This is a genomic window from Corallococcus praedator (assembly GCF_003612125.1).
GTDB lineage: Bacteria > Myxococcota > Myxococcia > Myxococcales > Myxococcaceae > Corallococcus > Corallococcus praedator.
Genome location: NZ_RAWI01000007.1, coordinates 1 through 54776, shown reverse-complemented (window position 1 = coordinate 54776; position 54776 = coordinate 1). Strand labels below are relative to the sequence as shown.

The window sequence follows — 54776 nt, the reverse complement described above, 5'->3', positions numbered from 1 at the left end:
TGTTCTCCACGTCATCCGAGTGGCCCCGCACCCAGTGCCAGGACACCTCGTGGGTGCGCACGGCCTCCAGCAATTCGCGCCACAGGTCCGCGTTGGACACGGCCTTCTTGTCCGACGTGCGCCAGCCGTTGCCCTGCCACTTGTCCAGCCACTTCGCCTCGAAGGCGTTGCACACGTACTTGGAGTCGGTGAACACCTGCACGCGGCACGGCATCTTCAGGGCCTTCAACGCCACGAGCGCCGCGGTCAGCTCCATCCGGTTGTTGGTGGAGTCCGCCTCCGAGCCCTGGAGCTCCTTGCGGTAGGACTTCCGCTCCGGGGCGATGAGGATGGCCCCCCAGCCGCCCAGGCCGGGGTTCGGCGAACAGGCGCCGTCGCAGTAGATGTGGACGAGAGGGAGCGACATCGAACGCGCACCCTACCCCGGGGCTCAGGGGATGACGATGCGCGAGTGCAGGCCCCGGCCGTCGTAGGCCGCCGCGCCGCAGCGGGCATGTGCCCAGTCCCCATTCACCGCCGAGCAGATGCGGAAGGCCTGGATGTTGGAAGGGGCCACGTTGATGCCCGGCGTGTCGCAACGCCCCTGGTAGGTCCAGGCCAGGCTCTTGTTGACGGACGCCACGCCGATGCAGGGGCCAATCCACGCGCCGGTGTCCCGCCGCTGCACGTCGATGGAGTACTGGGCCGGGGTCTGCAGCTCGTTCCACTCCAGGTCCACGAACGGCGTGAAGCCCCCCGGCAGCTCCAGGGAGACGTCGTCGGAGATGCCGTCATACGCCTTCTCCACGAAGGCCCCCCAGGCGCCGTTGATGGCGTAGAAGATGCGGAAGGCGGCGATGTCCCCCTTCGTCACCACGCGGTCCCCCGCGCTGCGGCACACGCCGTCGAAGACCGTCTTGTTGGACTGGCCCAGGAGCGCCACGGAGCTGCACGGCCCAATCACCGACCCGTCCCGCAGGACGACGTCCAGCGAGTAGCTGTAGCCGTTGAGCTTGTTCCAGCGGACGCTCACCTGATTGAGGGAGGTCATCGCGCCGTCGGGCTTGAAGCCGACGCGCTGCATGTACGTGCTGCGCGAGGTGAGGTTGCCCGCGGTGTCGAAGGCGCCGACATGGAAGACATTGAAGTACTCCCCCCGGCGCTCGACGATGACGTTGTGGCCGTGGCTCTGCACCAGCTTGCCGGCGGAGTTGCGCAGCGGCAGGGACAACCGCCGCACCGCGCGCGCCCGCGTGAGCTGGGGAATGGAGTCCGCCATCACGTAATACATGGCGTACTGGCTGTTGTACCAACCGCCGCTGAAGAGCAGGTAGTAGATGCCATTGCGCTTGAAGACCTCCGGGGCCTCGTTGATGCCCTCCTCATGGGCAGGCGTCGCGAACACGGCCGGGCCCGCGTGGTTGTAGACGGTGCCCGGGGCCGCCATGTTGAAGGAGGAGATGTTGTTGCCCCGGTCGAACCAGACATAGAAGAACCAGCGGTCCGCCACGTCGTTGTACGTCGCCGAGTCGATGCGGATGTTCCGGTTGCAGCCCTGCGGCAGGCAGCCCGTCGCGGTGGAGGTGCGAGGCCACGTCGTGTTGGCGTTGAGCGGCTGGGGCGCGCCGAAGTTCAGGTTCAGGTCCGGCGCCGTGGCGACGAAGGTCGTCACCTCCTGGCCGGCCGGTGGGCACGCCGCGCCGTTGGGCACCCGGTGCGCGGAGAAGTGGAGCTGGTAGGCACCGTTGGACTTGTTGAGGTCCGGCGCCCAGAGGAAGCAGTAGTCGTAGGTCGGATCCGCCGCGGACGGATTGTAGTCGCGCTTGAAGCGGAACGCCGTGAGGTCGTTCGACTCGTAGAGCGGCAGCACCACGCCGTTGCCCGTGCCGGTGAGGAAGAACAGGTCGTCGTTCTCCTTGTAGACCTCCGGGTCCGCCAGCCACGGCATCACCAGCGTCCGCGCGTTGTCACCGGCCGCCAGCGCCGCGCTTGAAACCTCCTCCGGCGCGGGGACCGTCCCGCCTCCACACCCGACAACCCCCGCGAAGAGCGTGGACAGCCACCCGACGACACGAACGGTCTTCATGAGCCCTCTCCCTCAAACCAATATTTCTGGAATTTCTAGAAATATCAGGAAGAAGGCAAGAGGGCGGAGTCAGTCATCCCGCTTGGGGGACGGAGGCATCTCCGTGTTGTAGATGTTGATGGAGCCGTCATCGATGGACTTCTTCGACCCGAACACCATCGTCTGCACATTCGGCGGGAACACGGGGCTGGGGACGTGCATGCCGGACGCCTTCCAGTAGTGCCCGAAGGCGTTGGTGGGGAGGATGAGCTTCGTCCCCAACGTGGTCGCCGCATCCTCCAGCACCATGGAGCAGGTGCGGCAGGGGGTCTTCACGCCGCCCACGAACGCGGGGAGCACCTCGCTCAGGAGGCCCGCACCGTCGAGCGCCATCAGGATGGGATGGAAGAGCTCCTCGGCGTGGATCTTCTTCTTCGTGAAGTAGGTGTCGCCCTCGCCCTTCGTCTTCTTCTTGGGCAGGACCACGTAGACCTTGCCGCTCACCACCGGGGACTCCACCGACCAGTGCTTGAAGCCGTCCTGGGTCGCGCTCTTCGCGACGACCAGTTCCTCGATGTCCGTGGCCGCGAACTTCAGCGACCGCTGGATCTCCTGGAACACGTACTCCCACTTGAACCGGAAGTAGTCCGGGTATTTCTCACTGCCGAACTCGGCCTGGTACACGGGGAGCTTCTCCGTGTGCTCCTTGCCGAAGTTGCGCATCGCCGTCTTGTAGCCCCCTGTCAGGGTGCCCTTCAGGTCGACCTTCGCCAGGAAGGCCTTGACGGAGCCTTCCGTCTTGAGCGCGGCCAGCAGGCTGGTGGAGAACGTGAGGTTGTTCGTCGACAGGAAGAGCGAGCCGTTGGCCCACAGGGCCTGGAGCTCCACCGGGTTGTTGCCATCCCCGCCTCCGTTGAACTCCACCACGTACAGCAGCGAGCAGAGCCTGCGCAGGAAGGAGTTGGGGCCCAGCTCCCGGTAGTCCCACGGGAGGCTCCGGTCCGCGAGCTTCGCCGCGTTGACGACCGTGGGCGCCGACTTGTTCATCTTCGGGTAGACCGTCGTGCCCACCGTCTCCTCCGAGGTCAAGTCGTCGCGGTACCGCTTGAGGGCCACCACCGTCCCATCGTGGAGCTCGGTCTTCAGCGGGTTCCGCTTGTCCGGCAGCGCTCCGTTCTTCGTCTTGAACCTCTCCCGGAAGCGCTTCTTCTCCTGGTACGTGGCCTCGCTCCTCGCCAGGTGCGCGTTGGGGTCCGTGGGTCCGAAGACGAACGCACGGGGGAGCTTGTCCGCGCTCTCCAACTCGAGGGCCAGGTTCGGCTTCTTGTGCGAGCCGCCGCGGAACCCCTCCTCCAGCGCTTCCAATTCCAGCGCCGTCGTGTCGTCGTAGAGGTCCAGGTCGTCCCATTCGCGCTTGCCCAGCACCCCCAGCTCCTTGCGCTTCGCCATCCGCGCCGGCTTGCCTGAGACCTGCGGCTTGACGATGAAGACCGCGTCCGACTTGTGGCACTTCATGCACACGGGCCGGGCGCCCTTGAGCGTCGGGTAGTCGTCCGCCGTGCACATCCCCGAGGTGCGGTCGCACCGCCGACAGTGCCAGGTGAAGTAGTTCACCGACCGCGTCTCGACGATGCTGCTCCCGTGCTTCGTGGAGCACGGCACGCACTTGGGGACCGCGCCGGGCCGTTCGCTCTCCGTGAAGAGCTCACTGACCTGCTTGCAGGTCTTGCATTCGAAATAGAAGAACATCGGTCTCCAAATGCTCCCCGCGTGGGTTCGGCCCCGTCAAGCCGGCGGCCCCCTGGAAGCCCTGCCCGCCCGGAGGCCTGTCGCGGGACGGACGACCTTTGACGCTCCGGCCGCGATCCGCTATACCCACCGCGATATTGATTATCAAAATCATTTGATATCAGTAGCCAGCCTGGATTGAACGACCCCGTGAGCACCTCTCCCCGGCGTTTCCCTCCCCTTCTCGCGGCCGTTGGCGGCGTCGCGGTCCTCGGGCTCGCGGTCTTCGGTCTGCGCGCCTCGCGTTCCTCCACGCCAGTCCCGGAAGCGGCCGTGCCTGCGGCGTCGGCGCCCTCCGCGGGCCGGACCTTCACCCACGGGCAGGGCAGCACCGTGGTGGCGGAGCATCCGAAGCAGGTGGTGGTGTTCGACCTGGCCGCGCTGGACACGCTGGACGCGCTGGGCGTGGACGTCCAGGGGGTGGCCGGCGAGTACTTCCCCGGGCAGTTGGCGAAGTACGGGGACGCGAAGAAGTACCCCCGGTTCGGGACGCTGTTCGAGCCCGACTACGAGGCCCTGAGCGCCGCGCGGCCCGACCTCATCATCACCGGAGGGCGCTCCAGCGCGCGGTACTCGAAGCTGAAGGACATCGCGCCCGCCATCGATCAACCCACGGACGACGCGCACTACCTGGACACCATGACGGCCAACACGGAGCGGCTGGCGGCGGTGTTCGGCAGGGAGGAGAAGGCCCGGGCCCTCCTGGCGGACCTGCGCCAGTCCATCGAGGCCCTGAAGAAGACCACCGCGACGCGGGGCCGGGGGCTCGTCGTGCTGACCACGGGCGGGCGGATGACCGCCTATGGCCCGGGCTCCCGCTTCGGGGTGCTGCACGAGGGCTTCGGCATCCCGGCCGCGGCCCCAGCGCTCAAGGCGTCCCTGCATGGGGAGGCCATCGGGTCTGAGTTCATCCTGGAGACCAACCCGGACTGGCTGTTCGTCATCGACCGCGACGCGGCCATTGGCGAGGGGGGCGGCGCCCAGCGGCTGCTCGACAACGAGCTGGTGCGCCAGACGGCGGCCTGGAAGCAGGGACAGGTCGTCTACCTGGAGCCGGCCAACACCTACCTCATTGGCGGAGGCATCCAGTCGGTGCGGCGCCTGATGGAGCAGATTTCGGATGTCTATGCGCAGCCTCGACAGCCCTCCGCTCCCTGAGTCGGGCACCTTCGACAGACGCGCCCCCCACCGCTCCGCCGTGGTCCCGGAGCCGGCGCTCGCCGTGCCGCGCCTGCTCGTGGCGGGCCTCGTCGTGCTGGTGCTCGCCGGGCTCAGCCTGCTGATTGGCGTCAGCCACGTGTCGTGGGACACGCTCTTCGCGGCCGGAGGGGATGACCGGGCCGTGCAGGTGCTGGTCATCAGCCGCGTGCCGCGCACCCTGGCCCTGATGCTTTCGGGCATGGCGCTGGGCGTGGCCGGCCTCATCCTGCAGATGCTCGCGCGCAACCGCTTCGTGGAGCCCTTCACGGCGGGCACCGCGGAGTCCGCGAGCCTGGGCATCCTCGCCGTCACCGTGCTGGCGCCCGAGCTGCCCGTCCTGCTCAAGACGCTGGTGGCCGCGGGCTTCGCGCTGGCGGGCACGGCGCTGTTCCTGCTCATCCTGCGGCGCATCCCGCTGCGCTCGGCGCTCGTGGTGCCGCTGGTGGGCCTGGTGCTGGGGGCCATCTTCGACGCGGCGACGACGTTCTTCGCCTACCGCTTCAACCTGCTCCAGTCGCTGTCGGCCTGGACGACGGGGGACTTCTCCAGCGTCATGCGCGGGCGCTATGAGCTGTTGTGGAGCGCCTTCGTCCTCACGGGCATCGCCTACGTCGTCGCGGACCGCTTCACGGTCGCCGGCATGGGTGAGGCCTTCACCACCAACCTGGGCCTGAACCACCGGCGCATCGTCGCGCTGGGGCTGGCCCTGGTCGCGATGGTCACCGCCGTGGTGGTGGCCACCGTGGGGATGATTCCTTTCATCGGACTCATCGTGCCGAACCTGGTCAGCCTGATGCTGGGCGACAACGCGCGGCGCTCCATCCCGTGGGTGGCGGTGATGGGCGCGGGCTTCGTGCTGCTCTGTGACATCGTCGGGCGGGTGGTGCGCTACCCGTATGAGATTCCCGTCGGCACCGTGGCGGGCGTGGTGGGCAGCCTGCTGTTCCTCCACCTGCTGCTGCGGCGGGACGCCCGTGTGGGCTAGCGCGCTCAAGCCCGAGGGCCACGAGCGGCGGCTGCTCCTGCTGGGGGGGCTGGCCCTGCTGTGCGTCGTCGTGTTCATGACCCTGGGCGCCCAGGGCCGGTGGGACTTCGTGCTGCCCTTTCGCGGGCGCAAGGTCGCGACGGTGGTGCTGGTGGCCTACGCCATCGCGGTCTCCACGGTGCTGTTCCAGACCGTGACGGAGAACCGCGTGCTGACGCCGGCCATCATGGGCTTCGACACGCTCTACGTGCTGCTGCAGACGTGCCTGCTCTTCTTCCTGGGCTCCACCGCGGTGGCGTCCCTGGACGTGCGCCTGCTGTTCGCGGTGGAGGTCACCGTCATGGTGCTCTTCTCCGGCGTGCTGCACCGGTGGCTGTTCTGGGGCGGGCGCCGGAGCATCCACCTGCTGTTGCTCACGGGCGTGGTGCTGGGCGTGCTGTTCCGCAGCCTGTCCACCTTCCTCCAGCGCGTCATCGCACCCAGCGAGTTCGCCTTCCTCCAGGACCGCTTCTTCGCCAGCTTCAACAACCCGGATCCGGACCTGCTCGCCGTGTCGGCGGTGGTGACCGTGGGGGCCTCCCTCCTGGGCCTGGGCCTGCTGCGCGCCTGCGACGTGCTGGGGCTGGGCCGAGACCTGGCCATCAACCTGGGCGTGGACCACCGCCGCACGGTGTCGCTCCTGCTGGTGGTGGTGGCGGTGCTGGTGTCGGTGTCCACGGCGCTGGTGGGGCCGGTGACGTTCTTCGGCCTGCTGGTGGCGAACCTGGCCTATGGGCTGGTGGGCTCGCACCGGCACGTGCACATCCTGCCCGCCGCCGTGTTCCTCGCGGTGATTGGCCTGCTGGGCGGGCAGTTGCTGCTGGAGCAGGTCTTCTCCTTTGGCGCCAACCTGCGTGTCATCATCGAGTTCCTGGGCGGGCTGATGTTCATTGCCCTGCTCATGCGAGGTGCCCTGCGATGATCGAGGCCCGGAACGTCTCCCGCCGCTACGGAGACACCCTGGTGGTGGACGACGTCTCCCTGCGGATCCCCGAACGCGGCGTCACGTCCATCATCGGGCCCAACGGCGCCGGCAAGTCCACCCTGCTGTCGATGATCAGCCGGCTGTTGCCGCTGTCCTCGGGCGTGGTGCTGGTGGACGACCTGGACGTGACGAAGACGCCCGGCGACGCGCTGGCCCGCAGGCTGGCCATCCTGCGCCAGGACAACCACCTCACCGCGCGGCTGACCGTGCGGGACCTGGTGACGTTCGGCCGCTATCCGCACTCGCGGGGGCGCCCGACGGTGGAGGACCGCGCCTTCGTGGAAGGGGCCATCCACCACCTGGGCCTGGAGCCCATCGCCCACCGCTTCCTGGACGAGCTGTCCGGCGGCCAGCGCCAGCGCGCCTTCGTGGCGATGGTGCTGTGCCAGGACACGCACTACGTGCTGCTGGATGAGCCGCTCAACAGCCTGGACATGAAGCACGCGGTGTCCATGATGCAGGAGCTGCGGCGCGCGGCGGACGCCCTGGGCAAGAGCGTCATCCTGGTGCTGCACGACCTCAACTTCGCCTCCTGCTACTCCGACCACATCATCGCGATGCGCGAGGGCAAGGTCGCCTTCCAGGGCAACGCGGAGCAGCTGATGCGCACCGAGGTCCTGCGCGGCATCTACGACCTGGACATCGCCATCCACCAGCTCGACGGGAAGTGGATCGCCGTCCACTACCGCTGAAGCCCCCGAAGCCGGGAGGGCTCAGCTTCGCGCGAGCACCACCGGCTCGGGTGCTCGGCAGTTCGTGCATCAGCACCCACTCCTGCTGTCGATGCAGGGGCAGCAGACCCGGCCCGGGGGTCCAGTCCGTCACGACGCCCGTCGGGCTTCGCCCCCAGAGCCGCCCCTGCCCGTTGTAGAGGGAGCCGTCCGGGAGGCTGTAGTCGTACTGCACGGAGAGCCAGGTCGCCTGGAAGTTCATGAGCCATACCGCCGACGGGATGGTCCGACGTCCAGACCGTCAACACCCGGGAACCGTCCACGGACACGCCCGCTCGGGTCGGCACATACCGCGGGCTGCTCGAAGAGGATGGCGTCCTCCCTCCCGCCCTCTGGCCGGACGACGGGGACACCCTGTTCATCGAGCTGCACGAGATGCCCCTGTGTGGAGGCTGCGGTCGCGCCCTCCGTGACATAGAAGAGCGCGGGCCCTCTGGACGTGCGCACCAGCTGGGTCACCGTCGCCGGGATGAGGCCCGTCTCCACCTCTACATTCGTGGTCGCGACCCGGGCCAGGGCCGTATCCAGCCGGAAGATCTGGATGCGTCCCTGCACGTCGGACGCAGCCACCAGGAAGCCTCCCTCCACGGCCAGGCTGTCCACCATCGACCCGCACGGGATCCACCGCAGCGAGGCCACCCACGCCGCATGCAATGCCAGAAGTCCCTACAGGCGTACGAGGAGTTCCTCCCTGGCACTCATCCTCGCAGGCGCCTTCGCATCGCGTCGCATGCGTCCTTCGCTTCCTTCAGGCCCACGCCGTAGCGATCCCTGTAGAGCTTGACGGCTTCAATGAGCTTGTCGTCGCGCAGGGCCTCCTCGATGTCCGCATCCCCTTCCACCGCTCCCGACGGAGCGCGCCCGAAGGGGTGCCGCTCCGCGATGAGCGCCTCCACGGAGTCCTTGGCCTCCTTCAGGCCGACCCCGTGTTGCTCGCGGTACAGCTTGATGGCGTTGATGGTCTGGTTGGCGTCGATCAGCGCCTCGATGCGGGCCTGGAACACCTCCGGGGCCAGTCGGGACGGCGCGGCCACGGGCGGCGGATCCAACGCCTGCTCATCTCGGGAGGAGCCCTCACGGAGGCGACGTTGCAAGAACGCCAGGGCGCCCCCGGCGAGGAGCGCGACAAGAATCCATCCGATGAGGATCAGGGACATGCCTCCGAGCATAGTCGGAAGGGCCTTCACGCAAGGGGTGAAGGCCCTCCGGACGTGACCCGCGATCGCACCGGCCCTGCGCGTGTCGCGAGGCCTACTGCCAGACGACGGTGAGGTCCGTCACATAGGCGGTGTAGTCACGCCCCGCGCCCTGCGCATTGGTCATGAACCAGCCGCTGGCGGCGGCGTCGAACCATCCCGCCGCATCCGGATCATCCAGGATGCCGTCGCCGTTGGTGTCCTTCAGCGTGGCGGTGCCATAGGTGACGGAGTTGGTTGCGACGACCGTCCCGTTGAGGCGGATGGAATACATGGCGAGGCCCGTGTCGCTGACCGAGACGTAGACGTCGTACCAGTTGCGATTGTACAGCCGGCCGGCACCACAGGTGTTCGGCGTCGCGAGCGCGGTGAAGTTGTAGCCGCCCCACGACGGCAGGTGGGGCGGAGCGGGAGCGGGCCAGAACTCCTCGATGAAGGCGCCGTCATACAGGGGGCACCCGTAGTCACCCGCAGTGACGATGAGCCCGATGCCGTGGATGCTGCTGGTCAGCAGGTTGCTGTAGTTGACCTGGAGGGTGCCGCGCGGAACGAAGACGAGGTGATCTCCGGACGTGGACGAGGGCGAGCCCGTGTTGGCGAACATGTCCGGCGTCCAGAGCTTGAAGCGCATCACCTGGAACCGGGCCCCAGCGGGCTTGGCGCCAATGCTGCTGACGGAGCGGTAGCTGCCGAAGGCGTAGTTGCGGTAGCTCGCGCCGGAACCGGGGCCGCAGCCCGTGGGCCCACACCGAACCCCGAAGACGTGGCCTCCCGCCACCGTGGGAGTCGGGCCCTGGTAGACGTACCCGGTGATCCCCTCGTTGACGTAGCCCTGGGACGTGAGCGTGGTCACGAGGCTGGAGCTGACGGTGTAGCGGTGCACCAGGTCCCCCGTGACGCCGTCGAAGCGGGTGAGACGGTGGAGCGGAACGGTTCCCGGGACCTGCTCGTTGTAGATGTACCCGAGGATGCCGGAGCTGACATAGCCGTACGAAGCGACCAGGGTCGCCACATCCGCCGAGTTCGTCGTGTAGAAGTGCTCCCGCTGCGGCGCGCCCTTGTACAACTGGTACAGCGCAACCGTGGTGGCCTGGGGACGGGTCTCCAGATAGAGGACCTCGCCCGTGCTGCTCCACCCGCCACTGCCCAGGTAGTACTGCGCCAGGTTCCCGTCGAGCGTGAAGAACTGGTCCGTCTCCGTCGCGTTGTAGAGGGAGTGGACCTTCTTCAGCGGCGCCACCGGGGTGTAGGGCGGAACCTGGGCCACGGCCACATTGGCCGACAGCAACATCAGGCTCCCCAACACGGTCATTGAAGCTTTCCGGATGATTCCCATGGTGATCCCTTTTTCACTTCGAGTGACTTCGCGGGATGGCATGGCAGGAGCAGAAAAACCAGTAAAACACTTTGATACCAGGCGGGCCTGGCGGAATCCCCGCCGGGCGTGCAGGCGACGTTGCCCTGGAGCTCCGGCAGTGAAAACCTGCGCGCGCTCCACCCCCTGAAAGGCAGACGCCGATGCGCGAGAAGAACCTGGAGTACACGCTGGATTGGATTGCCATCCAGGAGCTGGTGGCCGAGTACGGGCAGGCCATCGACCATGGCAAGGACACGGGCGACTGGACCCGCTGGGAGCGGGTCTTCGCGCCGGAGGTGACGGCGGACTACTCGCGCTTCATGGGCGTGCCGCCCGTCACGCAGCCGCGCGCGGTGCTGGCGAAGTTCGGCGACGTGTCGCTGGAGTGCTTCACCCGCACGCAGCACGCCACGGCCAACACCGTGCGCACCGAGTTCACGAGCAACACGCAGGCGACGGTGCACGCCTACGCGGAGGTGTCCCACTTCTTCCAGCTCAACGGCGTGCCGCAGGAGTGGACGCTGGTGGGGCGCTACACGCACGAGGTGGTGAAGACGGACAAGGAGGGGTGGCGCATCCAGAAGGTCACGCTGGATCCGATGCACCAGCGGGGCAACCTGCTGGGCCTGGAGTTCGTCCAGGGCAAGCGCCTGGGCACCCCGTAGCTCAGTCGGTCAGCAGCACCATCAGCAGATGGGCCAGGGCCTTGGCCTCCGCGTGTTGGGGGTCGAGGTCCAGCGCATGGCCGACCATCGCGTCGGCCTGTTCCAGACCGCCCTGATTCTTGAGGAACAGGGCGTAGGCGTAGAACGCCTCCGCTGACTTCGGCTCCTTCGCGATGCGCTCCAGGAAGGGCTTCTCCTCGTCGTCTGGCGGCGTGAAGGCATCTGACGGAGGGCACGGGTCGCCATACTGGCCCTTGATGCTCTTGGAGTACGCCCCCGGCGCATGCACCTTGAGCGCCTTCATGAAGCGCTTCATGTCCACGGTCACTTCAGCGTCCCGGGCACAGAGTCCGAGCACGGCGATGTACAGCCCCTTGTTGAGCCCGGGGTAGTCGTCGGACTTCTTGACGGCCAGGAAGTCTCCGCTCGGGCGCGCCACGCGAACCCAGAGCACCTGGGTCTTCAGCCGGTCCAACGCGGCCTGCGCCTCTGCTTCGGTCTTCCCGCCTCCGACGATGATGATGTCGTACGTGCGTGGCTTCGGCTCCCTGGCCGAGGCAAGCAATGGAACACAGACGGCCAGCAATAACAGAAGGCGAGCGTGCATCCCTCCAATCTACCTGTTCCCCCGGCGCTTGCCGATACCGCGCGCCGCACGCGGTGGACGCGTGGGCGCCTTCGACAGGGATTCGGCCTGCGCTCCGATGGTGTCCGCCAGGAAGTCCACCACCGCGCGCACCCGGGCGTTGTTGGCCAGGTCCTCGTGGAACACCAGCCACACGGTCCGCTCCAATTCGGGCAGGACGCCGCGGAGCGGAACGAGCTCCGGATGCAGGTGGCCGAAGAAGGCCGGCAGCAGCGTCACGCCCAATCCCTCGCGCGCGGCCTGGAGCAGGCCCAGGATGGAGGTGAGCCGCACCGCGACGGTGGCCCGGGCCGCGTGCACGTCCAGCCACTTGGATTCGGGCCAGCGCCTCGAGTCGTGCGCGTACCCGACCACGGCATGCCCTTCGAGCCCCGCGTCGAAGCGCACCGGCCCCCGGCGGGCGAGGTATGCCTTGGAGGCGAAGGGCACGATGCTGATGGCCGCCACCTTCCGGGCGCGGAGGGAGGGCTCCTGGGGCCGGACCAGGCGGATGGCCACGTCGGCTTCGCGCCGGACGAGCGAGAGCGTTTCGTAACCCGACAGCAGGTGCAGCTCGATTTCGGGATGGCGCTCACGGAAGCCAGACAGCCACGGCATCACGTTGTGGACCAGGAAGGAGTCCGTCGCGGTGACCGTCACCGGGCCGGAGGGGCGCAGATCCTCTCCACTGGCGAGCCGCTCCACGCGCAGCGCCTCCGCCTCCACCGCCTCCGCGGCTGGCAGGATGCGCAGGGCCACGGCCGTGGGCCGGAAACCCGAGGGCGTCCGGTCGAAGAGCCGGGCCCCCAGCTCCCGCTCCAGCACGGCCAGGCGCCGTCCCACGGTGGTCTGGTCCACCTTCAACTGGCGGGCCGCCGCGGAGAGGTTGCCTCCCCTCGCGACGGCCAGGAAGTGCTGCAGGTCACTCCACTGGGGCATGGCCTGCATTCTTGCAGAGTCAGCCTGCGGAAACGGGCATTTTCGCAGAGGCGCCCCGCCGCCATTCTTCCCGGCGTCGCTTCCACCGAGGAGTTCCACCCGTGAAGACCCTTTCCAAGTTCGCCGCCGCGCTCGTCGTTGTCTCCGCCTTCGGTCTCGCCGTCGCGAAGGGCAAGGCGGAGGCCGCCGCGTTCCAGCAGACCTCGTACGACAAGCTCGCCTGGACGGAGATGATGCCCGGAGGGCCGTCGGTGCACGTCCTCTGGGGTGACATGAAGAAGGGCCCGTACGGGCTCCTGATGAAGTTCCCCGCGGGGTTCGACTCGGGGCCGCACACCCACTCCGCCGACTACCACGGGGTGCTGGTGAAGGGCCGGATGACGAACACCAGCGACGGCGTCGCCCCGGCCGGTGCGGTCGAGTCCGGCAGCACCTGGGACCAGCCCGGCAAGGTGGTGCACCGCAACCAGTGCGCGCCGGAGTCCGAGTGCGTGATGCTGATTGCCCAGGACAAGCCGTTCGACTTCGCCCCGGCGAAGGCGAAGTAGTCGGCGGAAGGGGGCGTGGATGTCAGGAAGTGCGGCCCCGCGCCGACCGTCCGCGCCATCATGAGAATCCTGACCCTCGACACGGTGCCGATGCACGCGTGGCGCTATCTCAATGCAGCGCCGCGCGGCGGGACGGAGACACAGCTCCTGCCCTTGCTGCGCGGGACGGTGGACACGCTCCCGGAAGGCGTGGAAGCGCTGTTGGTGACCTCGGATCTGCAAGGCGTGGCGCCACATCCCCGCCAGGAGGGAGCCGTGGCCCTCCTGGGCGAGGTGCTCGCGGATGCCCTGGCCCTGCTGGGCGAGGAGGACACCCTGCCCCCTTCCGGGCACATCGGCGTGGTCCTCGCGGGAGACCTGTACTCAGCGCCGGGCGCCAACGTGCGAGGCGCCTCCGGCGATGTGCGCAGCGTGTGGTGGGCCTTCGCGGAGCATTTCCGCTGGGTGGTGGGCGTGGCCGGAAATCACGACACGTTCGGGAGCCCCCGCGAACAGGCCCGCTTCCAGCAGCAGCCCGGACTGCACCTGCTTGATGGAGGAACCATCGACCTGGAGGGTCTGCGCGTGGGGGGCGTGGGCAGCATCATGGGTCGTGGGGACAAGCAGGGGCGGCGCGAAGAGCCCGATCAGCTGCGACTGCTGGAAGATGCGCTGAGCCACTCACCGGACATGCTCGTGCTGCACCAGGGTCCGGACGTGCCCGGCACGCAGTTGCGGGGAAGCACGGCCATCCGCCTGGCATTGCCAGAACGGGAGGCGCCCCTGGTGGTGTGCGGCCATGCCCACTGGGAGACGCCGCTCGCGACCCTCCCCGGAGGAGCGCAGGTGCTCAACGTGGACAGCAGGGTCGTACTTCTTCAGCGCGCTGCCTGAGCCCGCGGCGCTGCCCCAGAGCGCCTACTTCTTGCGCTCCTTGCGTCTGAAGATCTTACGACCGAGTTCGCTTGCGCCCACCGCTACCGCAGTCCCACCGATGAGAGCCCCCACCGCTGCGCCCACGGGCCCTCCCACGGCCGTTCCAAGCACTGCGCCACCCTGCATTCCGGCGAATGCACCTGCCGCCCCCGTCGCGGACTCCCCGACTCGGGTCGCATATTCGCCACCGTCGATCTTCCCTCGCGCGAACTGGACACCGCCGACAAGCGCATCCACCGCAACCGCGCCCACCGCGAGGGCGGCATTGGAGCGCGCGACGACACCGGCCACCCCACGTACGACCTGCGCAGCGGCACTTCGCGCCAGCACCGTGGCTCCCGCCTGAAGTCCGGCGCCCACGGCGCTCTTCGCGGCTGCATCCGCTGCTGCAAGCCCCGCGTCCTGCGCGGTGTCGGCCACGGCTTCGCGTCCGCTCTTGCGCCCCTTCGCCGCATCGATACCGTTGCTCACTCCCGAGACCACGGCCGTCACCAGTCCGGCCACGACGCCACCCGCGAAGGCCGCACGGCCCGCTGCCGTGCCCACATGCCGGGCCACGTCCTGAGTGGGAACGCGCTTGAACTTCGCCTGACCCCGCCGAGCCTTCTTGGCCAGCTTCACCGCACCCTTTTTCGTCTGCGGTTGGCTTTGGACCGTTTCGTACTGGAGCCGGTCACTGGCATGCGCGGCGGTGTCCTCATAGTGCTTCGCCTGAGCGGGACGCTTGATGGTGTTGCGCACAGCCTCTTGATGGGCTGTCGAGCGCACACCTTCAAGTTGCTCCGCCGGGCAGATCTTCGCCTGCCCCTCGTAGCGCGGTTGGGAGAGTCCCTTGGCGGTCTTCTCGGCGGTGCCCAGGTACTTCACCTGCGCGTCGACTACCTTGGCGCCGCTTTTCGTGACCTCGATGTCCACCGCGTCGAAGGAGCGACCTGCGCTAGCGGTCGTGCGGGCGTGAAGTTCCATGCGGCCCTTCAAGGCCGCATCGGCGTTGAAGGTCGCGGCATGAAATTCCTCGACCACGCGGCCCGCCAGCGATGCGTCGGGCGAGTTCGCATACTGCCGTCCCACCGAGTTGAGCGCCGCTTCGCCCTTCGAAAGGGCCTCATTGGCGACGGCGGCGAGCACGTTGTGCTGGGCCGCACTGCCTGCCGCTGCGATCGACGCAGCACTCACGGCTCCAGCGAGGGGAGCGATGGGGACGTCTGGAATCCAGGGGTGTCCAGTCCCCGCCGCATCCGGAGAACAAGGCGTGGCCTGGACAGGCATTGACGACGCCTCATCGCCAGAGAGGAGCTGCGATGCGTTGTTTGGGAGCTTGGGGGTTGATTCTAACGACTGCGTCCCGGGCATGGCCTCGTCGATCATCGAACGTCCTCGCACCATCGGAGACTACCCCCAACAGAGCCCGGCCGTCGCGGCAGCCCCACCCTCTTTTCTTGAAAGCGCGACGTGCCCGAGCAGTTGGAGTTACAAGCTCTTTCTCTTGAAGTTCCTGGGAGCCAGCGAAAGGCAGGATTTGATATGTCTTTCGTCACGGGTGCTCCACCCCCACGCGGGCGCCCGTTCCCCAAGGAAACCCACATGAGAATCGTTTCGAGAGGCACCCGTGGCATCGCCATCGCGCTCGTCGGTGCGGGCGCACTGGCCTCCGCCAGCTGCGGTGAGGTCCAGGGCACGCCGGAGAACACCCCGTCCCAGGTCCTCGAGGCGAAGGCCTCCCTGGAACGCACCCCGTCCGCCATCGCCCCGGAACAGGCGCTGGTCATCCAGGACCCGGGCGTCGTGAACGACACGCTTCGCACCACGTGGTCCGGCGCGCTGCCCGCGGATGGGAGCACCGCGGAGGGTGCATGGAGCTTCGGTCGGCTGGTGGCGCGGATGAGCGGGTCCGTGGCGCCCGAGGACTTCGTGCGGGACCTGTTCGCGCGGGAGCTCTCCCAGGTCGCCTGGGACTGGCCGACGCGCACCGACGGGAAGCTGGACCTGACGCGGTCGCCCCTGCGCCTGCGGGCCATCGCCAACCGCATGGACCTGCGCGACGTGTCGCGGGGCACCGCCGGTGAGGGTCACTTCGTCTTCGACGTGCTCGATGCGAGCGGCAAGCCGCTGGACCGCACCGTCACCCTCGCGTACGAGCTGCCCGCGCGGACGCCCGTGGACGTGCTCGCGCAGGCGCAGCGCTGGAACGCACTGGCGCGGCTGACGCCCGGCACCGAGGCGTTCAACAGCGCGCTCCAGGCCATCACCGATGGCTTCACGACCGGGACGGGACGGGCCACCGTCAGCGCGGCCGACCCGCTCCCCACGGATGCGACCCGTCGCGCCACCGACCCGGTCACCCTGCTGGACGACGACACCCAGGCGCCCACCGCGGAGCTCACCGCGCCGGTCGAGGGTGGTTATGTGCGCTCCACCGTGACCGTCACCGCGAACGCCACCGACGACGTGGGCGTCGCCCGCGTGGACTTCTTCGACGGCACCTCGCTCATCGGCTCTTCGTCCACGGCGCCGTTCTCCGCGTCCTGGAACACGGCGTCCGTGATGGCGGGGGTGCATTCGCTGACGGCCCAGGCCTTCGACGCCGCCGGCAACAGCGGCACCTCCAGCGCGGTGAACGTCACGGTGGACAACAATCCCCCGCTCATCCTCACGGGCGCGCCCCAGTACAACCCCACCAACCAGAACTACGTGCGCGGCAACATCACCGTGTCGTGGACGGTGGCCCTGCAGGGCGGCGCTCCCGTGGCCCTGGCGCGGGTCTTCCAAGACGGGTCCGTGCTGACGTCGAATCCCACCGTCTCCGGCACCCTCTATTCCATCTCGTGGAACACGCTGGTGCTGGGCAACCGCGCCTACAACATCGGCTTCCAGGCGACCGACGCCGCGGGCAACGCGTCCGTCACCAACACCCGGTCGCTCATCGTGGACAACGCGAAGCCGTCCGTGTCGAACATCACCTCGCCGGCCAACGGCGCGGTGGTCAGCGGCGTCGTCACGCTGGCGGCCTCCGCGAGCGACAGCCAGGCGATGGCCTACGTCATCTTCGAGGTCGACGGCGTGAACCTCACGCCCTACGCGACCACGGCGCCGTACACGAAGACCTGGGACACCACGGGCAAGTCCGGCACGCACGTGATTGTCGCCGTCGCCACGGACCGCGCGGGCAATACCCGGCGCAGCAACCCCGTCACCGTGACCGTGCCTTGAGTTGAAGCAAGCCTGCGGGCGCGGACCGGCAGCCGTCCGCGCCTGCATGTCCCACGTGCGGGTGCTACTGGCCCGGAGTGAACGACGGTTTCTGGAACGTGGGGACGGGCAGCGACACGTTGACCGGGAAGTCGCGCGTGTCCCCTGTCTTCAGGAAGGCGATGACCCGCGGGAGGATTTCGGGGTGCTGTTCGAACACCGGCGCGCGGGTGTGGTGCACGCCCCGGTGGACCAGCAGGGCCCGGCCGTTGGGAAAGTACGGCAGCACGCCCAGCGTGTTGTCGATGGGCGTGGAGGTGTCCCAGTCCCCGTGGAAGAAGAGCACGGGGATGGGGCTGGGGACCGGCAGCCGCAGCGAGTCCTCCATGGGAGGCGTCGGCCACGCGTCCGCGGAGGCGATGAGCGCGTCGAAGTCCGTCATGCCCAGGGCCTCCGTGCCCGAGTCGGTCCGCAGCAGGTGCGCACGTTGCGCGGACACGCCCAGGCTGCTGTCGATCAACGGGGCGATGAGGCGGACCGGTGAGCCCTCTGCCTGCCGCTCCTGGAGGACCGCCCGTGCCCAGTCGTCGTAGTGCCGGTGGTAGAGGGAGAGCACGAACGCGGGCCAGGCCTCCGGGGGCATCAGCAGCGAGGCCCGGAAGTCCTCCAGGCCCAGCACCACGGTGCGCTCCCTGCCCGTCGCCGCGTCCTTGACCTTCACCCGGAGCGGCCCGCTGGCGAGCCGTGCGTGGACGGCGCGCACGGCCTCCATGACGCCTCCCCTGGGCAGCCAGGGGGCCAGTTCAGGAGCCCGGTCCGCGTCCCAGGCAATCCGTTGCAGGACCGCGAAGACGTGCGACGGCATGTCGAAGGCGTTGTCGAGCGGCTCCACGCCGGAGAGCCAGGCGCGCGCCACGATCTCCGGATGGAGCTTCATCACGGCGAAGCTCCACTGGGAGCCGAAGCTCTGACCGGACAAGGTGAGCTGCTCGTAGCCCAGCGCCCGGCGCAGGTCGTTCACGTCTTCCGCGCACTGGACGATGGTGTACCCGGCAAGGTCCTTGTCGGGATGCGCCGCCATCGCGTCCCGGGCCAGCGTCACCAGCTCCGCGGCATCCGCCGCCAGGGTTCGCGGCCGGTCCAGGGGCTGGCGTGGACGCGCCACCAGCAATTCCTCTCCGCGCTTCGAATAGCCGCGCTGGTCCATGACGACCACATCCCCGGCGGCGGTGAAGGGAAACACGCCCGCCAGTTGCTTCTTCGCGGCGGCATCCTCGTCCGTGAAGGCGTTGAGGTAGCTGCGCGCGGGGCCTCCCGGGAGGATGAAGATGGGAGGAGCCCCGGTGGGCCGCGCCGCCTTGATGCGAGCGAAGCCCACGCCAATGAGCCGGCTGTTCGCGACCGCTCGGTTCTCCGGCACGAACAAGGTGCCCAATTCGTACTGGACCGTCTCGCCTTGCGCCGTCTTCGTCGAGCCGGCCTCCGTGATGATTTCGCCCGCCCTGGGCGAACCCGCCCCGGCGGCGTGGGCTTCCGTGGTGACGAGGACCAGGGCGAGGATTCGCAACAGCGGCTGGATGGACTCGATGCGCAAGGGTGGACGCCTCCCGGCCCGGAAACCTATCCGGGCCGGGGACGTTCCCGACCGTGAATTGTTCGCGTCACCCGCGACGGACAGCGCCCTACTCGTCGGGGTCCTCCGACTGCACGTCGATGTGGGCGATCCCCACGGGGCAGTACTCGTAGTACCTCACCGAGTACCGGATGTTCAGGCTGCCATCCTTCACGCAGCGCTGCATCAGGCCCCCAAGCCTGTTGTTCCTGTGCAGGTCTTCCAGGACGGACTTCCGGCTGGCGATCTGCGCCTCGCCCGCGCTGCGCCCGGAGGAGCTGTTGGGCTTGATTTCAATGACCTCGCAGGAGCCGTCCGAGACGTTCACGCAGTCAATCCGGCCTCCCGGAATCTCGTACTCCATCGCCGTGCAGCCAGTCTGGTACGCGAGGTGCTTCTTGTTTCCGTTCTCCAGGTACATGTTCACCATGGGGTTGTTCCTGCCACGCAGGATGCCCAGGTTCCCCGCATCCTCGAGTCGCTTGTAGGTCGCGGCCATGTTCCGCTTCTGGCGGTTCACCTCGGCCTTGAGCGTCGGGTTCTTGGTGGACTCCACGGCCTTCACGTCCTCCTGCAGGCGCTTGAGCCGGTCGAGGTACTGGCGTTGCAGGTTCCCCATCACGGACGCCACCTCGTCGGCGACGCGCTGCACGCGGTCGGCGAGCTGGTACTCGTCCTGGTCGCAGAAGGCCTGGAGCAGCTTGTCCGCGTTCTCCTGGCGGAACCGTCCGCCGGGCTTCAGCCCCCGGCGCTCCTTCTTCCATTCCTCGTAGTCCCGGGCGACACGCTCCAGGGTCGTCTTCACCAGCAGGTCGCGGTCCCTGAGCACCTTGAGCGCATTCACGATGTCCGGGTTGTTGGTGCCCTGCGAGAGCTTGCCGCACGCGACCTTCGACTCATCCAGCCGGGTCCGCATGTGTCGCTGCATGGCGACCGCGGTTTCCTGGACGCGGTCGCGGACCGTCCGCCAGCGCCCTTCGTCGAACGCGAAGCGCTTCGCCTCCTCCAGGAGCCGCTCCTGCTCCGAGTACTTGCGCTCCGCGGCATCAAGCTGCTGGCGCGTCTCCGTGGCGAACCGCTCGGACCGCTCGGTGACGACCTTGACGCCCTCGTCCGCGTCGTCCAGGGCCCCCAGGTAGGCCCGCACCGTGCCCATGAGCTGGTCCTCGGTCGTCTTGCACGCCACCGGAATCCCGTCGAAGGAGAACTGCTGCGCCTTCACCTGCTTCAGCAGTTCCACCGACCGGCGGAACTCCTTGTTCTTGTCCGGCCAGACGTCGGTCATCCGCTTCGCGGTGTCGTCCTCGCCGCGCATGTTGCGGAGCTGATCAAGCTGCGTGGCGACCTCCGTGCTGGAGCCGAGCGCGGAGTCCAGCTCCGACGTGCCGGTGCGCGCGCCGGCGCCCGACAGGACGTTGCTGGCCTGGTCGAGCGCCTGATGGATTCTCTCGGTGATCTCCCGGCGTGCGCGACTGCTGTCGCCGAGCTTCGCGAGCGCGTCCTTCACGGCGTCGGCGTCGCGGCCCCGGGCCAGCTCCTGACACTTCGTCTTCGTCTCGTCCATCCGGCGCGTCCAGCGGTCCCAGATGTCGCTCACCCCGTCGTGGAGTTCGCCCTTCACGTCCGACCAGCGGCCCTGGGACTCGGAGAAGTACCTGGCGTACCCCCGCGCGCGGTCCATCTCACCGTGGACCTCCTGCATGCGTTTGTATTCGTCGGAGTATTGGCGCCCGATCTTCTCCACTTCGTCGGAGATCTTTGAGACCCCGTTCGGGTCCTTGCGCTCGACGAAGTTCTGCATGAACGCCTTCAGGTTCCGGTCCGCCTCCGTGCAGCGCTCGGCCAGACGGGACTCGTCCGCCTTCACCTGGAAGTCCTTCATCCGCTTCAAGGCCTGCGCCGACTCCCGGAACTTCGGAATCCAGTCCGGGTAGTAATAGACCATCGACTTGCCTGGGTCGCTCTGCGGGTCGAGCGACTTGAGCCGGTCGACCTCGCTCTTGACCGTGTTCAGGTAGTCGAGGGCGGAGTCGATGTCGCTGGAGCTCGAATCCGAGACGATGCCATCGAGCTTGTCCTTGATGCGGGAGAGGTTGTCGTCAATCGCACGCACCCGGTCATCGACTTCATCCGCCCACGCGGGCGCGGCGACGAGGAGCGAGAACACCACCACGTTCAGGATCTTCTTCATCGGTCGCTCCCGCTCTCCAGCTTCTTCAGACGCGCGCCCTTCACCTGGGCGTTCCTTGGGAACAGCTTCGCGGCCTGCTTCCAGTCGAGCGCGCGGCCCACGCCCGGCTTCGCGGCCTCACCGCCCGTCGGCTTGGGGGCGATCTGATTCCACTCCTCGGGGGTGAACAGGCCCGTCAGCTGCGAGGTCCGAGCGAACCAGCTCGCGTAGAAGGCCGGGTCGATGTCGAAGCCGCCGTCCACCACCACGTTCCCTTCCGCCTTCTTGAAGGGGAGGTCGGCGAGCAGGTGCATCGACTTCTCATCCACCGTGGGCGGCGGCGTTCCCAGCGTCGAGCGGAACGCGGCCCAGTTGCGGAAGAACGCGTTGTTCGTGAGCACGAGTTCGTTCAGCTGGGACTCGGACTTCACCCCGAAGTTGTCGATGTATTGGAACACGTTCCCATCCACCACCGCCGGGGCATTGCCCGTCACCGCGAGCCCGCTGCCCGTCGAGGACGAGCCCTGGTGCGGGCGGTTCCGGTTCCAGACGAACAGGAAGGTGTTGTCGCGAATCTGGGCCGGCCGCGTGCCAAAGCCCCCGGTGACGCGGACGCCTTCGTTGAAGACGTTCACCACGAGGTTGTTCTCGAACGTGACCCCGTTGCTCATCCGCACCGCCGCGCCCGCGCCGTTGACGAAGGTGCAGTTGCGAATCACGGACTCCGGAGACGACACCCAGAGGTGCTCGTTGTCAGGCGAGGTGTTCAGGTCGATGAAGCCGTCCTTGTCGTAGCGGTTCAACGTCCGCCGGTCGAAGACGAAGCCATCCACGATGAGCCCGGTGTGGTCGCCGTTGCCTTCAAACAGATAGCCCTGCGGAGCGGTCTTCGAGTCCGACGGCCAGGAGAAGAGGCTCGGCGTGTTCCAGGGGTCACGCTTGTTGAAGTCCCGGTCCCAGCCGCCGAGCAGTGCCAGGTACTGTTTGCCGTCGACCATCCACTTGCCGCTCTTCAGCTTTCCGCCGTACTCGCCCGTGGCCACGAGGATGCGGTCTCCCCTGCCCGCCTGTTCGATGGCCTGGAAGGGGTCGCGGAACGGCTTCTCGCGCGAACCGTCGCCCCCGCTCTCACCGGCGCGCACGAACCAGTCCCGTCCCTTCGGGCGCTCGGACGCGACGACCTCCTTCTCGTACGGTTCGATGGCGTCGATGACGAGGGCGTGCTTCGGATAGCCGCCCGCGCGGAAGTGCGCGGTGCCGCGCACGACGAAGAGGTCGCGCGGTGGACCCGAGCCATAGTTCGGGATGGCGTCGATGGCGCGCTCCAGCGCCGTGCCCTTCTTGAAGAAGCCGGTGACGCGGGACTCGTTCTTCGCGTCGATGAGGAAGACGGCCTTGTGCGTCTCACGCGAGGTGCCCGGCGGACCGTTGTCCGGATTGGCCACGCCCTGCACCCCGACGATGAGCTGGAGGTCCTTGCCGTCGTAGCCCTTCGGGTTCGCGGCGAGGCTGTCCAGTCCGGCCTTCGCATAGGTCTTCGACACCGTCGTCGCCGCGACCGCGGAGAAGCTCACCGGGAGCGTCTTCACGCGGGCCCCCTGCTTCAACGCGGGGTTCTTCGGAGCGATGAGCGCGGCGACCGCCTGGGGCGGATACGCAGGCGCGAAGAGCTCAACCTGTTCGCCCGTCGCGGGGAAGCCCGCGGCGGTCCGCGTCTCCTCCCAGGCCTTCGCGTCGAACTTCTTCCCCAGCGTGGCGCGGCGGGTGAACTTCTCATACCAGGCGTTGTCGAACGGGAGCTTCGGGTCCACCGCGATGTTGCCGCCCGCCCTGGCGAAGCCGGCATCCTCGGCCTCCGCGATGTCCGAGTCGTCGAGCGAGGACTTCTTGCCCTGGAAGTAGAAGGTGACGTTCGAGTAGAGGTTGCGCCAGAAGGCGTTGTTCTGGAACGTCACCTTCGCGGGCACGATGATTTGCGCGCCGTGGTTGTCGGAGTGGACGAGGAGGTTGTTCTCCACGAGCGCCTTGTTCGTCACGTCGATGCCAGCGCCCTCCGTGCCGCCCTCGGCGATGGCCTTGGTGGCCCACACGAAGGCGATGGTGTTGTCGCGCAAGGTGACGGGCAGGTCGTGGTCGCCACCGCCCTTGGCGCTCACGGCCGCGAAGAGGGAGTTCACGATGACGTTGTTCTCGACCACGGCGCCCGGCGACGTCCGCACCGCGTTGATCGAATTGACGATCATGCAGTTGCGCAGGATGCCGCCCTTCGCGAGGTCGACCGCGCCGTTGCGCAGGAGCGCCATCGGGTTGAAGTTCCCGCCCTCGCCCGCGTATTCGTAATAGTCCTGCATGTCGATGAGGAAGCCATCGATGGTGGCGCCGGCGGTGTCGCGCTCGGCGCTGGTGCTGACCCGCGCCAGCGAGATGTCCGGCCGGTTCGCGGCGCCCTTGCGCCAGGTGAGCTCCGTCAGGCTCTTCCAGGGGTTGCGCTCCCGGAAGTTCGCGTCGTAGCCCCCGAGCAATTCGACGCCGGGGAACGAGAGCACCCAGTTCCCCTTCTCCAGCTTGCCGAAGTACCTGCCAGCGGCGACGTGCACCTTGTCGTTCGCCTCGACGCGCTCGAGCGCCATCCAGGGATCGGCGAAGGGCTTCTCACGCGAGCCGTCACCGCTGGTGGAGCCTGCTCGGACGAACCAGTCGCGCGCATGCGCAGGAGAGGCCAGACAGACACAGGCCAGGATCAACAAAGGGCTCAGCGAAGACGCGAGCCCCACGGGCTTTCCCCATCTCATCAATTTGTACCCCCCTCGCGTCCCAGCATAGGAGAGCCTGCCTGGACGCGGCTAGGGGGGGTCTGGATTTCCATGTGAAACCTGGAAGAACGTCGGAAGGACCCGACCGATGCGGCGCTCCCGTCCTGGAGGGCGGCGATGAGCGAGGGGACGGTGTCCGGCGAGGTCGCGGGCGAGGGCCGCGTGGCACCACGCGCTGTCGCAGGAGATGGCCACCACCCGGGCCTTGTAGCGTTCGAACTCCGGCAGCAGTTCGTTGAAGAGCGCCAGCTCGTCGGTGCACACCGGGCTCCGGTCAGCCGGGTAGAACACCAGCACCAGCTGGGGTCCCGCGAAAATCCTCGAGGGTGATTCTCGGGTCCGGGGTCACCGAAGCATCGAGGGGCGGCGCTGGCGTGCCGGGGGGCAAGGGCGCATGAGGCTGTTGGGCGGGATAGGCCATGGGATGCACGACAGGGCTCGGAGTCCGGCTTGACGATTCCCTCGTGGAGCGCCGCCGCACTCCTGCGCCCGGCCGAGCGCCTGCCCATCCCGTGGAATGCGCTGTCCCTGGAGAGTGGCATGTGAAGCGCCATTCAAGATACGACTGGCATTACCCGCCACGTCATGGACTTCCAGATGAACGAACTTCCCCTGCCGAAAGAGCCCCACCTCAAACCCTTTCCATTCTTGTCGGTGCAGCGGGGCCTCATCTGGCTGGCTTGCGTCGTCGTCTTCCTCTTCGCCTATCAGCACGCCAGCCGCGGAGGGGGCGAGCTTCTCGAGTCCCTGGGGCCTCGGCTGTTCATCCCGCTCATCGTCACCGTGTTCCTGGTGCTGTTCGCCTTCTTCTACTGGCGGATCCGTCGCTGGGCGGCGGCCTACAATGAGGGGATCTCCTTCTTCGGCGCGGGGGACTACCCGGAAGCCATCCGCCGCTTCGAGGAAGCCGCCCGCCGCAGCACCCAGGGGGCACAGCGGGCGGTGTCGGTCGCCATGATGGGTCAGTGCCAGCTCGCGCTGGGAGACGCAGCGCGCGCGCTGGAGTTCTTCGGCTCCGTGGAGCGCTCCCGCAATCTACGGGGCTCCGTGCCGGTGATACACCGGTGGATGCCCAACATGATCGCCACGGCGCGCTTCGCCCAGGGAGACCTGACCTCCGCGCGCGCATGGCTGGAGGAGGGCCGCAAGCGGAACGGCGGTCTGCCTCCCATGTACGCGCTGCTTCCGGAGGTCGCGCTCCTCTGCCGTGAAGGCAACCCCGCTGGCGCGGTGGCGGCGCTGGATGCGCGGGCGGGCGAGGCGGATGCGCTGGGGGGGCGGGACATCCGCCACCTCAAGCTCATCAGGGCCTTCGCCCTGGACGCCCTGGACCCGGCCACCCACGCGGCCGCCATCGATGCCGCGCTGGCCTCCCTGCAGCCCGCGCGCCCCGGCGACTTCGAGGTCCTGGTCGCCCGGTGGCCCGAGCTGCGGGACTTCATGGAGCGCCGGGGGATTGCCCGCGCGGTATAGCGTCGGGATTCAGGGGATGGGAGTCGCGCGCAGGCGCTATCCTCTTCTCGATGCCCCTGCTCCCTCGCCTCCAGCTCTTCGAATTTCTCGACCAACCGTGGCTGCCCGGGCCGTTGCGCCGTGGCGAGGTCGACTACCTCCGCGTCGTGCTCGACCGCGTGCGGCCCTACGACACCGTGGTGCCGCAGTTGGCGGAGCTGCTCCGCACGGCCGGCACGGACCAGATCGTCGACCTCTGCTCCGGAACGGGGGGCCCGTGGCGCACCCTGCTCCCGGCGCTGCGCGCGGCACACGGCGGGGCCGAGGTGACGCTCACCGACCTCCATCCCACCCCGGTGCAGGAGCTGCCTCCCGGCGCGCACTACCGGGACACCCCGGTGGACGCCACGCGCATCCCCGAGGAACTGACGGGCGTGCGGACCCTCTTCGAGGGGCTGCACCACTTCCCCCCGGAGCAGGCCCGCGCACTCCTCGCGGATGCCGCCGCGCGCGGGGCCCCCTTCGCCGCCTACGAGCTGACCCAGCGCTCGCTGCCGTACCTCCTCATCCAACTCCTGCTCGTCGTGCCCCTCGTGTGGGTCTTCACCCTGCTCATCCGCCCGCTGCACTGGTGGCGACTGGTCCTCACCTACCTGGTGCCCATCATTCCCCTCATCATCCTCTGGGATGGCGTGGTGTCGTCGCTGAGGACCTATACCCCGGAGGACCTCGACAAGCTGACCGAGGGGCTCGACACCCATGGGTATCGCTGGGGCAGCGGAGTCTATCGCACGCCGGGAATGGTCATCACCTACCTCATCGGTCGGCCGGGCCGCCCTCTATGATTGCGACCTGAACCCTGTGATGCCGGGGGTGAGGTCAGTCTGACCGCTTCGCCAATCCTGGCGGGTGCCATTGACGCTCGGCCGGTCGCCCCCGAATGATGGTGTCTTGCTTCCCACGGGGGGTTGTCATGAGCGAGCCGCAGGTCATCACGCATTTCGCCATCTATCCGTCGATCGGCGTCGCGAGGGTCGGCAACAGCCCTGACGGGTATTTCTTCGGACCCGAGCAGCCAGGCGCTCCTCGCGACAAGGGCGCCTACCGTGATGCGAGCGGCCGCATCAAGCGGCAAGCCGCGCGCTTTCGCGTCTATGGGCTCGACGCGCGCGGAGAGGTCGTCAAGGAGATCACCGCGGACGACGCGCGCATCACGTGGAAGGTGGAGGTCGCGAACAAGAAGGCGGCGTGGTTCGACTTCGAGCAGGCGCTCGACATCCCCGAGTCCCAAGGCCTCATCGATGGCACCCCGGGCATCGTGAGCACGCTGCGCAACGCGAACGTGCCGGGCCCCGAGCGCGCGAGCCTCGCGATCACTCCGCCCGCCGTCACCATCGCCGGCAAGAACATCAACGCGCTGGGCAACGAGGCTTCCTTCGCGCTCAACGGCCGCTTCATGAGCAGGTCGGTCTATCTGGGGGAGCTGCACACCGACGCCAAGGGGCGCCTCGTGTTCCTTGGCGGCCGAGGCGAGGCGGCGAGCTTCGACGGCAAGCCCGCGACCACGTTCGCCAACAACGAAGGCTGGCACGATGACACCTCCGATGGGCCGGTCGACGCGACGGTCGAGTACGAGGGAAAAACCTATGAGGCGAAGGGCGCCTGGGTCCTCGTCGGTCCGCCGGACTACGCGCCGGGCGTGCAGGGCATCGTCACCGGCTGGGACCTGTTGTTCCAGGTCGCGACCGAGCTCGAGCCGGCGCGGATGCCCGAGCGCCCGAAGTTCTCCGAGCACATCTACGCCCTGCTCCGGCGCTTCACGCTCACCCAGTGGGTGAACGCAGGCTTCGCGCGCGACTTCGGCTTCGGCTCGCCGAGCGACTTCACCGATCCCGCGCTCGTCGCCCGCCTCAATGATCCTTCCGAGGCGTCCCGCGCGCTCCGCTTCCGCGTCTTCGACTGGTTCAGGAACGCCAACTACAACGCCCCGCAGCCGGCCTCCCTCCCCGCCTATTACGGCGATGCGATGACCATCGACGTCACCAAGGCCGGCCCGCGCGCGTGGATGGCCATCCTGCCGACCCAGTACCGGTGGCTCGAACAGTGGGCGGACGGCGACTTCGTGGCGGATGGGAAGCCCGCGGCCCCTCCGCCCTGGGAGAGCCTGAGCGCCGCAGAACAGGTGCGGCTCATCGATCGCGCCGTGCTCGACGAGGTGCTCGGTGGACCCTTCCACCCCGGCGCGGAGTTCACGTGGCCGATGCGCAACCCGCTGCTCTACGCGGAGCCGTTTCGCATCAAGCGCCGCGCCGCTCCGGAGCCCGACTACGGCCCGCAGCTCATCTCCTCGATTGCCCTCATGCGCGGTGGGCCGCTGGACGGTTCGACGGCGGGCGACATCACCCGCTGGATGGCGACGCCGTGGCAGACCGACACCTCGTCCTGCCTGTCGGCCTACGTGCCCTACGTCGATGACTACCTGCCGACGTTCTGGCCCGCGCGCGTGCCGAACGACGTGCTCAGCGAGCAGCAGTACGAGAAGCTGATGGACCCCAAGACGCCCGCCAACGAGAAGGAGCGGGAGTTCGGCTTCGAGAAGCGCGTGAAATGGCTGCGCGGAATCCGCTACCCGATGAAGCCGACGTTCCCGCCGCAGATCTACCCCTCGAAGGAAGCCATCAACAAGTTCATCCGCGAATGGGCGCAGGTCGGCATCGTCGAAGCGCTGCCCGGACCGGGGGGCGCGTTTCCTGGCGAAGTGTGGGTGGAGACGGGCCGGCAGATTGAACACGACCAGCCGGCGATGACAGGCCTTGAGTACATCTGGGCCTCTGAAGACTGACGCGGTGACGCGCGAGCTTGAAGCAGACGTCGTCGTCGTTGGCGCGGGGCCGGCCGGGTGCGCGTCGGCCATCGCGCTCGCCCGCTCGGGCCTGCGCGTGGCCGTCTTCGGGCGCGCGCAGCCGGGCGAGCGCATCGGTGAGAGCCTTTCGCCCGGGGCGATGGCCCTCCTTGAGCACCTGGGGCTTCGCGAGCGTTTCCTCGCGGACGGGCCCCTGCCCTGCCACGCGAATGCCTCCGCGTGGGGCAGCGCCGCGCTCACGTGGCACGACTTCCTGCGCGATCCGCGCGGACACGGCTTCCACGTGGACCGCGCGCGCTTCGAGACCCTGCTGCGCGAGCGGGCCGCCGAGGTGGGGGCGCGCCTGTTCGAGGGCGAAGCGCCGCGCGATCTGCGATGCGAGAATGGCGTCTGGCGCGCGGAGGCGAGTGCCGGGCACCCGGCGGTCAGCGCTCGCTACGGGGTCGACGCGTCGGGACGGGCGGCCTCCTTCGCGCGCCGCCAGGGTGTGCAGCGCGAGACGGCGTGGGAGCAGGTGGCGCTCTTCGCCTTCGCGCGCGCGACCCGGCCCATCGACGAGGCGTTCACGCTCATCGAGGCCGTGCCCGAGGGCTTCTGGTACTCGGCGCCTGTCCCCGGCGGGCGCTTCGTCCTCTCTCTCTTCACCGAGGCCGCCCTGCACCACGTGCCGAGCGCGCGCTCCGCGGAAGGCATGGGCGCGCTCCTCGCCGCTTCGACGCACACCCGGGCCCGCCTGGAGGCCCATGGCGCGACGCTCGAAGGCCTCCCGCGTTTCGTCGACGCCGGCAGTGCCCGGCTCGCGACGCCGCACGGCCCGAACTGGGTGGCCGTTGGCGACGCCGCGCTCACCTACGACCCCATCTCCGCGCACGGCCTGACGCTCGCCCTGCGCACGGGCATCGACGCCGCTTCCGCGCTCGTCGCCGACGCTCGCGGTGACACCAGCGCCCTGCCGGCCTATGGCGCCCGTCTCACGCGCGCCTTCGATGACTACCGACGCGAAGCCCTGCGCATCTACCGCAGCGAGCAGCGCTGGCCGGATGCGCCCTACTGGCGCACCCGCCACGGACTCTGAGCGCGCGTCCCCTGGTCCGCGTTCAGCCCTTCACGACGCCGTCGTAGACGCCGTAGCCCCCGGGAATGAAGAAGTCCTTTCCCGGCGCCAGCCCAAAGGCGTTCATCACCGTCGCCGCGATGTCCTGCGAGCGTGGGGCGCGCAGCGTCCGCTGCCCGTCCTCCTCCACCAGCGCCACGGGCGCTCCCATGGGCGAGCCGTTCATCGTCTCATCGTAGCCGCCGAGCATCTGGTTGCCCTGGATGCCGCCGCCCACCAGGAGGGCGCACGTCGCCGGGTGGTGGTCACTGCCCTGCTTCGGGAACGTCCGCCCGAAGTCGCTGTAGACATACACGAGCGTCTCATCCAGCAGCGACCGTGCCGGGTCGGTCTTGCTGGGGGTGAGGCTCATCTCGATGCACATCTGGCCCACCATCTCGAGCGCGATGCGCAGGTGGTTGGTGTGCATCTGGACGCCGTTGGCGCTGTGGGTGTCGAAGGTGAAGTTGTTGAAGCTCGACGCCCGCAGGTTCACCGACGTCACCAGGTCTGACTTCAAGAGCCGCAGCGCGAAGTCATAGGAGCCCATCGACGCGCCCGGGCCGCACGCGTCCGCGTAGCCGATGCACGCCGTCCAATCCACCGGGTAGCGAGCGTCCTGCTTGAGGTGCTCCCACGCCGGGGTGTTGCCGAGCACGGAGAGGATGTCGCGGCGAATGGTCCTGCTCTCGCCCTTGTAGGTCTCATAGAGCTGTTCGAGCAGCGCGTCGGTGCCGCTCGTGGACACGCCCCTTTCAGCGCGCAGGACCTTGAGGAGCGCGGCGTCCACCGCCGTGGCCGGCACCGTGCCCTCGCGGGGCGAGCCATCGAAGGCGAGGTCGGGCACGTCGGTGCGCGTGCGCAGGCCCTTCCAGGCGCTGTCGCGCCTGTCGGACAGCGTCGGCTCCACCGAGGCCGCGGAGCGCAGCACCGTCGGGTTCGCCAGCGCGGGCAGCCCGAGCGCCGTGGGAAGCGTGCCGCCCAGGCTGACGTTGGGGATGGGCCGGTCGGGGAAGCGGCTGGCCATGGCGTTGGCGATGACGGCCTGCACCGCCGGGGCCCGGAAGCTCGCGCCCGCGACGCCGCACATGCTCGCGACGATGCCGCTCGCGTGCGCGGCGGTGTTCTGGTCCGCCCCCACGAGCAGCGAGGCCTTCTCGAAGAGCTTGTACGTGGGGTCCGCCCACGCATAGCCCCAGGGGCGGAAGAGCTGCTGGTTGTTCACGACAGGGTTCGCGCCCCGCGTGTCGGCCGGGTTCGCCCAGTTCCAGTAGATGGGCCCGCGAAGCTTGCGCACCGGTCCGGGCGCGTCCAGGTCCGCCGGAGAGCGGTCGAAGTTCTCCACCTGGTCCGGCAGGTAGCCCCAGGGGATGACGCCGCCCTGCGCCGGGGGGATGAACTTGTTGATGCCCGCGCGCGACAGCGGGGCGAAGAAGCTCTCCCAGTGGAGGCCTCCATCCAGCCAGATGGCCAGCAGCTTGGTGGGACGTCCCGGGACCGGCGCGGCCGAAGCCGTGGACAGCCCATAGCGCGCCATGAGTCCCAGCTGGGTGGCCCCGAGGGCCAACCCGAACAGCTTTCGACGAGAGAGCTTCATGGTGGCCCCTTCAGTAGAAGATCCAATGCGGGTGACGGATGAAGTACGAGCACACGCCCACGTAGGCGGGCTCGGTGTCCGTCGGTGACGAGAGCGGCACGAAGACGTCGGCGTAGAGCGCCTCCACCTGCGCGTCGGAGAAGCGCTCCCCCAGGAAGTGCAGCGACCAGCGCCGGAGCGTGGTCTTCACGTCCGTGGGGTCGGCGGTGCGCCGCGTGCCCGCGGGGAAGAGCGCCACGTTGCCCGTCTTGGCCAGGGCCATGCGGCACCACCGCTGGGAGACCTGCGTCAGCGTGAGCGCGAACGTGGGGGACGGGCTCCGGTCCGACGACGTCTGGGTCATCACGGAGCCGCCGCCCAGCCCATAGAAGCGCTCGGAGGTGGTGCCCTGTCGCGGGGCGGGCACGGCGTCCGGCGGCTGGAGCGGGTAGAGGTCGTCACCGCGGGACTCCGCCATGGGGATGCCGAACTCGTTCGCGGAGACGAAGAAGTCCTCATGGGCAAGGCCCAGCTGTTGGTACAGCGCCCGCTGCGCCTGGGTCGCGCTCAGGCGGGTGATGCGCGGCGCGTCGGGGTCGGGGCGCGCGTCGCGCTGCTGCGCCGTGAGCCCCTGGATCCACGCGCGGACCTCCGCCACGGGCAGCTTCGCCGTGCCTTCAGAGACGAGCTGCGCATAGGACTTCTCTCCAATGGGCATCTGCTTGAACGCGGCGCTGCCCCCGCCCTCCAACAGCCGCACCAATTCGCTGTCATCCGGGCTGCCGGCCTTCACCAGCCGGGCGTCGGCCACCAGCAGGCTCTGGAACGCGTCCACGGAGGAGAAGTACCCGCGCGCGCCCTGGGCGTGGCAGCCCTCGCAGTGCGGCTTGAGGCCTTCCATGACGCGCACGGTTTCGGAGCTGGCCGGCGTGCCGCAAGCGGACTGTTCCTGGGCCCGGGGGGAGGCGGTGCCGTCCCTGCCGCACGCGAGCGTCACGGGAAGCACGAGCAGGAGGAGTGAGAGGTGCTTCATGTCAGCGCCCCCGCCGGAACAGGCTGGACTGGGTGAGTGATTTGACGAACGGGCGCACCTTGCGGCCTCCCGCGAGGAAGCGCGTCACCTGTTCGTCCAGGTAGCCCGCCTCCCGGGTCGGGTCGATGTCGCGGCCGAGCACCTGCGCATGCAGGTGCCGCACGACACAGCGGTCGAAGGCCCCCGCCGCGACGATGAGCTTGGCGAAGCCGAGCGGCCCCACGGTCCCATCTCCCTGCTGTCCGAGCAGCGTCTGCTCCGGGGGGAGGAAGTCGAGGAAGATGGCTTCGGGGTTGAGCTGCGCCTGGGCCTCGGTGACGGGCGTGAGCTTCGTGTCGGGCGCGTACCACCGGTTCCAGTGGCTGAACGGGTCGCCGCCGTAGGGGTATGCGCCGGTGCGCCACCGGTCGGGCCAGTGCCACTCCGTGCCCACGCCCGGCATCGGGTACTTCGCGCCATAGCCCTCAAACGCCGAGCCCGCCTTCGCGAAGCGCTTGAAGTGGATGGCCGCCGGGTCGAGCCGGCTGTGGCAGTGCTGGCAGGGCCCTTCGGTGCCAGGGTCGCGGCGGTACTCATTGAACTTCTGGCCCAGCGGCGGGGAGAGGACCTCGCACGCCAGCGTCTCCAGCGCCCGGGCGCCGCGCACGCGCTCGCGCGGGTAGCCCGTGAGGAAGCCCATGCTGGTGAGCATGCCCGCGGCGGGAACGCCCCGCGACGGGCCGGCCTGGGTGCGCGGGTCGTAGCGGTAGTCGCGCTCGGCGAGGAGGAAGGGATTGCGCGCGGGGACCGGGTACTCGCGCCAGGCCAGCGGATCCGACGGCGCGTGGTCCGGGTCCACCGCCGCGCCGGCGAAGCGCGAAGGCCGCCACCAGGAGTCATCGTCGAGGAGGCCTGTCGCGCCCCCCGCGAGCCCCTGCATCACATACGCGGCCTGGAGGTTGGTGGGCGCGACGGAGTAGGTGCCGAGGATGAGGTCCGTCACCGGCCGGTCGTGCCACGCGAGGTGGGCGAAGAGGCGGGCGGGTTCCTCGGAGACGAGCCGCCGCTGGCCGTGCTCGTTGTAGTGCAGGAAGCTCTCGAAGCCCGCGTACTGCTGGAAGTCGGCGTGGCAGCGCACGGCGTTCGGGCCACACCCGCAGGTGCCTTCCGGGCCGACCTTGGCGCAGATGACGGGCACGGGGTTGCCGTTGACGCTGGTGGTGCCCTCGGTGGAGGTATTGGCCGCGACGCCCACCAGCGTGACCGTCGTCCCCGGAGCCCACCACGGCTCCAGGGCGGTCTCCTCGACGGGCGAGCCATCCGTCTTCACGCCGTCACAGGCGGTGGTGTCCCCGCGGAAGTATTTCCAGGCGCCGGCCTTCGCCGTGCCCGCCGGGCACCGCTGGACGGAGCGCTGCTGCTGCACCCCGTACTCCGGAGCATCGGCGGTGAGTGGGGTGAGCGGGATGTTGAACCAGTCGCGAGCGTGCTCGAACATCGTCCGGTAGAAGGTGGGCTGCCCGAGCGTCTGGTCGACGAAGGCATCCACGAAGGCCCGCTGCGCGGTGTCGTCGCCCGCGGCTTCGAGCGCGGCGAACTCCTCATCGGTGGGAGGCGTGCCCCGCAGCGCGAGTGACGTTCGCCGCAGCAGCCGGCTGGGGGCGAGCAGGTCGCTCTTCTCCCCCGCGTCGGTGCCCCCCGAAGGGGTGGGCTCCTCGCAGCCGGCGTCCGTCGAGCCCAAGGGATCCACCGGCGAGTCAGGCGTTCCGCCCACCACGCCGGTACAGCCCGTCCACACGATGAGTGCGAGGAGACAGCAGACGGAGCGTGGCAGCCGTGCGGGCCCCCGACGGGAAGAGGAAGGCTCCGGGGGCGCGCCAGGAGCGGCCGAGATGCGCGGATTCATTCGCGGCCCCCACGCAATGCATGTGCCAGGGCATTGAGCGACGGCGGTGCACGGACGCTCACTCGGGAGGTGCGCGCGGGGGGGCTTGCGCCGTCAGCGATTGCGATGGTTCCACCCCCCAGACTGTGGGGCGTGGCCCCCTCGCCGCGGCATCAGCCCTCTGCGCGCTGGAGGTTCCGCGCAGTGGCCGCCAGCAGTAGGATTGGCTCGCTGTACCGACTCATTGACAGGAGCGCGTGCATGTCCAAGAAGACCCTTCGCATCGTTGCCCTTCTCTCCGCGATCGCTGGCGTTGGCGTCGCGGGGCTCACCCTGGTTCCGGGCACGGCTCAGGCGGCGGAGCTGCCGTCGGGCTGCTATCGGCACCCCATCACCGGCGCGCTGATCTGTCCCTACCCGCCGCCGTTCTAGGGCGCCTTCGCTTCAACGCCGGGAGCTCCGCGCTGGACGGTGAGCTCGGAGCTCCCGGGTGCACTCCGTGCCAGGAGGCTCAAGGCACGTAGGCGATGCAATCAATCTCCACGCGCAGGCCGGCGTTGGGAAGCGCGGACACCTGCACGGTGGTGCGCGCGGGCCGATGGCCGGCGAAGACGCGCTCATAGACAGCGTTCATCCGGGCGAACTCCTGCATGTCCACCAGGAAGACGCCGCAGCGCAGGACGTGCTGGAGGCTGGAGCCACCGGCCACGAGGATGCGCTCCAGGTTGCGCAACACCTGCTCCGTCTGCGCTTCGATTCCTTCGGCCTGCACGCCGGTGGAAGGATCCCTGGCGGCCTGTCCGGAGATGAAGAGCAGTCTGTCCAACTGCATGCCGGGAGAGTACGGGCCCGCGGGCTTGGGCAGTCCAGGCGCGACGATGGGCTGGTGCTTCGCTGACGTCATGGGGTTCTCCATTGAGTGGCTCGGTCTACACGGGACCCTAATCGGAGGGGGTTGGCATGTCCTGCCAATAGCTGTCAGGCTTGACCCATGGTGAGCCTCCTCGTTCCGCTGTACTGGCTGGCGTTCCTGACGTTCGCGAGCCCGCCGACGCTGGCCGACTTCTTCCAGAAGCCGGACCGCGTGGAGGTGTATCGGGCCCGGATGGACCCTACGCCAGACACGCCTCCCAAGGAGGACACGCGTCCCCGGGTGGGCATGGCCGTCTTCACCGTGAAAGGGCAAGACCTGACGCCGGAGGAGCGCAAGGAGCTGGCCGCCACCTGGACCTCTCCGGAGAACACGCCCAAGAAGGGGCGGATGATGTGCCCCTTCAACCCGGACATGGCGCTGCGCTTCTGGCGCGGCGACACCTGGGTGGACGTGGTGGTGTGCTTCGGCTGCGGTGAGCAGCTCTTCTACGACGCGAAGAAGCAGTCCCTGGCCGCCGGACGGCTCACGGACTTCACGCTGCTGCACCGCATCGCGGACAAGAACAAGTTCCCGAGGAAGAAGGACGACTGGTAGCAGCGCTCCAGCCCACTGCACCGAGACTCGGGGAGACAGGAATTGAACCCGTGGACGCGCGGGGCGTACCAGCTCTCCGCACCAGCGCCCCACCCTCCATAGGGCCTCCATCCGCTCTCGATGTCTGAGTCCTGATTCACGCCTCGGGTCATCCGGTCGTCGTCCAAAGCGAGCCGAAGAGCCAGAGGACGACGTGAGGCCGTGTCCGGAAGCAGCCAGGCCCGAGCGCAGGGGCCGCCACATTCGTTCGATGGGTTGAAGTTGGGGGCTGTAGGGCGGCAACCGGTACGGGCAGAGGTGAGAATCCTCAACCCCCTCAAGCCGCTCGCCCGATGGCGGGCGAGGAAGCGCTGGACGTTGCGTGTCGTCGTCCCCAGGTCCTCGGCGAAGCGCGTCATTGAATGAGGGCCATGCCAGTTTGAAGGTGGAGCGCGAAGCTGGCCCTACGGCGAAGGGCGCTGGCGCATCAACGAAGCGCCGGAGTCCAGGTGTTGACCTCGACCTCCAGCGAGGACTCCTTCGCGACCTCCCCCAGGATTCTCCGGAGGACTCCGGCGTTACTCCCCCCGAGCAGGAACGTGCGCACGTTCTCAAGATTCTCTCTGGGCGTTCCGCCGCAGCTGAGGACCGCGTCGGCTCGCTCATACAGTCCGCAGTAGCGGCCGGTAGCGATTGGCTGCGTGAACCCCAGACTGCTCAGCACCGGAACGAGGAGGGAGAGCAGGTCTGAGTCTTCGCGATAGAGCGTCCCCTCGCACCTCTGGGGCATTTGCTCGAACCGGAATCGGAACAGCGCGCTCCACGACAGCATCTCGTGGAAGGTCTCGAACCGATCGATGGGATCGTCGCCCCCGCGCGCGTACCGCGCAGTCACCGTCGCATCGCCTCGCGCGGGCGCGTCGAGGTCATAGAACGCGTGCAAGGGCATCATCTCGTCGGACTCGTATCCAATGAGCAGGAACCGGGGATTGGGCGCGACGATCTTCCTGGCGTAGCAGTCCAGCACGCGCCGCGCAGAGAAGTCCTGACTGGGATAGGCCAGCGGCCCCATGCTCTGCCCCATGCGGCTCAGGAACCAGCGATAGAACCGTGGCAGGGGACGCCCGGCGATACGCTCGAGCTGCTCGACTTCATCGGGCGTGGCACCCCGCCACTGCTCCGCGAGCCCGGGCACGGTCCTCAGGAGGAGGTCCTCCACCTCAAGGAACTCAAGGTCTATTTCGTCTTGTGCTGACACTTCATTTCCTCCTCGGGACAGATGAGCAGGGGAAGGATGACGGTGCAGGACATGCACGGTGGGACGCTCTTGCCGTGTGCAAAGTGCCTCTCGACTTCCCTTCCACTCTTGTCGATGAACCGGATCTTCGCGCTCACCGGCTGCCCATCACTGCGGAACCACCGCTCCGACAGCCCCGTGACGCGCGCGCCATGGTCCATCGCCAACACGAGTGCCTTGGGGCCGGCACAGCCTCCCGGAGGGTAGGCCGCGGCGGTGGTCTTCTTGCTCGCGAACTGCTCATTGAAGGCCTGGGCTCGCGCCCAGGCCTTCTCCACGTTCTTGCTGTGTTTCTTGAAGCGATTATCAATGAACGCGCGGACCTCCTTGCGCGTGGTGCCGGGCTTGGGCGCGTTCCAGCCGAGTTCACTGACGCTCTTGCAGAAGACTTCGAGGGTGTTGCTCGAGTGGTCAGCGTATCTCTGTCCGCACTTGCATTGAGCAACGCCGAGCATCCTCCCCCAAGGAAGCTCCTCTTCGGGGAACTCACCGACGCAGATCTTCTTGGTGAGCTTGACCTCCAGCTGCGCGGCGTTGGCCTGGGTCGCGGGGGTTTCCTTCAACGAACCCTCGCTGCCATGCACCTTCTTGCAGAGGGGGCACACGTCCTTCCCGCTGACGACCAGGAGGGCTCCGGTCTTCTGGACCACTCCCAGCATCGTCGCCGCATTGGCTGGGCTTCCACTTGGCCCGCAGTTGTTGAGCATGGGGTCACCGAGCAACTGGACGTTCTTCCCCTCGAACTTCACGTCCATGGACCCGGGACCGAGGAAGCAGGTGGGACCTTCCACGTTGGCGGAGACAATGCCACCGCCCGTCCCCTTGCTGGCCACGTCGCCCATGGAGCCGAAAGTCGCGCCCTTGATGGCGACCTTCTTTCCCTCAATGGTGACCGTCTTGGAGTACTTCTTCGGGTCTGTTCCGCTCTTCCCAATGTTGGGCAACGGCGTCGGCACGAACGGCGCCGGTGGCCCTGGCATCTTGCACACGTTGGGTAGCGTTGCCGCTGCAACCCCACTGGAGCCCTCGGTCACCGGCGTCTTCGGTGCATTCACTGAGACGTTGCTCATTGCGTCCCCCTCCTTACGACACCCGCGGGTCCTGCAGGAGCATCGCCCCTCGCAGTCCCCCATCAGAACCCGCTGTCACCATCGTCCGAGGGCCTCGCGCATAGCCTCGTGCGAACGCCCGGACCGCCAGGACGCCTCCGAGGGCCCCCGCCGCAGCGCCCACGTCGCCCCAGCAGTCGCTCAGGGAGCGATACGCCGTGGAGTGCCAGACCGATGGCGTCCTCAGCGCGACGAATCCCCACTCCTCACTGCGGTACCGCTCGCCATTGATGTCGGTATAGAGATCATCCACTTTCTCGCGGGACAGGTCGAGCCCCGCGACCGCGCCTTCGACCGCCTGGGTCATTCCAACGCCAAACGAGCCCGTGTCACTGTCACGCAGGAGGCGCTCCTGCGCGGTCCGTGCCCCTCGCACCACCGCCAGCCGGGGCAACTGCAAGCGGCGGCGCAGCCCAGCACTCATCAATGCCAGGCACCCGGCCCCCTCGCCAGGAATGAATCCACTGCGAATCCCTGGCTGCGCGAACCGGCCATTTCGCTCCAGCCAGAGAAACGTCTCCGCGTGGAGGTAGCTGTCCACGCCCGCCACCAGGAAGAAAAGCTCCCGGCCTTCGGAGGACTCCCGTAGGGCCTGTTCCACCGCGCGCAGGGCTCCCGCATGGCCACGTCCGGCAATCTCGACGCGCGTGAGCGCGGCCTTCGCCCGCAGGCGTGCCTCCATGGCGCTCACGAGCCAGGTCGCGTCCTCATCGGAGAACCCCGGGCGCGCCTCGGGAAGCGACAGCAGCAACCGGCACCGGAGCCCCTCCAGGAGCGCTGAACCGAGCTTCCCCTCGACTTCGTCGAGGACACTCTCAAGCAAAGGCACGTACCGGTCCCTCCCCTCCAGCTTCGGGTCGAGTTCCCCATCCGAGGCCACCACGACCGGCTCACCGCGCGCATCGATGAAGGGGAACTCTGCGTACCGGGAGATACCTGCGCGCACGGCCGCCGCGCTGCTCTCCGCGGAGTAACCGAGCGGGGTCCGAGCGCCGACAGCCACCACCTCGACTTCAGCGCTCATGTCTCACCCCTCAGTTCGAAAATCTCCGTCTCGTCGAGGTAGTCCGCCTCCGGCGCGCGTACGCGCAGCGCGCTCTGCCACACCAGACAAAGGCGCCGCGCCTCGGGCTCCACCAGGACCGTCGTCAGCCGTGAGCCGTGCTCCTCGCGACGCGTACCAATGCGCGTCTTGAAGCCGAGCGAGATGCGAGGAAGCTCGAAGCGCAAGAGTCCCTCGTGAGTCATGTTCACCAGTGCGACGGGCTCTCCGCCCTCCAGGGGGTTCTCGGTCCGCTGATCCACCGGGGCGCTCAGTGCAAAAGCAGGGTCGAAGTCATCCGGGAGCAGTGGCTTCTTCGTGCGCTCCCACCGGGCGTCGTAAGTCCCCGCGAGCTTGCGCCGGGGCATCCACGAGGAATCGATGGGACCGAACCCCGCGGGGCCCATGGTCGCGGAGGCTCCGCTGGGATACTCGATGGCGTGGGCAGGCTTTCCAGCGAGGTGGGCGCCGCGCGTCGCGAAGCCGCGCCCGATGGGATTCCGCTCATCAATGCGGTGCTTCGCCGGGTCGGGGTCTGACAGGTCGCTGCCACCAAAGGCGAACTCATACTGAATGGGCCGCGTGGTGAAGGGCTGGGGCCGGCCGGGCGTCACGCCGGACCAGCCTTGCTCGTAGGTTCGATCCCCGTGCACGACGAGGATCTTATGGAGCCGCCCGACCCGGAGCGAGACCGGCACCGTGGGCGCCGGTCTTCCACGAGGCGCATGCGCATGCGCGCTCACGAGGATGTCCGTGCCTGGCTTCGGCGCCAGCAGGTCGGAGTCGTATCGCAGGCTGGAGCGGCCCGGCTCGCCGAAGGACTCCGGAATCAATACCGGCGGAAGCTGCTCGTCCGCGAGCTTCAGCCGCCCGTCAGGCCCGATGTCGAACGTCGCCTTGACGGCGACGAGCCACCAGTGGATTCCATCCCTGTCTCGCGTCCAGTTGCGCTCCGCAGCAAACACCGTGCGGTTGTTCAGTGCCCACATGTGCCCCCCAGCTCCATTCAGCCACCACGGCGGCTAAAGCCCCACAGGGGTCGTGCGGCTTGGCGCCCATCCCATCAAGCGACGTGCCTGTCTCTTCAGCGCACCTTCCATGCGAATCAGCCCAGCGAGGAGCCGGAACTGGACGCCAGGGACACGACCCGCCAACTGCGACTGGTTTACTGCTGGAGCGTGACGAGGCAAAGACAAAGCTCCGGGGGGCCTCGCGAAAGTCCTCGAAATTCCTGGGCATCTGAGTGAGGACCTCGGCCGCTCCAGGGAACTCCAACTGGGCTGCGATAGCCTCCCTCAGCACGCAGCGCACCAGCTCGCGGAGCATCAGAGACCGGACCTGCCTCATCACCGACGACAACCCCAAGCACCTCAGCGCCGCGAACAGACGGGGCCCCTGCACACTGCTTGTGGCTGGCTTCATCCAAGGAACGTGGCGCTCCAACGCGACAGCGGCACTGCGGCACTGCGGCACTGAACATCAGATGCCAAGGACCACGACGTCCGCATCACCCGGGCGCGGTGAAGTAGCCTCGCACCCGTCCGCGAATCACACAGGAGCCACCATGAAGCTGATTTCGAGCAGTGCCATCGTGACGGGAGCAGGCCAGGGCATCGGGTTGGGGATCGCCGCGCGCCTCATGCGGGACGGAGCCAACGTCCTCCTCTTCGGGCGGACCCTGGAGAAGGTGGAAGCAGCCGCCGGAGAGCTCAACCGGGGGATGGAGGGGCGCACGCGGGCCGTGCCCTTCGCGGGAGACGTGGTCAGCGCGGAGGACGTGGCGCGGGCCATCGAGGTTGCCACGCGGGAGTTCGGCCTCCCGGGGATCCTGGTGAACAACGCCGGGTCGGCCACGCTCCGCCCGCTCCTTGAGTTGCCTGCGGAGGAGTTCGACCAGATCCTGGCCATCAATCTCAAGGGGCCCTTCCTCTTCACCCAGGCACTCGCGAAGGCGCTCGTCGCCGCGAAGCAGCCGGGCTCCATCGTCAACATCTCCTCGTTGAATCAGACGGCCGTGACGGACGGGCTCGCCCACTACTGCGCCTCCAAGGCGGGGCTCGCGAACTTCTCGAAGGTCGCGGCTTCGGAGCTGGGGCGCTACGGCATCCGGGTGAATGTCGTGGCCCCGGGAGCCATCCGCACGCCCCTGGCCGAGGGTGCCGGCCTCCTGACGGGAGCCATGGGGCGGGAGTTCCTCGCCCACACGCCGCTCGGGAAGCCGTGTGGCGAGCCGGAGGACGTGGCGAAGGTGGTGTCATTCCTCTGCAGCGACCTGGCGTCATGGATCACCGGCGACACCCTCGCCGTCGACGGTGGCAATCACATCCGCGGGCTGCACAGCTACGCGGACACGCTGGGCCTCACCCGTCCCGTGGAAGGCTGAGCCGTCCACCGCTCGCGGTCCCCGGGGGGGGTGAAGCCTCCCCGGGTTCTCAAGACAGAGGCAGGCGACGGCAGAGGCCCGGCACGTCAGCGTCCCTGGAAGCGGGGCGGCCGGCGCTCGGCGAAGGCGGAGAAGGCCTCCGTCAGGTCATGCGACTGGAGGAAGGCCGAATTCCACACCGCCACGTAACGCAGCCCGTCCGCGATGGACTTGTCCGCGCAGTACTCCATCACCTGCTTGGCGCCCTGGATGACGAGCGGCGGATTGTCGGCGATGCGCCGCGCCGTCGCCCGCGCCTCCGTGAGCAGGGCCTCGGGCGTGGGGAAGACCTCATTGACCAGGCCCATGCGCAGCGCGCGCGCCGCGTCCACGTCGCCGCCGGTGTAGGCCAGCTCGCGCGTGTTCCCCTCGCCGATGATGCGCGGCAGCCGCTGGAGCGCGCCCAGGTCCGCGACGATGCCGACCTTCACCTCGCGCAGGGAGAACTTCGCGTCCTGGGAGCAGTACCGGAAGTCACACGCGGCGATGAGGTCCATGCCCCCGCCAATGCACCAGCCATGCACCGCGGCGATGACGGGCTTCTTGCACCGCGCCACCCCTTCCGTGGCCTGCTGCATCTCACCAATCAGCTTGAGAAGCTGGCTGCGCTCCAGCGCCAGGTTGCTCTCGGCGGTGAGCAGCGGCCCGAGGGTCTCCATCATCCCCATCAGGTCCAGGCCATAGGTGAAGTGGTTGCCCTCGCCGCGCACCAACACCACGCGCACGGCGTCGTCGGCGTCCAGGTCGCGGAGCGCCTCGGGCATCTCCCGCCAGAAGTCGGGGCCCATGGCGTTGCCCTTGCCCGGGCCGGTGAGCACCAGCTCGGCGACGCCCTCGCCCTTCTCGATGCGCAATGACTTGTACGTGTCGCCCATCCATTCCCTCCCAGGGAAGTTCGCTGGCGGCACTTGAGCAGATGCAGCGCGGCGGCGTCCACGAACGCGTCCACGCGCTGTTCGTTCGCACCTGGAGCCTCACGAACCCGCGGCTCGCCGGATTGGGTGCGAGGCCAACGGCATCAATCCCGAGGCGGACCTCGCGGACGTCCTGCTGCGCGTCCAGACGCACCCGAGCGCCCGCATCGGGGAACTGCTGCCGCACGAATGGAAGCGGCTTCGTACTGCCGACGTCCGCCCTCAATCGATCCGTCACGTCATTGGCCGGACGGTTGTTACCCAGGAGCAGGTGGGCCAGGTCCTTCCATGCAATCGGAGTGGGCAGGGAGCGAAGTTCGAGCACCAGCCGTGGTCCTCGGTGACGCGGTAGACGTGGAGGGCCTCGCTCATGGCGAACAACCTCGGGAGTGCCAGGACGGAGTCAGGGGCATGGAGCGCTCGGGCGGCACAGGACGAGCCCCACGTCATCCGGGAGCGCGCCGCTCGCAAGTCGAGGCAGCGCGGCCAGCGCGAACACTGCGGCGTTTGCGTCGGCGAGGCTCACATGCTCCTGGATGCGACGGAGGTCGACGTACTTGAACAATCCGTCTGACGCGCCGAGGAGAACACCGCCTCGCCACGCGAGCTCGAAGGTGACGGGCCGGGCCTGCCCGCTTCCGAGCAGGGGCTTGCGGTGTTGATGCTCCGTCAGCGCGGTCGATTCGCCTCCCTGGAACAGCCACAGCTCCGAGTCCCCCACGCTGGCCCCCACCACGCGCCGCCTGGTGACACAGGCGACCAAGGCGGTGGTTTCACCCCCCTGTCCCGAGGCCACCCGCTCCGCGTCGCACCGCACCAGCACATCGCGCCAGGTCTCCTCGCGTTCCACGTCGGCCCCGGCGTCCACGGCGTCCTGGACGCCACGCAGCACGGCCTCCGCGGCCTCGGCGCCACGTCGTGAGTTCCCCGCCCCATCCGCCACCACGAGCACCGTCGCGTCCCCTCGCGTCAGGACCAACACGCGGTCCGCACCCGCCTTGCCCGCCGGTTCCACATGCCACGCCGTCTCGAAATCGCTCATGGGTCGCACCTCCCAGGTCATCCGGGATGACCCGTGGAGTAAAGGTGCTGCCTCCTCTGGGGCCTGGCACTGAGGGGTGCGAGGTGGGTCGTCAATAGAGCGCCGCGGTCTGGGTGCCGCAGGACTTGCACTTGCGAGCCATGAACCGGGAGGTGGTATGGGTGGCCGTCGAGCCAGTCGCCCAGCCCACGGTCGCCGAGTAGAGCGCGGTGCCCATGCCCATCCACCACCCGCCCACCGTCCCCACCACGCCCAACGCCATCACGACATAGAGCGCCAGCCCCGAGGCGCAGTGCGCGCAGTAGACCTTCTGGCAGTTGGAGCAGCGGTGCCACAGACGGACCAGGCTCACCCTGCTGCCGTGCACGGTCTTGCAGTCACTGCACGTCAGCCCAGCGTGGTTGCTGGACGTATACCAGCCAATGATCCGCGCCACGGGGCCGACATAGGACATCTCGGTGAGCGCGCTGGCACTGAGCGTCAGTCCAAAGCTCGCGAAATCAGTCTTCTCCCAGAAGGACTCCGCGCCCAGCGCCTTGTCGAAGGTGTCCAGCATGCCCTCACGGCCCATGGGCGACGGGCTGTCGTCGGAGACCACGCGCTTGTAGCCGGGCGCGTTGAACTGGCCCCACATCTCCGCGGCCTCGACATAGGTGGTCGGCAGGAGTTCGTTATAGATCCCCAGACAAGAGCCGAACATCTTCCAGCCGTATTGCACCCGATCCGACTTCAACGCCTGGAGGCTCTTCTCGTGGCCGGCGATCTTCTTCTTCCAATGGGCAATCTGGGCCTGCACCCCAGCGGCGCCCTTCTTCTCCACTTCAGTGGCCAGTTCGGTCGCCCATTTGAGGCCCATGTGGAGCCGCCTCAACTGTCCGATGAGCTCCTCCTTCGAGAACGTGTCGTCCTGCGGCGTCTCCTCGAAGATGCTCAGGACCTTCTCCGACCACGCCTTGTTCTGTTCGACGGAAAGGGCTGGCGTATAGGAGAACGTGAGCAGGGTGAAGAGCGCGGAACCCTGATTATAATACGGACGCTTCGTGTCCGTGTCCTTATGCGTCTGGAAGCGCTCGACATGCATGATGCCGAGCAACAGCGACGTCGCAAGGAATCGCTTCTTGTCGAGGATGCGATCCAGGATGTATGCCGTTTCGAAGACTCGGGATTTCACCAGTCCCGGCTTCGTGACGACTTTCGTCGTCTTCAGTAGCGAGACGATGTCGGTGTGGCGGTATGTCAGCTTGAAGGAATTACGGAGTGCGGCGAGGGTTTCGCGGAAGGACGCCGCTGTGGCCTCGATGGTCGAGTCGAGGTGGGTGATGAACGCGGGCGCGTTTGTCTTGCCGGTGATGGCACGGGCCTTCTCTGCGTTGCGTTTGAACAACTCCGCCGCGATGCGATCATCGTTCAGCGCGGCGTCGCTGTCCCCGAGCAGGTTGTTGAACAGCTCCAGCATGGAGAAGTAGCTCACTCCCGCCTCGGCGATGGTGTGCTTGTCCTTCTCGTTCACGTATGCGCGGTAGATCGCCATGATCTTCGCGTAGACTTCGTTGTTCGCCTGGGTCAAAGCGTAAAGGCTGTCGCCACCCATCGTCTCATCAAGAGCCTCGTCACGCTTGACGAACTTGTACATGAAAGCCACGGTTCACCTACCTCCGCGCCGCGCAGGCTGTGGCGGCAAAGAGCGCAAGGTAGCGCGGAAGGGGAACCGGAGCAGGCCCACGTGCCCGTGTGGCCCCGTTTCGGAGACGGGCAGGCTGCCGCTCCTGAAGGAGCCCGGGCCCGGACATAACGTTGAGGCATGCCTGAATGGCTCCACGCACCGGACCTCTGGCTTGCGCGGCTCGTGCTCCAGCGCGGCCTGGGGTTCTGCTACCTCATCGCCTTCCTCGTCGCGCTGGGGCAGTTCCGGCCGCTCCTCGGCGAGCACGGTCTGCTCCCGGTCCCCCGCTTCCTCGCTCGGATGCGCTTCCGCGACGCGCCGAGCGTGTTCCACCTGCGCTATTCCGACCGCCTGCTGGTCGCCGTCGCGCTCGTCGGCATCCTCCTGTCGCTCACCGTCGTCCTGGGCCTCCCCGATGCGTGGCCCATCCCTCTCACGCTCGCGACCTGGCTCGTGCTGTGGGCGCTCTATCTCTCCATCGTCAACGTCGGGCAGACCTTCTATTCCTTCGGCTGGGAGTCGCTCCTCCTCGAAGCCGGGTTCCTCGCCGCGTTCCTGGGCCCGGCGTGGAGCGCGGTGCCCGCTCCGCTCCTCTGGCTCTTCCGCTGGCTGCTCTTCCGCGTCGAGTTCGGGGCCGGGCTCATCAAGCTGCGCGGCGACCCGTGCTGGAGAGACCTCACCTGCCTTGACTACCACCACGAGACGCAGCCGATGCCGAACCCCCTCTCCTGGTACTTCCACCGCCAGCCCAAGCCACTGCACCGGCTCGAGGTGCTCGGAAGCCACTTCGCCCAGCTCGTCGCACCGTTCCTGCTGTTCTTCCCGCAGCCCATCGCCACCTTCGCGGGGCTCTTCATCGCGCTCACGCAGTCGTGGCTTCTCCTGAGCGGCAACTACTCCTGGCTCAACTTCATCACCATCATCCTCGCGGCCTCGGCACTCGACGGTGCCGTGCTCGGGCACCTGCTGCCCCTCGGTCACGCCAGCACGCGCGCCGTTCCCTGGCACGACGGGCTCGTCCTCGCGATCACCGCGCTCCTCGTCGTGCTCTCCTACCGGCCCGCGCGCAACCTCTTCGCACGCGAGCAACTCATGAATGCCAGCTTCGAGCCGCTCCGCCTCGTGAACACCTACGGAGCCTTCGGCAGCATCACTCGCGAGCGCTACGAGGTCGTCATCGAGGGCACGAACGACGAGCGCCTCACGCCGGCCACCGAGTGGCGGGAGTACGAATTCCGAGGCAAGCCGACCGACCCGAAGCGGCGCCCGTCGCAGTGGGCGCCGTACCACCTACGGCTCGACTGGCTCATGTGGTTCGCCGCGCTCTCGCCGGCGCACGCGCCCCGGTGGTTCCCGCCGTTCATGGAGAAGCTCCTGCGGGGCGACGCGGCGACACTCCGCCTGCTGCGACACAACCCCTTCCCGGAGCACCCGCCGCGCATGCTTCGCGCCGTGCTGTACCGCTACCGTTTCACGACCTGGCAGGAACGGCGCGACACGGGCGCGTGGTGGGAACGCACGCGCCTGGGCGATTATCTCCCGCCGACCAGGCTCCGCGCCTGACGTCCGTCGCATGAAGAATGGACGAGAATGCGTCGTTGCGCCGTGGTGCGTGTCCACGACGACGGGCCCTCCGGCGCGTCACCGGGACTTGAGCAGACCCGACGAGGCCCAGGCACGAAGCACGAGCGACACCACGCCCCACCACACGGCGGCCACCAGCAACCAGCCGAGCAGCGAAGGCTGCCCCCAGCCGCCCGACTCCCCCCTCGCGAAGACAGGGAGCCCCAGTGTCTGGAAGACCATGAGCGGCGCGTAGACGGAGCCGCCCACGGCACCCGGTGCGGGCGCAGCCGCTCCCCGACCTCCCGCGCAACCCTGCCCGGGGAGGCGCCTCATCTGCTCCCCTGACCCACATCCCCGCGCGAAGCAGGCGCCAGGGGAGAGGAGGACGGCGTCGAAGAGATCCTCCCCGAAACGATCTACCGCCTGGGGTCAGGCCGCGAATGACGGGGACAAGGTGTCCTGGCCGAAGGGGCTCGACCGCACCGGGCACCGGCCGCCGACCGAGGCGGAGTGGACATGCTGGGAAACGCCTCCGAATGGGAATGTCGCGAGTCCTTCGTGTACACCACGGCGGGTCAGCGACGCATCGCACTCCAGGAGTGAAGACCATGGCAAGCAAGTCTCCCCGCAAGACGGCGAAGGCCGCGAAGAAGACAGCCCCCAGGCGGGACGTGACGAAGACAACCAAACCGCGCAAGGCGGTCGCGAAGCCATCCGTCCGCGCAGCCACCAGGACCGCGGCGAAGAAACCGTCGGCATCCAAGGCCACCGCGCAGCCGCGCCTCCTTTCTGGCGGCAACCCGCAGATCGCCAAGGGCGATGGTGACGCCACCGTGCAGGCCTACATCGCGGCCATGCCGGGCTGGAAGCGCGACGTCGGGCAGCGCCTCGATGCGCTCATCGTCCGCACCGTCCCCGGCGTGCGGAAGGCCGTCAAATGGAACACGCCGTTCTACGGAGTCGAGGGCCAGGGCTTCTTCCTCGGCTTCCATTGTTTGACCCGATACATCAAGGTGGCGTTCTTGCGCGGCAAACTGCTGCGCCCCCTTCCCCCTGGCGAATCCAAGACCCAGGAAGCGCGCTACCTCGACATCCACGAGGATGAACCGCTCGACGAAGCCCGGTTCACCGACTGGGTGAAACAAGCCAGCCGCTTGCCCGGCGAACGACTGTGAACCGCCGGCGAGGAAGGGCTTGACGTGCCGGTGTGAACTTCCACCCCGAGTGTTTCACACCCCAGGATGGCTCACTTCTTCTCGTGACGTGAAAAGACCCGCCTGTTTCAGCGCCGGACTCCTCACACACTCACAGAGCGATTAATGTTCACAGCGCCGATGCTCGGCACCGCGGGTCCGGCGGCGTTTGGGGAACGCCGAACCTCCGCGGCTCAACACGAAAGGTGAACATGCACATGATGAACTGGATTCGAGGGGGCATGGCTCTGGGGCTGGGGCTTGTGCTGGCGGGGTGTGGCGGTCCCGAGTCGCAGGAGGCCAACACACCGGAGCTGGGCGCGGTGCAGCAGGGCATCAACAAGGTCGCCAACAGTGGCTTCGAAGCGGCGCCGCCAGGCTCCTACAACTACACGGTCCTCACCACGGGCGCGACGACCCTGACCAACTGGACCGTGGGCGGCAGCATCAAGGTGATGCACAGCACGTACAAGACGCCGAACAGCGGGACCAAGTCCATCGACCTGAACGGCTACGGCGCGGGCAGCATCGAGCAGACCATCTCCACCGTGCCGGGCAATGGCTACACGGTGCGCTTCTACGTGGCGCTCCCGCCCAGTTGCACGGGCACGCGCAACGCGACGCTCACCTACGGCCCGTCCACGGCGAGCGTCTCCAACTCCCTGCCGGGTTGGACCCTGCGCACGTACGTCTTCACCGCGACGACCGCCAGCACGCTCATCAAGCTGCAGAGCACATCCAGCGGCGTGAGCTGCGGCCTGGCCATCGATGACTTCACCGTGGATGGTCCGTGATCCACCCGTGAAGACACGGGCCTGAAGTCCACGCGGCCCCGGGAGCGGTTCGCTCCCGGGGCTTGAGCGGTGGTGTCCATGGAGGCTTCCCACGGCTCAAGCCGGGAAAGTGGGTCGTGGCCGGGAGGGGGAGACTTGCTGCTTCGTAGCGATGCGGCCCGGCAAGGGCGCCACGGGAACCGGTTTATTAACCCTCATCAATGCGGGCGAGGGCGCTCTCCCCCACTCTCGAGACCACAACGTCGCTGAACGTTCTGGAGCCCTCGCGATGAACACCCCCCGCCTTCACTCCCGCTCCCTGGGAACCCTCTTTCTGCTTGCGTTCTTGGCCTACGGCATCGGCACCGCGCTCGTCACCTCCATCCTGAAGGAGCCGGAGCACCTGGCTGCGTTGGCCGGTCAGAGGACACCGTTTGTCGGGGGCGCGCTGCTGCTCCTGTTGAACTCCCTCATCATCGTCGGGATTGGCGTGTTGTTCTTTCCGATACTCCGCGAGCGGAGCCCGGGCGTCGCCGTCGCGTACGTCTGCACGCGGGTCATGGAGGCGATGACCCTCATCATCGGAGTGGTGTTCCTTCTGTGCATTCTCCAGCTTGGAGAATCCGCGCAAGGGCAGACGACGCCGGAGCTGGTGACCCTGTTCAGACTTTTCACGAAAGGGAACTTCTGGGCGTACCAGCTCGCGATGATCATTTTGGGAGTCGGCAGCGTGGCGTTCTGCCTGTCGCTGTACCGCTCCCGGCTTCTTCCCTCGTTGCTCCCGCTGGTGGGCGCGGTGGGCTACGGGCTGCTGGCGCTGGGGGCCATGCTCGAACTCTTCGGGCTGCCGTGGGGCATCCTCTTCTCCGGCCCCGGGGGCCTGTTCGAGCTGTTCCTCAGCGGCTGGCTCATCGCCAAGGGGTTCCGGACGGTCACGCCTTCCGTCGCGGCGTAGCCGGCTTGCCGCGCGTGGCGATACGCTTTCGGATCCTGCTCAGCGACTCGGGCTTCACTCCGATGTAGCTGGCCAGATGGTACTGGGGAATCCGCTGGAGGATGCCCGGCCGCGTCTTCGAGAGCTTGAGGTAGCGCTGCTCCGGGGTATCGGTGAGATAGGAAGCGAACCACTCCTGCTGTTCCGCCAGGACCTTCTGCATCACCCTCCGGGAGATGCTCTCGAAGCGCGGGAAGCGTCGATACAGGTCCCCCTCGCGTTGCTCGGTGCCCACCACCACCGTGGTGTCTTCCGCGCAGACCAGGAAGTGCTCCGCCGGGGTCTGGTTCATCATGCTGAGAATCGAGAGGACCCATTCGTCCTCGGTGAAGAACCCGTTGCTCCGCTCTTCACCGTCGACGACGGAGTACTGGCGGACGCAGCCCTGGAGGACGAAGTAGGCCTCGGTGCAGACCTGGCCCGCCATGAGCAGGTGCGTGCCCTTCGGACAAGTCCTCACCACCATGCTGTCCAGGATGGCCTGGGCCTCCTCGTCCGACAGAGGAGCGATGCGGCGGAAGTAGTCGACGAGCTTGTTTTTCATGAGAGCACCGCGCGACCGGCGGGAACTCAATCATCCCACCGGGTCGGCGGACGTGGCCCGAAAAGAGGTGTAGCAGGCCGGGGTCACGGATCGCAGCCGGATCGCCCAAGCTGTTCGTAGCCGGGTCGGCCCAGCGGCTCGCCCCAGGGGCCCCACCGGCGTCGGCAAGTCCCACCTGGCCCAGGCCCTCGGCCACCGTGCCTGCCGCGCCGGCGCCCACGAGATTCTCCAGCAACTGCGCGCCGCCCGGGAAGATGCCACCTACGAGAAGCGCCTCGTGCGCTTCACCTCGCCCGAGCTGCTCATCATCGATGACCTCGGCTTGCGTGGCCTCACCCAGGATGAACCTGCATCATGACCTCCAACCGCGCCATCGAAGAGTGGCCGCCCCTCTTGGGTGGCCCGCTGATGGCCAGCGCCGCCATGGACCGGCACCTCCACCACTCCCACGTCCTCGTCATCGAAGGCGACGGCTTCCGCAATCCGCCTCCCACCCGGCGCCGCAGGGCGGATGCCGGCTACCAGGGGCCCGTGCTCGCGGACGCCGCGAAGGAGGCCGGACTGGAGGTGGAGACTGTCCGGCGGCTCCGAGGAGGACCGGGGCTTCGTCGTGCAAAAGCGCCGTTGGGTGGTGGAGCGCACCAACGCGTGGCTGACGCGCCAGCGGCGCCTGCCTCGCGACCACGAGCGTCACGAGCACTCGTCCGAAACCTTCATTCACATCACGATGACCGGTCTCATGCTGCGCCGCCTTGCGTAGCGGACCCATTCAACAGGCTCAGACGGGAGCGCGGCCTGAGCGGGCGTGTGCCGATGAGGGCTGCACGGCCTCCGCATAGGGCTGGCGCCCAGCTCGGCGGCACCTGTCAGCGGCACGCCTCGGCCCCTCCGCACCAGCCCTCGACCTCAACAGGCCTTCTGTTCGCCCGATGCGTTGAAACTTGAAATCAATGGCTGGCGTTTTCATGAGACACCCACACGGGGAGTTTGACTCACCAGGTTGTCTCAAGCGGCTCGCTGTTCTATGTGGGGCTCCTCTGGCCGTGACCCGGGACGGGGGCCCAGAGACCTGCTGCGTGGGATTGAAGCGGCCAGAGCCTGGCCGCCCCGACTCCATGCCTCACGGTCCGGGCCCGGTGCCTGGAGCCGGTGGAGGATGCCGGTGACTCGGTGCGTCTCAGTCGGAGATGTCGTGCTCGAAGTGCTCCGTGACCGCGTACTCCTGCCGGTAGGCCTTGCCGTCGCGTTCGAACTCCTCGACCACGCTGCGGCCGTCTCCGGTCACGACGAGGCGGTAGCCGGTGTCGCCCGAGTTGGAGACGACATAGGTGCCCGGGAGAAGCTGGAAGACGGAGCGGGGCGGGCGGTCCGGGCAGCAGGCCGTCAGGAGGGTCGAGGCCAGGGCGCTCGTCAGCATCCCCGCGAGGACGATGCCGAGCCGCCTCATGGCTGCCTCTGGAGGCGCAGCTCCCGGTAGAGTTCGCCGGTGCCGCTGGTGGGCTTCGCTTCGAAGAGGACGGCCCTGGCGAATTGACCGGTCGCGTCGACGTCGGGTCGCGCGCCGCGCAGGCTGTAGATGGCGCCCGCCGAGCCGGGGCCTTCCTCCGGGATGATGGAAGCGCCATCGGCGGTGGCGGAGAGGAGCCGGAGCCGGACTCCCTCAACCTTGTCGATCAATGGATCACACACCCCTCCCTGCAACTTCGCGCCAGCGAACAACGGCCATCCGAGCGCGAGCCCCGCGCAGAAGAGTGCGGCGGAAAGGACGCTACGACGATGCGGTAGAGGAATGGGCATGGCGCGGAGTCTGGTCTATCCGCCAGCAGTGCGCAAAGCTGCGCGGCCACCATGAACCCTTCCACCGCCCGCCAGGGCACCCCGCATCGTGGCTGCACCCTGAGCTGGTTCGTGGAAGGAGACGGTCTCCCGGTGGTGGGGATCCAGGGCGTAGGCATTGGCGTCGCGGGGCGGCGGCCCCAGGTGGAAGGACTGGCATCCCGGTTCCACTGACTCTGCCTCGACCACCGGGGTTCGGCGCCAGCCAGCCGCCCGGCGAGGCGCTGATGGTGGAGTTGATGGCGCAAGGACGTGCTCGCGTTGATGGATGCGCAGGGCAGGTCGAGCGCGCATGTGGTGGGCCACTCGTTGAGAGGGCTGGTGGCGCTGTACCTCGCGCTGCTGTGCACGTTCGCACCGGGCGCGGTGCTGACCCGGCTGACGCCGCGCATGCTCGCCCGTACAGGCCATCTCTTCGCCCGATGCGTCTGGGGGTTGTCGGTGCCCGCGAGCGGCGGGGTATACGCGTACGGCCCGAGCAGCACCTTCCCGACCGAGACCTGGAACGACTCCAATTGTTGGGTGGAGCCCGTCTTCCGCGTCCGCTGAGCCATCTGGCCACCGCTTCTGGCCGCCGAGCAACAACCCGACCCCGAAGCGGTCCTTCGCCATCCCCTGGATGTATTCAGGGCCACGGCGAGGGCATCACCGGAGGCACGAATATATATCATTGAGGGCGCGGTTCCCACGCGACAGGCCTCGGTCCGCAGACACCTTCATCGTGGAGCGGTGGCGTGACGTAAACGTCCAGGACCGGACGAACCAGACCCGCGTCACCGTCGAGCACGTCTCGCTCGCGTCATCCGTGGGGGCCGCAACGGGCGGCGATTTTTGACAATGTTTCTCGCACCATTGACGTAAGCGATTAACGGCATATATTGCTCACTGACTCCTCCCTGACGAGCCTCGCTCGGGGTAACGGATTCCTCCTGACGCACCGCCCTGGACTTGAAGCGTTTCGCTTCGTCCGCGGCCCCCCCCCAGAGCCCCCATGCAATTCTTCATCGCAGGTTCCCGCCACCCGTCCGTCCGCGGCGGTCTTTCGGCCCGGCTTGGCCTCCTCCTGCTGGCGCTCGTCGTCGCCTCCTGTGGAGAGGAGACGGACGCGCCCCTGACACCGCCGCCGCCAGAGTTCACCTCGACGTCCCCTCTGGATGGACAGCCCGACGTGCCGCTCAACGCGACGCTGTCCGTGGCCTTCGACATGGCCATGGAGCCCCTGGGTGCGTCGACCTTCACGCTGAAGCAGGGGGAGACGCTGGTTCCCGGCACCGTGGCGACCAGCGCCGACGGCACGAGTTCGACGTTCACGCCTTCCAGCAGCCTGGCCGCGAGCACCGTCTTCACCGCCACCATCACCTCCAGCGCGAAGTCCACGGCAGGTGCCAGCTTCGCGGCGGCCCGCTCCTGGAGCTTCACGACGGGCGTGGCCGCCGATACCAGCCCTCCCAGGATAGGGGAGACGACACCCTCCGCGGATACCACCGACATGGCCATCAACCGGAAGATCACCGCGACCTTCAGCAAGGCGATGGATCCGCTCTCCCTCACCTCTGGCTCCTTCACCGTGCGGCAGGGTGACACGCAGGTGTCGGGTCGCGTGACGTACGGTCCCGGCACCACCGCGACGTTCACTCCCGAAAGCGCGCTGGCTTCCAACACCCTTTTCACCGCCTCGCTCGGCTCCGGCATCAAGGACCTGAACGGCAACCTGCTGGCGGAGCCCTTCGCCTGGAGCTTCCAGACGGGCGCCACGGCCGCGAAGGGGCCCATGCCGGTGTCGCTGGGCACGGCGGGCAACTTCGCCATCCTGGCGAAGAGCGGCATCTCTTCGGTTCCTGCTTCGAGGGTGACGGGGGACATGGGCGTCAGTCCTGCCGCCGCCAGCTACTTCACCGGCTTCTCGCTGGTCGCGGATGCCACGAATGTCTTCGCGCTCTCTTCCCAGCTTGTCGGCAAGGCGTACGCCGCCAACTCCGCGGTGCCGACGCCCTCGAACCTGACCACGGCGGTCAGCAACATGGAGGGCGCCTACAACAACGCGGCGGGCCGCCCGACGCCCGACTTCCTCAACCTGGGTTCCGGCAACATCGGAGGGAAGACGCTCGTCCCAGGGCTCTACAAGTGGACGAGCACGGTGACCCTGCCGGCGGACGTGACCCTCTCCGGCGGTCCGAACGACGTGTGGATCTTCCAGACGACGGGGGATCTGACGATGAGTGCCTCCAAGCGCGTCACCCTGGCGGGAGGGGCGCTGGCGAAGAACGTGTTCTGGCAGGTCGCCGGCCGGACGACGGTCGGGACCGGCGCGCACTTCGCAGGTGTCCTGCTCTGCAAGACCGACGTCACCTTGCAGACCGGCGCGACGATGAATGGCCGCATCCTGTCGCAGACGAACGTGGCCCTGCAGCAGGCCACCGTGACCCAGCCCGCAAGGTAGGCAGGTGCATGGACCGGGTCGCAGCGAAGTACTGATAGCGATGCGCCGCGCGCAAGTCGAACCGACTCTCGCGGTAGCGGCCATCGCGCACGATGCGGCTCTGTCCCCCGCCCTCCTGCTCCAGTCCGCATTCACCATTCAACTGGAATCTGCGGTACCTGTTTCGAGCGCAGTCGTGGACCGCGTATGGTTTGCGTCCCCTCACGGAGGATACATGCGGTCATTCATTTTCGGTGGTCTGCTGGCGATGGCGGTGGGCTGTGGCGGTCCCATGGTGGATCAAGAGGCCGTGGAGCTGGCCACACAGGAGGCGCCGCTGCCGGACTGTTCCTTCGAGCCGAACGCGGATCTGCGCAGGTATTACAACGACGCCGCGCACACCCAGCTCATCGGTGAGTTCGGTTGCTACTGCGGCGGGCTCTATTACTGGGGCGGCCGGTCGGTCTACACGGAGCACATCCTGGAGTGCTGAGCCGCTGTCCAGGACGGATTTGTTGGCCCTGAACGCGGACAGCCTCCAACGGTCTGCTAGGAGGCGCCGGGATGATGGATAGGCCGAAACAGGTGGCCAGAAAGCAAAACGGGCTGGAGACCTTGAGATCTCCAGCCCGCTTCACTGATGGTCGGGGAGACAGGATTTGAACCTGCGACCCCTTGGTCCCGAACCAAGTGCTCTACCAGGCTGAGCCACTCCCCGATATCCGGTGCTGCGCCAGGAACTGCCCTTCGGGCCCGGCGAAGCGGAGGCGGATCTATCCGACCCGCTTTCCTGAGTCAACGGCCTCTTTTGCCCGCCCCTTCCCCCTGTCTCT

General features: G+C 67.9%; 52 protein-coding genes, 1 tRNA gene and 2 pseudogenes (1 of these 55 running past the window's edge). 26 read left to right on the top strand and 29 right to left on the bottom strand.

Annotated elements, in window-relative coordinates:
• The 3 genes from rnhA to D7Y13_RS02110 form a co-directional block, all read right to left on the bottom strand.
• On the bottom strand, positions 1–406 hold the 5' portion of the coding sequence (rnhA, locus tag D7Y13_RS02120) for a ribonuclease HI (protein WP_120531482.1). It extends 62 nt beyond the left edge of the window; only the first 406 of its 468 coding nucleotides appear in the window; the start codon lies at positions 404–406; the stop codon falls past the left edge of the window.
• Positions 407–430: 24 nt separating this feature from the next.
• Positions 431–2065, bottom strand: coding sequence for a glycoside hydrolase family 43 protein (locus D7Y13_RS02115; RefSeq protein WP_120531481.1), 1635 nt, complete (start codon positions 2063–2065; stop codon positions 431–433).
• A gap of 69 nt (positions 2066–2134) precedes the next feature.
• Positions 2135–3793 carry a tumor necrosis factor receptor family protein gene (locus tag D7Y13_RS02110; protein WP_120582574.1) on the bottom strand — a complete coding sequence of 553 codons (1659 nt, stop codon included), beginning with the start codon at positions 3791–3793 and terminating at the stop codon, positions 2135–2137.
• 312 nt (positions 3794–4105) lie between these two features.
• On the opposite strand from D7Y13_RS02110, the gene D7Y13_RS02105 reads away from it, so the two are divergent.
• From D7Y13_RS02105 to D7Y13_RS02090, 4 genes are read left to right on the top strand one after another with little or no spacing between them, the layout of a single operon-like run.
• On the top strand, positions 4106–4990 hold the full coding sequence (locus tag D7Y13_RS02105; RefSeq protein WP_233595331.1) for a siderophore ABC transporter substrate-binding protein: 885 nt from the start codon (positions 4106–4108) through the stop codon (positions 4988–4990).
• A complete protein-coding gene (locus tag D7Y13_RS02100; RefSeq protein WP_233595332.1) occupies positions 4953–6017 on the top strand; it encodes an ABC transporter permease in 1065 nt (354 codons plus the stop codon). Before D7Y13_RS02105 ends, D7Y13_RS02100 begins: the two co-directional genes overlap by 38 nt.
• Positions 6007–6978: an iron chelate uptake ABC transporter family permease subunit gene (locus tag D7Y13_RS02095; RefSeq protein ID WP_233595333.1), complete on the top strand. Its 972-nt coding sequence runs from the start codon at positions 6007–6009 to the stop codon at positions 6976–6978. The genes D7Y13_RS02100 and D7Y13_RS02095 overlap by 11 nt, the downstream gene beginning before the upstream one ends.
• Positions 6975–7733 carry an iron ABC transporter ATP-binding protein gene (locus D7Y13_RS02090; protein WP_120531477.1) on the top strand — a complete coding sequence of 253 codons (759 nt, stop codon included), beginning with the start codon at positions 6975–6977 and terminating at the stop codon, positions 7731–7733. Before D7Y13_RS02095 ends, D7Y13_RS02090 begins: the two co-directional genes overlap by 4 nt.
• Before the next feature lie 237 nt (positions 7734–7970).
• On the opposite strand, the gene D7Y13_RS02085 is transcribed toward D7Y13_RS02090, so the two are convergent.
• From D7Y13_RS02085 to D7Y13_RS02075, 3 genes are all read right to left on the bottom strand, one after another.
• A complete protein-coding gene (locus D7Y13_RS02085; protein ID WP_147444203.1) occupies positions 7971–8378 on the bottom strand; it encodes a hypothetical protein in 408 nt (135 codons plus the stop codon).
• Positions 8379–8470: 92 nt separating this feature from the next.
• On the bottom strand, positions 8471–8929 hold the full coding sequence (locus tag D7Y13_RS45610; protein WP_158620291.1) for a ribosomal L7/L12 family protein: 459 nt from the start codon (positions 8927–8929) through the stop codon (positions 8471–8473).
• Positions 8930–9023: 94 nt separating this feature from the next.
• A complete protein-coding gene (locus D7Y13_RS02075; protein WP_120582576.1) occupies positions 9024–10280 on the bottom strand; it encodes a hypothetical protein in 1257 nt (418 codons plus the stop codon).
• A 206-nt stretch (positions 10281–10486) separates the two neighbouring features.
• Between D7Y13_RS02075 and D7Y13_RS02070 the strand changes: the two genes are divergently transcribed.
• Positions 10487–10990 (top strand): nuclear transport factor 2 family protein, encoded by a 504-nt coding sequence (locus D7Y13_RS02070; RefSeq protein WP_120531474.1) that lies wholly within the window; start codon positions 10487–10489, stop codon positions 10988–10990.
• A 1-nt stretch (position 10991) separates the two neighbouring features.
• On the opposite strand, the gene D7Y13_RS02065 is transcribed toward D7Y13_RS02070, so the two are convergent.
• Both D7Y13_RS02065 and D7Y13_RS02060 read right to left on the bottom strand, forming a co-directional pair.
• Entirely contained in the window at positions 10992–11597 is a 606-nt protein-coding gene (locus D7Y13_RS02065; RefSeq protein ID WP_147444204.1) for a hypothetical protein, read from the bottom strand.
• A 9-nt stretch (positions 11598–11606) separates the two neighbouring features.
• Positions 11607–12554 (bottom strand): LysR family transcriptional regulator, encoded by a 948-nt coding sequence (locus D7Y13_RS02060; protein WP_158620292.1) that lies wholly within the window; start codon positions 12552–12554, stop codon positions 11607–11609.
• Between the two features lie 101 nt (positions 12555–12655).
• Here D7Y13_RS02060 and D7Y13_RS02055 point away from each other — a divergent pair, with 101 nt between their 5' ends.
• Both D7Y13_RS02055 and D7Y13_RS02050 read left to right on the top strand, forming a co-directional pair.
• Positions 12656–13102, top strand: coding sequence for a DUF4437 domain-containing protein (locus tag D7Y13_RS02055; RefSeq protein ID WP_120582578.1), 447 nt, complete (start codon positions 12656–12658; stop codon positions 13100–13102).
• 60 nt (positions 13103–13162) lie between these two features.
• A complete protein-coding gene (locus tag D7Y13_RS02050) occupies positions 13163–13975 on the top strand; it encodes a metallophosphoesterase family protein (protein ID WP_120582579.1) in 813 nt (270 codons plus the stop codon).
• A 24-nt stretch (positions 13976–13999) separates the two neighbouring features.
• Here the strand turns inward: D7Y13_RS02050 and D7Y13_RS02045 are convergent, their stop codons facing one another.
• Positions 14000–15193, bottom strand: a complete 1194-nt coding sequence (locus D7Y13_RS02045; protein ID WP_147444205.1) for a hypothetical protein — start codon at positions 15191–15193, stop codon at positions 14000–14002.
• A gap of 408 nt (positions 15194–15601) precedes the next feature.
• Here D7Y13_RS02045 and D7Y13_RS02040 point away from each other — a divergent pair, with 408 nt between their 5' ends.
• Positions 15602–17227: an Ig-like domain-containing protein gene (locus D7Y13_RS02040; protein WP_120582581.1), complete on the top strand. Its 1626-nt coding sequence runs from the start codon at positions 15602–15604 to the stop codon at positions 17225–17227.
• A 64-nt stretch (positions 17228–17291) separates the two neighbouring features.
• On the opposite strand, the gene D7Y13_RS02035 is transcribed toward D7Y13_RS02040, so the two are convergent.
• From D7Y13_RS02035 to D7Y13_RS02020, 4 genes are all read right to left on the bottom strand, one after another.
• Positions 17292–18800, bottom strand: coding sequence for an alpha/beta hydrolase (locus D7Y13_RS02035; protein WP_120582582.1), 1509 nt, complete (start codon positions 18798–18800; stop codon positions 17292–17294).
• 88 nt (positions 18801–18888) lie between these two features.
• On the bottom strand, positions 18889–21009 hold the full coding sequence (locus D7Y13_RS02030; protein WP_120582583.1) for a hypothetical protein: 2121 nt from the start codon (positions 21007–21009) through the stop codon (positions 18889–18891).
• A complete protein-coding gene (locus tag D7Y13_RS02025) occupies positions 21006–23780 on the bottom strand; it encodes a right-handed parallel beta-helix repeat-containing protein (RefSeq protein WP_120582584.1) in 2775 nt (924 codons plus the stop codon). The genes D7Y13_RS02030 and D7Y13_RS02025 overlap by 4 nt, the downstream gene beginning before the upstream one ends.
• 51 nt (positions 23781–23831) lie before the next feature.
• Positions 23832–24101, bottom strand: a complete 270-nt coding sequence (locus D7Y13_RS02020) for a redoxin domain-containing protein (protein WP_439329223.1) — start codon at positions 24099–24101, stop codon at positions 23832–23834.
• Positions 24102–24398: 297 nt separating this feature from the next.
• On the opposite strand from D7Y13_RS02020, the gene D7Y13_RS02015 reads away from it, so the two are divergent.
• From D7Y13_RS02015 to D7Y13_RS02000, 4 genes are all read left to right on the top strand, one after another.
• Positions 24399–25274 carry a tetratricopeptide repeat protein gene (locus D7Y13_RS02015; protein WP_147444206.1) on the top strand — a complete coding sequence of 292 codons (876 nt, stop codon included), beginning with the start codon at positions 24399–24401 and terminating at the stop codon, positions 25272–25274.
• A 50-nt stretch (positions 25275–25324) separates the two neighbouring features.
• Entirely contained in the window at positions 25325–26098 is a 774-nt protein-coding gene (locus tag D7Y13_RS02010; RefSeq protein WP_120582586.1) for a hypothetical protein, read from the top strand.
• A gap of 128 nt (positions 26099–26226) precedes the next feature.
• The gene (locus D7Y13_RS02005) at positions 26227–28095 is read left to right on the top strand and encodes a LodA/GoxA family CTQ-dependent oxidase (protein ID WP_120582587.1); all 1869 of its coding nucleotides are present in this window, start codon (positions 26227–26229) and stop codon (positions 28093–28095) included.
• A 4-nt stretch (positions 28096–28099) separates the two neighbouring features.
• A complete protein-coding gene (locus D7Y13_RS02000) occupies positions 28100–29191 on the top strand; it encodes an NAD(P)/FAD-dependent oxidoreductase (protein ID WP_158620293.1) in 1092 nt (363 codons plus the stop codon).
• A 22-nt stretch (positions 29192–29213) separates the two neighbouring features.
• Here the strand turns inward: D7Y13_RS02000 and D7Y13_RS01995 are convergent, their stop codons facing one another.
• The 3 genes from D7Y13_RS01995 to D7Y13_RS01985 are packed head-to-tail and all read right to left on the bottom strand — an operon-like array spanning position 29214 to position 33703.
• Complete coding sequence (locus D7Y13_RS01995; RefSeq protein WP_120582588.1) at positions 29214–30806, bottom strand: DUF1501 domain-containing protein; 1593 nt, start codon at positions 30804–30806, stop codon at positions 29214–29216.
• 10 nt (positions 30807–30816) lie between these two features.
• Complete coding sequence (locus tag D7Y13_RS01990) at positions 30817–31818, bottom strand: hypothetical protein (protein WP_120582589.1); 1002 nt, start codon at positions 31816–31818, stop codon at positions 30817–30819.
• Position 31819: 1 nt separating this feature from the next.
• On the bottom strand, positions 31820–33703 hold the full coding sequence (locus tag D7Y13_RS01985; protein WP_233595335.1) for a hypothetical protein: 1884 nt from the start codon (positions 33701–33703) through the stop codon (positions 31820–31822).
• Positions 33704–33943: 240 nt separating this feature from the next.
• On the opposite strand from D7Y13_RS01985, the gene D7Y13_RS46825 reads away from it, so the two are divergent.
• Positions 33944–34114, top strand: a complete 171-nt coding sequence (locus tag D7Y13_RS46825; protein WP_167508718.1) for a hypothetical protein — start codon at positions 33944–33946, stop codon at positions 34112–34114.
• A gap of 79 nt (positions 34115–34193) precedes the next feature.
• Here D7Y13_RS46825 and D7Y13_RS01975 read toward each other — a convergent pair whose 3' ends face one another.
• On the bottom strand, positions 34194–34586 hold the full coding sequence (locus D7Y13_RS01975; RefSeq protein ID WP_120531457.1) for a RidA family protein: 393 nt from the start codon (positions 34584–34586) through the stop codon (positions 34194–34196).
• 87 nt (positions 34587–34673) lie between these two features.
• Here D7Y13_RS01975 and D7Y13_RS01970 point away from each other — a divergent pair, with 87 nt between their 5' ends.
• Complete coding sequence (locus D7Y13_RS01970) at positions 34674–35150, top strand: hypothetical protein (protein WP_120582590.1); 477 nt, start codon at positions 34674–34676, stop codon at positions 35148–35150.
• A 466-nt stretch (positions 35151–35616) separates the two neighbouring features.
• Here D7Y13_RS01970 and D7Y13_RS47665 read toward each other — a convergent pair whose 3' ends face one another.
• The 4 genes from D7Y13_RS47665 to D7Y13_RS01950 are packed head-to-tail and all read right to left on the bottom strand — an operon-like array spanning position 35617 to position 39566.
• A complete protein-coding gene (locus D7Y13_RS47665; RefSeq protein ID WP_233595336.1) occupies positions 35617–36387 on the bottom strand; it encodes an SMI1/KNR4 family protein in 771 nt (256 codons plus the stop codon).
• On the bottom strand, positions 36366–37496 hold the full coding sequence (locus tag D7Y13_RS01960) for a DUF4150 domain-containing protein (protein ID WP_120582591.1): 1131 nt from the start codon (positions 37494–37496) through the stop codon (positions 36366–36368). The genes D7Y13_RS47665 and D7Y13_RS01960 overlap by 22 nt, the downstream gene beginning before the upstream one ends.
• Positions 37497–37509: 13 nt before the next feature.
• Positions 37510–38559, bottom strand: a complete 1050-nt coding sequence (locus D7Y13_RS01955; protein WP_120531454.1) for a hypothetical protein — start codon at positions 38557–38559, stop codon at positions 37510–37512.
• Complete coding sequence (locus tag D7Y13_RS01950; protein WP_120582592.1) at positions 38556–39566, bottom strand: DUF2169 family type VI secretion system accessory protein; 1011 nt, start codon at positions 39564–39566, stop codon at positions 38556–38558. The genes D7Y13_RS01955 and D7Y13_RS01950 overlap by 4 nt, the downstream gene beginning before the upstream one ends.
• 575 nt (positions 39567–40141) lie before the next feature.
• Here D7Y13_RS01950 and D7Y13_RS01945 point away from each other — a divergent pair.
• Positions 40142–40960, top strand: a complete 819-nt coding sequence (locus D7Y13_RS01945; RefSeq protein WP_120531452.1) for an SDR family NAD(P)-dependent oxidoreductase — start codon at positions 40142–40144, stop codon at positions 40958–40960.
• 86 nt (positions 40961–41046) lie between these two features.
• Here the strand turns inward: D7Y13_RS01945 and D7Y13_RS01940 are convergent, their stop codons facing one another.
• Positions 41047–41874 (bottom strand): crotonase/enoyl-CoA hydratase family protein, encoded by an 828-nt coding sequence (locus D7Y13_RS01940; protein ID WP_120531451.1) that lies wholly within the window; start codon positions 41872–41874, stop codon positions 41047–41049.
• Positions 41875–42001: 127 nt separating this feature from the next.
• Between D7Y13_RS01940 and D7Y13_RS01935 the strand changes: the two are divergent.
• Positions 42002–42106: pseudogene (locus tag D7Y13_RS01935) on the top strand (transposase domain-containing protein); the annotation flags it as partial.
• Positions 42107–42316: 210 nt separating this feature from the next.
• On the opposite strand, the gene D7Y13_RS01930 reads toward D7Y13_RS01935, so the two are convergent.
• Both D7Y13_RS01930 and D7Y13_RS01925 read right to left on the bottom strand, forming a co-directional pair.
• A complete protein-coding gene (locus D7Y13_RS01930; RefSeq protein WP_158620294.1) occupies positions 42317–42955 on the bottom strand; it encodes a protein phosphatase 2C domain-containing protein in 639 nt (212 codons plus the stop codon).
• A 91-nt stretch (positions 42956–43046) separates the two neighbouring features.
• Positions 43047–44588, bottom strand: a complete 1542-nt coding sequence (locus D7Y13_RS01925; RefSeq protein WP_120582594.1) for an FYVE zinc finger domain-containing protein — start codon at positions 44586–44588, stop codon at positions 43047–43049.
• Between the two features lie 168 nt (positions 44589–44756).
• Between D7Y13_RS01925 and D7Y13_RS01920 the strand changes: the two genes are divergently transcribed.
• Positions 44757–46181 (top strand): lipase maturation factor family protein, encoded by a 1425-nt coding sequence (locus D7Y13_RS01920; RefSeq protein ID WP_120582595.1) that lies wholly within the window; start codon positions 44757–44759, stop codon positions 46179–46181.
• A gap of 78 nt (positions 46182–46259) precedes the next feature.
• Here D7Y13_RS01920 and D7Y13_RS01915 read toward each other — a convergent pair whose 3' ends face one another.
• Positions 46260–46451, bottom strand: coding sequence for a hypothetical protein (locus tag D7Y13_RS01915; protein ID WP_120582596.1), 192 nt, complete (start codon positions 46449–46451; stop codon positions 46260–46262).
• A gap of 341 nt (positions 46452–46792) precedes the next feature.
• Here D7Y13_RS01915 and D7Y13_RS01910 point away from each other — a divergent pair, with 341 nt between their 5' ends.
• The 3 genes from D7Y13_RS01910 (at position 46793) to D7Y13_RS01900 (ending at position 49105) form a co-directional block, all read left to right on the top strand.
• On the top strand, positions 46793–47359 hold the full coding sequence (locus D7Y13_RS01910) for a DUF1801 domain-containing protein (RefSeq protein ID WP_120582597.1): 567 nt from the start codon (positions 46793–46795) through the stop codon (positions 47357–47359).
• 260 nt (positions 47360–47619) lie between these two features.
• On the top strand, positions 47620–48171 hold the full coding sequence (locus D7Y13_RS01905; RefSeq protein WP_158620296.1) for a DUF642 domain-containing protein: 552 nt from the start codon (positions 47620–47622) through the stop codon (positions 48169–48171).
• Between the two features lie 151 nt (positions 48172–48322).
• Positions 48323–49105, top strand: coding sequence for a DUF4386 domain-containing protein (locus tag D7Y13_RS01900; RefSeq protein WP_244222305.1), 783 nt, complete (start codon positions 48323–48325; stop codon positions 49103–49105).
• Here the strand turns inward: D7Y13_RS01900 and D7Y13_RS01895 are convergent.
• On the bottom strand, positions 49083–49688 hold the full coding sequence (locus D7Y13_RS01895) for a Crp/Fnr family transcriptional regulator (protein ID WP_120582600.1): 606 nt from the start codon (positions 49686–49688) through the stop codon (positions 49083–49085). The two genes, D7Y13_RS01900 and D7Y13_RS01895, sit on opposite strands and share 23 nt — an antisense overlap.
• Before the next feature lie 100 nt (positions 49689–49788).
• On the opposite strand from D7Y13_RS01895, the gene D7Y13_RS48985 reads away from it, so the two are divergent.
• The 3 genes and pseudogenes from D7Y13_RS48985 to D7Y13_RS48580 all read left to right on the top strand — a co-directional run bounded on the left by D7Y13_RS48985 (position 49789) and on the right by D7Y13_RS48580 (position 50448).
• Positions 49789–50046 carry an ATP-binding protein gene (locus tag D7Y13_RS48985; protein WP_369333593.1) on the top strand — a complete coding sequence of 86 codons (258 nt, stop codon included), beginning with the start codon at positions 49789–49791 and terminating at the stop codon, positions 50044–50046.
• Positions 50043–50111, top strand: a pseudogene (locus D7Y13_RS48980) (hypothetical protein); the annotation flags it as partial. The gene D7Y13_RS48985 and the pseudogene D7Y13_RS48980, both read left to right, overlap by 4 nt.
• Before the next feature lie 88 nt (positions 50112–50199).
• Entirely contained in the window at positions 50200–50448 is a 249-nt protein-coding gene (locus D7Y13_RS48580; protein ID WP_120582601.1) for a transposase, read from the top strand.
• Between the two features lie 417 nt (positions 50449–50865).
• On the opposite strand, the gene D7Y13_RS01880 is transcribed toward D7Y13_RS48580, so the two are convergent.
• Together D7Y13_RS01880 and D7Y13_RS01875 are read right to left on the bottom strand one after the other, a co-directional pair.
• Positions 50866–51135, bottom strand: coding sequence for a hypothetical protein (locus D7Y13_RS01880; RefSeq protein ID WP_120582602.1), 270 nt, complete (start codon positions 51133–51135; stop codon positions 50866–50868).
• On the bottom strand, positions 51132–51365 hold the full coding sequence (locus D7Y13_RS01875; RefSeq protein WP_120536325.1) for a hypothetical protein: 234 nt from the start codon (positions 51363–51365) through the stop codon (positions 51132–51134). Before D7Y13_RS01875 ends, D7Y13_RS01880 begins: the two co-directional genes overlap by 4 nt.
• Positions 51366–51785: 420 nt before the next feature.
• On the opposite strand from D7Y13_RS01875, the gene D7Y13_RS01870 reads away from it, so the two are divergent.
• The 3 genes from D7Y13_RS01870 (at position 51786) to D7Y13_RS01860 (ending at position 54436) form a co-directional block, all read left to right on the top strand.
• Positions 51786–52073: a hypothetical protein gene (locus D7Y13_RS01870; protein ID WP_147444207.1), complete on the top strand. Its 288-nt coding sequence runs from the start codon at positions 51786–51788 to the stop codon at positions 52071–52073.
• A 442-nt stretch (positions 52074–52515) separates the two neighbouring features.
• Positions 52516–53964, top strand: a complete 1449-nt coding sequence (locus tag D7Y13_RS01865) for an ice-binding family protein (RefSeq protein ID WP_120582604.1) — start codon at positions 52516–52518, stop codon at positions 53962–53964.
• 214 nt (positions 53965–54178) lie between these two features.
• Complete coding sequence (locus tag D7Y13_RS01860; protein ID WP_120630626.1) at positions 54179–54436, top strand: hypothetical protein; 258 nt, start codon at positions 54179–54181, stop codon at positions 54434–54436.
• A 148-nt stretch (positions 54437–54584) separates the two neighbouring features.
• On the opposite strand, the gene D7Y13_RS01855 is transcribed toward D7Y13_RS01860, so the two are convergent.
• Positions 54585–54661: transfer RNA gene (locus D7Y13_RS01855), tRNA-Pro, on the bottom strand.
• Between the last annotated feature and the right edge of the window lie 115 nt (positions 54662–54776).

Excerpts from the sequence above, each read along its gene's own strand:
- D7Y13_RS46825 (WP_167508718.1), top strand. The coding sequence starts at position 33,944 with ATGTCCAAGAAGACCCTTCGCATCGTTGCCCTTCTCTCCGCGATCGCT.
- D7Y13_RS01880 (WP_120582602.1), bottom strand. The coding sequence starts at position 51,135 with ATGAGGCGGCTCGGCATCGTCCTCGCGGGGATGCTGACGAGCGCCCTG.
- D7Y13_RS01990 (WP_120582589.1), bottom strand. The coding sequence starts at position 31,818 with ATGAAGCACCTCTCACTCCTCCTGCTCGTGCTTCCCGTGACGCTCGCG.
- D7Y13_RS01865 (WP_120582604.1), top strand. The coding sequence starts at position 52,516 with ATGCAATTCTTCATCGCAGGTTCCCGCCACCCGTCCGTCCGCGGCGGT.
- D7Y13_RS02075 (WP_120582576.1), bottom strand. The coding sequence starts at position 10,280 with ATGACCGTGTTGGGGAGCCTGATGTTGCTGTCGGCCAATGTGGCCGTG.
- D7Y13_RS02025 (WP_120582584.1), bottom strand. The coding sequence starts at position 23,780 with ATGAGATGGGGAAAGCCCGTGGGGCTCGCGTCTTCGCTGAGCCCTTTG.
- D7Y13_RS02085 (WP_147444203.1), bottom strand. The coding sequence starts at position 8,378 with ATGGTGGACAGCCTGGCCGTGGAGGGAGGCTTCCTGGTGGCTGCGTCC.
- D7Y13_RS45610 (WP_158620291.1), bottom strand. The coding sequence starts at position 8,929 with ATGTCCCTGATCCTCATCGGATGGATTCTTGTCGCGCTCCTCGCCGGG.
- D7Y13_RS02110 (WP_120582574.1), bottom strand. The coding sequence starts at position 3,793 with ATGTTCTTCTATTTCGAATGCAAGACCTGCAAGCAGGTCAGTGAGCTC.
- D7Y13_RS02070 (WP_120531474.1), top strand. The coding sequence starts at position 10,487 with ATGCGCGAGAAGAACCTGGAGTACACGCTGGATTGGATTGCCATCCAG.
- D7Y13_RS02015 (WP_147444206.1), top strand. The coding sequence starts at position 24,399 with ATGAACGAACTTCCCCTGCCGAAAGAGCCCCACCTCAAACCCTTTCCA.
- D7Y13_RS01975 (WP_120531457.1), bottom strand. The coding sequence starts at position 34,586 with ATGACGTCAGCGAAGCACCAGCCCATCGTCGCGCCTGGACTGCCCAAG.
- D7Y13_RS02060 (WP_158620292.1), bottom strand. The coding sequence starts at position 12,554 with ATGCCCCAGTGGAGTGACCTGCAGCACTTCCTGGCCGTCGCGAGGGGA.
- D7Y13_RS01955 (WP_120531454.1), bottom strand. The coding sequence starts at position 38,559 with ATGAGCGCTGAAGTCGAGGTGGTGGCTGTCGGCGCTCGGACCCCGCTC.
- D7Y13_RS01925 (WP_120582594.1), bottom strand. The coding sequence starts at position 44,588 with ATGTACAAGTTCGTCAAGCGTGACGAGGCTCTTGATGAGACGATGGGT.
- D7Y13_RS02100 (WP_233595332.1), top strand. The coding sequence starts at position 4,953 with ATGTCTATGCGCAGCCTCGACAGCCCTCCGCTCCCTGAGTCGGGCACC.
- D7Y13_RS01860 (WP_120630626.1), top strand. The coding sequence starts at position 54,179 with ATGCGGTCATTCATTTTCGGTGGTCTGCTGGCGATGGCGGTGGGCTGT.
- D7Y13_RS01985 (WP_233595335.1), bottom strand. The coding sequence starts at position 33,703 with ATGAATCCGCGCATCTCGGCCGCTCCTGGCGCGCCCCCGGAGCCTTCC.
- D7Y13_RS01950 (WP_120582592.1), bottom strand. The coding sequence starts at position 39,566 with ATGTGGGCACTGAACAACCGCACGGTGTTTGCTGCGGAGCGCAACTGG.
- D7Y13_RS01905 (WP_158620296.1), top strand. The coding sequence starts at position 47,620 with ATGGCTCTGGGGCTGGGGCTTGTGCTGGCGGGGTGTGGCGGTCCCGAG.
- D7Y13_RS01895 (WP_120582600.1), bottom strand. The coding sequence starts at position 49,688 with ATGAAAAACAAGCTCGTCGACTACTTCCGCCGCATCGCTCCTCTGTCG.
- D7Y13_RS01930 (WP_158620294.1), bottom strand. The coding sequence starts at position 42,955 with ATGAGCGATTTCGAGACGGCGTGGCATGTGGAACCGGCGGGCAAGGCG.
- D7Y13_RS01945 (WP_120531452.1), top strand. The coding sequence starts at position 40,142 with ATGAAGCTGATTTCGAGCAGTGCCATCGTGACGGGAGCAGGCCAGGGC.
- D7Y13_RS01940 (WP_120531451.1), bottom strand. The coding sequence starts at position 41,874 with ATGGGCGACACGTACAAGTCATTGCGCATCGAGAAGGGCGAGGGCGTC.
- D7Y13_RS02115 (WP_120531481.1), bottom strand. The coding sequence starts at position 2,065 with ATGAAGACCGTTCGTGTCGTCGGGTGGCTGTCCACGCTCTTCGCGGGG.
- D7Y13_RS01970 (WP_120582590.1), top strand. The coding sequence starts at position 34,674 with ATGGTGAGCCTCCTCGTTCCGCTGTACTGGCTGGCGTTCCTGACGTTC.
- D7Y13_RS01960 (WP_120582591.1), bottom strand. The coding sequence starts at position 37,496 with ATGAGCAACGTCTCAGTGAATGCACCGAAGACGCCGGTGACCGAGGGC.
- D7Y13_RS48580 (WP_120582601.1), top strand. The coding sequence starts at position 50,200 with ATGCCGGCTACCAGGGGCCCGTGCTCGCGGACGCCGCGAAGGAGGCCG.
- D7Y13_RS02030 (WP_120582583.1), bottom strand. The coding sequence starts at position 21,009 with ATGAAGAAGATCCTGAACGTGGTGGTGTTCTCGCTCCTCGTCGCCGCG.
- D7Y13_RS02065 (WP_147444204.1), bottom strand. The coding sequence starts at position 11,597 with ATGCACGCTCGCCTTCTGTTATTGCTGGCCGTCTGTGTTCCATTGCTT.
- D7Y13_RS01920 (WP_120582595.1), top strand. The coding sequence starts at position 44,757 with ATGCCTGAATGGCTCCACGCACCGGACCTCTGGCTTGCGCGGCTCGTG.
- D7Y13_RS02050 (WP_120582579.1), top strand. The coding sequence starts at position 13,163 with ATGAGAATCCTGACCCTCGACACGGTGCCGATGCACGCGTGGCGCTAT.
- D7Y13_RS02090 (WP_120531477.1), top strand. The coding sequence starts at position 6,975 with ATGATCGAGGCCCGGAACGTCTCCCGCCGCTACGGAGACACCCTGGTG.
- D7Y13_RS02010 (WP_120582586.1), top strand. The coding sequence starts at position 25,325 with ATGCCCCTGCTCCCTCGCCTCCAGCTCTTCGAATTTCTCGACCAACCG.
- D7Y13_RS01910 (WP_120582597.1), top strand. The coding sequence starts at position 46,793 with ATGGCAAGCAAGTCTCCCCGCAAGACGGCGAAGGCCGCGAAGAAGACA.
- D7Y13_RS01900 (WP_244222305.1), top strand. The coding sequence starts at position 48,323 with ATGCGGCCCGGCAAGGGCGCCACGGGAACCGGTTTATTAACCCTCATC.
- D7Y13_RS02005 (WP_120582587.1), top strand. The coding sequence starts at position 26,227 with ATGAGCGAGCCGCAGGTCATCACGCATTTCGCCATCTATCCGTCGATC.
- D7Y13_RS01995 (WP_120582588.1), bottom strand. The coding sequence starts at position 30,806 with ATGAAGCTCTCTCGTCGAAAGCTGTTCGGGTTGGCCCTCGGGGCCACC.
- D7Y13_RS02040 (WP_120582581.1), top strand. The coding sequence starts at position 15,602 with ATGAGAATCGTTTCGAGAGGCACCCGTGGCATCGCCATCGCGCTCGTC.